The sequence below is a fragment of the Algoriphagus sp. genome (genome assembly GCF_046296635.1).
Lineage (GTDB): Bacteria > Bacteroidota > Bacteroidia > Cytophagales > Cyclobacteriaceae > Algoriphagus.
This window is the reverse complement of the sequence record NZ_JBKBKZ010000018.1, coordinates 1-55,332: the sequence shown is the minus strand read 5'-3', so window position 1 is coordinate 55,332 and position 55,332 is coordinate 1. Positions and strand designations below refer to the sequence as shown.

The following is a 55,332-nucleotide window of genomic DNA, read 5'->3' as shown; positions in this document are numbered from 1 at the left end:
GAATATCGTTCATGTCCAGTTGCACCTCAACCTCATCCATTTCGGGTAAAACTGCCACAGATGCGGCAGAAGTATGCACCCTTCCTTGGGATTCAGTAGCAGGCACGCGCTGCACTCGATGTACACCTGATTCATATTTCAGCATTCCATACACATCCGCTCCGGAGACGGTAGCGATGATTTCTTTATATCCACCTGCCGAACCGAAAGTCAAATCGAGAACTGTCAATTTCCATCCCTGCATTTCGCAAAACCGCTCATACATCCGAAACAAGTCTCCTGCAAATATTGACGCTTCATCACCACCTGCACCTCCACGAATTTCAAGAATGCAGTCTTTCGAGTCGTTTGGATCTTTGGGAATCAACATCTGCTTCACTTCCTCTTCAAGCACATCTTTTCGCTCTCTGAGGTAGTCCAGTTCAGCTTTAGCCATTTCCCGAAACTCTGGGTCTTTTTCTTTATCCAAGATTTCTTTGGAGCTATCGATATTTTGTAGGACTAGCTTATACTCATCGTAGGCCACGACGATTTTTTCAAGGTCTTTGTATTCTTTGGAGAGCTTAGTGTATTTGCTCATATCGGACATGGAGTCCGGCATGATGATCAGTTGACCTACTTCTTCGAAACGGTCTTTGAGGGCTTGTAATTTGTCCAGCATGGGTTTTATTCGCTGCGCAAAAGTAAGGAATTTATCGGGCTTGATTCAGATTGAATCTAAGTGGTTGATCCAAAATAGCAGAAGCCTTCAATTGTTTGGAGACAAATGGGCAAAATGCTAAGTTTGATTAAAAGTAGTAGCAGCTTCCAAGTAATTTAAAGAGTCCGGAAAGGTGTTATACAACGTATGGAATCCAATCATTAACTCAATTAAAATGAAAGTAATAGTTGAAATATCAGACAATGAGGCGACTTTCGGAATGAAAGTTCTAAAAAGCTTGGCCTTTATAAAAAAAGCAAAACCTATGTCGGTTTCTGCCGCTAAACTTTGGGATGAACTCAAAGAATCTGCTGAAGAAGTGCGCCTACATAAGCAAGGAAAGCTTAAGTTAAAATCAGCCAAAGACCTTTTGGATGAATTATAGGATCATTGCTACCCACCGTTTTGAAAAAGAAATCAAACGACTGGCAAAAAAATTCCCTTCACTTAAAAGTGAGTTTTCCCTGCTATTAACCGAAATTGAGGAAAACCCAAAAACAGGAATTTTTATCGGGAACAGTTGTTATAAATTTCGTTTGGCAATTGGATCAAAAGGTAAGGGAAAAAGAAATGGAGCAAGGGTAGTCACACACCTGTACTTGACAACTGAAACAGTCTATTTGTTAACCATCTACGATAAAGGAGAAAAATCAGATATAAAACCCAAGGAACTGAAAGAGATGATTGAAAACTTGGAACTAGATGATTGAAAACTTGGAACTAGATGATTAGAAGCTTCATCTTTTATCTTTAACCATTTTTTTATCTCCCAAAATGAGTTTTCTTTTTTCTTATACGCTTCATAACCTAAAGGTTATTCCAAATCCTCCAGGACAGAACTGGTAATTCGGGCCAAAAAAACCAAAAGCCCGAAGTGATTTTCGGGCTTTTGAATATAAGATAAAACTAAGTTATTCGACAGTTACAGATTTGGCCAAGTTTCTCGGCTGATCCACGTTGCATCCTCTCAGCACAGCGATATGATAGGATAGCAATTGCAACGGAACTACCGCAACCAAAGGAACAAATGCTTCTTCTACCGCAGGAATCTCGATTACGTGATCCGCCATGGCCTTCACTTGTGTATCACCTTCGGTAACCACTGCAATAACTTTGCCTTTTCGGGCTTTCACTTCCTGGATATTGCTCACTACTTTTTCATAGGAGCTATCTTGAGTAGCAATGAATATAACAGGCATCGCTTCGTCAATCAATGCAATAGGACCGTGCTTCATCTCTGCAGCAGGATAACCCTCCGCATGGATGTAGGAAATTTCTTTCAACTTCAAGGCTCCTTCCAATGCCACCGGAAAATTATAACCTCTACCCAAATAAAGGGCATTGGTTACATCTTTGTATTCCGCAGCAATTCGCTTAATCTGCTCATTTGTAAGAAGTGCCTTTTCAACTTTAGCTGGAATCGCTTCCAGTTCATTCAAAAGCTGGACGTATCGACTTTCAGGCAATGTCCCGCGCTGATAGCCCAACTTCATGGCCATCATGGCTAATACTGAAATCTGAGCAGTAAATGCTTTTGTGGAGGCTACACCAATCTCCGGTCCGGCGTGGGTATAAGAACCTGCATGGGTGGCACGAGGAATAGACGAACCTACTACATTACACACCCCAAAGATTGTTGCTCCCTTGGATTTCGCCAGTTCGATGGCTGCCAGCGTATCTGCTGTTTCACCGGATTGAGAAATAGCGATCACAAAATCTTTTTCGCTAATGACTGGATTTCTATATCTGAATTCCGAAGCATATTCTACTTCTACTGGGACTCTGGCAAATTCTTCAAAAAGATATTCTGCTACCAAGCCAGCATGCCAAGAGGTTCCGCAGGCAGTAATGATAATTCGCTCGGCATTCTGAAATTTATTCATATAATCCCGAAGACCACCAAGTACCAAACGGCCGGATTTGGCATCCAGTCGCCCTCTGAGGCAATCCGCAATAGACTTAGGTTGCTCGTAGATCTCCTTAAGCATGAAGTGCTCATATCCACCCTTTTCGATCGCTTCCAGCTCCATTTCGAGCTGATTGATGTATGGGTTGGTTTCTACATTTTCGATTGTCTTGATTTGCAGCTTTCCATCTCTAATTACCGCTATCTCAAAGTCGTCTAAGTAAATCACTTTATTGGTATACTCAATTATCGGAGTAGCATCTGATGCCAGAAAATACTCATCTTCACCAACTCCGATTACCAATGGTGATCCCTTCCTCGCTGCTATCAGTGTATCAGGTTCTTCCTTGTTGATCAAAACAATGGCATAAGCCCCGACTACCTTATGAAGTGCAAGGCGGAGAGCTTCCTCCAGTGTGCAATGATTGTTGATATAGATGTCTTCAATGAATTTTACAAAGACCTCTGTATCAGTATCACTGTCAAAAGTGTATCCTTTTTGAAGCAGGTCTTGTTTTAATACTTCATAGTTTTCAATAATCCCATTATGGATCATTGCAAACTTCTCCGAAGCAGAGTAATGTGGGTGAGCATTGACATCGTTAGGTTCGCCATGAGTGGCCCAACGGGTGTGACCGATCCCAATTTTGGATTTTACCTCACCGTTGGATTCCAGATATTTCTCCAACTCGGACACTTTCCCTTTCTTCTTATAAATACTGAGGCCTTGCTGATCCAAAAGAGCTACTCCTGCTGAATCATAACCTCTGTACTCTAATCTTTTGAGGCCTTTAATGATGATAGGCAAAGCTTGCTGATGCCCAACGTACGCGACAATTCCACACATATTTAAAAATTCTTGAAAGGTTGAATAAACTTCCGCAAAGAAACACCTTTCATGCCAAAAAAAATAATCCACTTCCTTAAAAACGGGAAGTGGATTATCTGTACTTATTCGAAATCGATATCGCTACCTGGATTTGGAGTAAATCACCTGTACATTGATTTTATTTTGATTCACCTTAAATTGGCGAAGTGACCGCTTGAAATCATCCCTTTCTGTCTGAGGCGTGTTGCCGTAAAGCAACCAGTCTTGCCGCTGCAATTGTCCTCTGAAAATTGCATTGACATGGGAAGTAATTCGGGTTTGAAATTTCTTTGTTGCAGGATCATAACTTAAGATAGCAGCAGAAAGAAAAATATTGTTTGGAACCTTGTTTCCATTCTGATCAAAAATAACCTGAGGCTGCCCATCTGTCTGAACATACAGCGGCGCCCCATTTATTGAACTGGTCAAGGGCTTATTTTCCCTATTTACATAGACCATCACCATTCCTGTGATGGGATTATTGTTTACATCTTGTGATTCGATTTCTCCAATCGAAAGCACAACCTGATTGAAAATTACACCAGATAAAGTGTCAAGAAATGCATCAATCGGACTGGTATCAACCCTTATGGCCATAGCCAATGTGGACTTCATTCCTACAATTGAACCAACATCATAAGACTTTCCACTTTCGGTAACAACTCCGGTAGGAGTTCCTGTCCTGTTGGATTTTATTCCGTTGAAGCTTCTAGAAGAAAAGGTATTGACATTAAATCGCTTTGAAACAGTATCACCTTCATAATGATAAAACACTGCAATCCCTGTATTTCCACCCAAATCTACACCTATGGTAGTATTGTCACCTGTTCTTGATTTAATTGCGAAACCCGGAAAATATTGCCTGAACGTAAATAGGTTTTCAAATTCACTCGCGCGACCTACTTTTAGCTTACCAAAAAACTCTTCTTGAAATTCTTTTATGATAGGAAGCCGCAAAATCGTATCCTTTTCCTCATTAAATGTGAAATTAATGGAAGCAAAGGGATTTTCTTCAAATGAAAGCGCATCAAAGTTGTAGTACAATGTGTCTAATAGTGGTTCGGTAAGCCGATGAACAGTGTACCGTTTAGGTCGATCCAAATTAGATCCATTAACACTGACCACTTCCATATTAAAAAACATGGAGTCCAAAATAGCTGAGGCTAAAGGTTTTTCGGCTGCGCCATCAAAAAACATCCTAGAATATCCGATGCTTTCAGTCTTTCCGAAAAATTCATCTTCCTCATTCCCAACAATCAGAAGTCCAGAATTTACAGTATTAAAGGAATCCAACAACACCACTTGGGCATTGAGATTGAAATCCTTGTAAAACACCCCAATTTGGTTGTTTCCAGGCGCAAGCTCTAGCCCGACTGTTGCCGGATCGCTGCAAGAACTGATAAGAAGAATGGAAAGGAATGCGGAAATCGCCAGTTTACCCGGCAAGGCTATTATAGATGCCGAAAAGCTCATCATGAGCTTGCTGCTCTTCTTCGATACTAATTTCAAACTGTTTGTCTTTTGAGAAATCCTCGATGAGTTGGTTTAATTCTGCTGACATTCCGCTGCCTTTTACCACGAGATCGGCGTATTCCATTCCGATCTTGATGAAGCCTGCGAAGTCTTTGCTTTTCAAAGATGCCAAAATAGTGTCATCGATATCCACCATCTTAACCTTGTTTAACAAATCATCGCCAAAGGTATGGGAAAATCCATTGTTATAGATCGCAAAGACAGTTTTCGTGTCTTTAAAAAGTGGCTCATTTTTGTAAGTAGTTTTCAAATACATCGGAATCAATGAAGTCATCCAATCATTGCAATGCACGATATCAGGTGCCCATCCGAGTTTTTTGACCGTCTCAATCACTCCCTTGCAGAAGAAAATTGCGCGCTCGTCATTGTCTTCGTAAAACTTCAACTGCTTATCATGAAACACATGCTTTCGCTGAAAGTAGTCCTCATTGTCAATGAAATAAACCTGAAGCTTGGCATTGGGAATAGACGCTACTTTGATGATCAAAGGCTTCTCTTCTTCACCTACTGCAATATTGATTCCTGACAATCTTACGACCTCGTGGAGTCTGTTTTTGCGTTCGTTGATCAACCCAAATTTTGGTACTAAAATACGGATTTCCATACCACGCTCTTGCATCGCTTGAGGAAGAGATCGGAGGAAATTTGCTACTTCAGAAGTTTGTAAGAATGGGTTGATTTCACTTGCAACGTAGAGGATACGTAGTTTGGACATGCTAAAGGGATTTAATGAACGTGATAAACAACGGCACAAAGATAAATAAAAAAAGACTAAAAGCATTGTAATTCTGGATATTAATATAGTTTTGCCCCAATTAGCCGAAATCATACCCCAGCGTGAAGCTAATCCGCCAATCAGCCGAATGGAACCCCTTCTGGCTCAATCACCTTCGAAATAATCAGCAAATCGGACTCGTCCCCACAATGGGTGCACTCCATGATGGGCACCTGGATTTGGTCTCCAAATCCCGCTCAAGCTGCGGTGTGACCATCGTTTCGATTTTTGTCAATCCTACTCAATTCAATAACCTTGAGGATTTTCAGAAATATCCCAACACCTTGGACCAAGATCTGAAAAGATTGGAGCAAGCTGGGGTGGAATATGTTTTTTTGCCTTCTGTTGAAGAGATCTATCCTACTCCTACTCAATTGAAATTTGACTTTGGGGAACTCGAGCATGTATTGGAAGGCAAATTCCGTCCCGGTCACTTTAATGGAGTAGGCGTAGTCGTATCCAAGCTTTTTCACCTTATCCGTCCGCATATTGCTTTTTTTGGCCAAAAGGACCTTCAGCAAGTCGCAATCATCAAGCGATTGGTCAATGATCTTTCCTTCGATCTCAAACTGGAGGTAGTTCCCACTCGTCGGGAATCCGATGGATTGGCTATGTCATCCAGAAATCTTCGTCTTAATAAAGAAGATAGGGAAAAGGCCCTGATCTTATTCAATTGCTTAACTACCGCCAAAGCCGAACTTTTTGCAGGTAAAAATTGGTTGGAAACCCAGCGAAAGATTGAATTGGAATTTCAAAGTGATCCTACTGCAAAACTGGAGTATTTTGATCTGATACATCCCGACACCTTTGAGACCTACACTACATTTGATCCCTCACAAAAATCGTCAATATGTGTGGCAGCCTTTATAGGCGACATCCGTTTGATAGACAACATGCCGATTATTTCTTAATCTTGCGGCCGAAAAACTAAACCAATGATTATCCAAGTCTTAAAATCCAAAATACACCGGGTGAAAATCACCCAGGCTGAACTACACTACGTAGGTTCCATCACTATCGATGAGGATCTACTCGATGCAGCCAATCTGATCGAGAATGAAAAGGTCCAAGTCGTGAATGTAAACAACGGCGAGCGATTGGAAACCTATGTAATTAAAGGAGAAAGAGGCAGCGGGCAAGTTTGCCTCAACGGTCCAGCTGCAAGAAAAGCTGCTGTGGGCGATATCGTCATTATCATTTCCTATGCAGGAATGGAACATGAAGAAGCCAAAAGTTACAAGCCTGTGCTTATATTTCCTGATGAGAGAAACAAGCTAATCTAATGATCCATGCAAAGGTCAAACAAGGAATCCAGGTTACAATTTCGCTAGCAGTTGCCGTCTGGATTTTTTGGTTTTTATATAAGGATATTGAATTGGCCAACTTGCTTGAGCAAGTGAGATCCTCCAATTGGCTTTGGATATTTTCTTCTCTTGCTATTTCGCTATTAGGCTTCTGGATCAGAGGCTGGCGATGGGCCCTTTTGATCCAAGGCGATGAAGGAAAGCCGGTGACTGCTAATCGGGCTTATCATGCCGTCATGGTTGGCTATCTAGCCAATTTATTGGTACCCAGGGCCGGAGAAGTGGCGCGCTGCGGAGTATTATCCAGAACGAATGGCATATCGGTTGGCCAACTTATAGGTACCGTAATTTTGGAGCGAAGCATCGATTTGCTATTCCTGATCAGCACGATCCTTTTGGCATTTAGTCTGGAGAATAAGCTCTTTTTGGCCTTAGCAGGGGATTTGATTGACATCAGAAGTCTCAGCGCATCGCTGCTAAACAACCTTCCCATCTTTCTGGGAGGGCTAGTGATCTTTATAATTTTCCTATACCTCGTATTCAAGAGATTTAGGAATCATGGCATTATCAACAAGCTCCAAAATTTTGGACGTCAACTCCTAACCGGGGTTAAAAGTATTTCCACATTGAAGAACCCACTCGGGTTTTGGGCCAGCTCAGTTGTAATCTGGATAATATATTTCTTGACCATGTATCTGGTATCCTTAGGAATCCAAAGTACTGCCAACTTGACACCCGGGGAGGTGCTGTTGGTGATGGTAATGGGAAGTATTGGCATGATAGCCCCTGTTCAAGGGGGAATCGGTACCTTCCATGCACTCGTGGCCTATATTTTGATTCAATTTGGCGTGTCGGAAGGCGATGGGAAAATCTTTGCAGCGATCATCCACGGAACCCAGGTTATTATGATTATGATCGTCGGACTGATTAGTTGGATTGTAATGATGAGAATCCCTGCTTGGAATAAACCCGACACACAGTAACTTCGTATCCACACCCAGTTAAACCCTAAAACAATGATTATTCTAATCGTTATCGTAGTTGTCTTTGCAGGACTTGGATTCTTTGTCAGCAGCAAGCTGAAAAGTAAATTCAAAAAATATTCACAAACTCCACTTCAGGCCAACCTTTCAGGAGCTGAAATCGCCAAGCTTATGCTGGCCGACAGTAATATTCATGATGTACAGGTGGTCTGTGTAGAAGGTCAACTCACCGATCACTACAATCCGATGAACAAGACGGTGAACTTATCCCCTGATGTATTCTATGGTCGAAATGCCGCAGCAACAGCTGTATCCGCTCACGAATGCGGTCACGCAGTGCAGCATGCCACTTCCTATGCATGGTTGAAGATGAGATCAGCACTAGTTCCAATTCAAAACATTTCCGGCAAGCTTCTGAATATTGTACTGATTGCTTCCCTATTTGGTGGATTTGCCCTAGGTCTTCCGTATGAATTCGTTGGGTATATCGTAGTCGGTGCATATTCAATCATGACTATGTTCACATTGGTGACTTTGCCAGTAGAATTTGACGCTTCTAACCGAGCATTAGCTTGGGTGCAAACTCGAAACATTGTCAACAAATCAGAATACGCGATGTCAAAAGACGCCTTGCATTGGGCTGCAATGACTTATGTAGTGGCGGCCTTAGCCTCATTGGCAACATTGGCTTACTACATCTTTGTATTCTTTGGCAATCGGGATTGATCCAGATCAAAATAAAATTCTGAAAGGGGCAAGTTTTTGCCCCTTTTCTTTTTTAGGGCTATATTTTCGGTTTGAAATACAACCCGAAATTATTCTAACCTTATGAATTTTCAATTGACTGAAGAGCATCTGGCAGTACAGGAAGCGGCACGAGAATTTGCTCAATCAGAACTACTTCCTGAAGTCATCGAGCGCGATACTGAAGCAAGATTTCCCCATGAACAAATCGAAAAAATGGGCGAATTGGGCTTTATGGGAATGATGGTAGACCCAAAATACAATGGCGGCGGAATGGATACCATTTCTTATTGTATCGCTATGGAAGAGATATCCAAAATTGATGCATCAGCTTCAGTGTCTATGTCAGTTAACAATTCCTTAGTATGCTGGGGATTGGAAAAGTACGGCTCTGAAGCTCAAAAGCAAAAGTATCTGACACGCTTGGCAAGCGGTGAAATATTGGGTGCATTTTGCCTTTCTGAACCAGAAGCTGGTTCCGATGCAACATCACAGAAAACCAGTGCTGAACTCAAAGGAGACCATTATATCCTGAATGGTACCAAAAATTGGATAACCAATGGTTCAACTGCCAGTGTCTATTTGGTAATCGCCCAAACAGATGCTTCAAAGGCACACAAAGGTATTTCTGTTTTTATTGTAGAGAAAGATTGGGAAGGGTTTGTCGTTGGAAAAAAGGAGGATAAACTCGGAATTCGGGGATCCGACACGCACTCCTTGATGTTTACGGATGTCATAGTACCCGTAGAAAACAGAATCGGTGAAGAGGGATTTGGATTCACTTTTGCAATGGAAACACTAAACGGCGGAAGAATTGGAATCGCTGCTCAGGCACTTGGAATTGCATCAGGAGCTTATGAAATGTCACTTGCTTACTCCAAAGAGCGAAAAACCTTTGGCAAACCAATCAGCGAGCATCAAGCAATTCAATTTAAGCTTGCAGACATGGCCACTCAAATCGAAACCGCAAGACTATTAGTCCATAAGGCAGCTTGGCTAAAGGATCAGGGAGAAGACTACACCTTGGCTTCAGCTATGGCCAAAGTCTATGCATCCGAGGTGGCTATGAATGTATCAGTGGAAGCTGTCCAAGTCCATGGAGGATATGGATATGTCAAAGAATATCATGTAGAAAGACTCATGCGAGACGCCAAAATCACTCAGATTTATGAAGGAACTTCTGAAATCCAAAGAATCGTCATTTCGAGAAAAATATTAAAATAAGAGGTTCAATCTTTTTTCAAGGGGGTATAATTACAATTAATTATGCCCTTTTTTTATTTTCCATCGGTCAATTACAAAATATTCCTGTTTTTAAGTTGGAAAAATTATATTTTTGTCGGGTATCTTTTATCTTTTTGCTATGGACTATTATAACAAAGTCATCGAATCCGTACACGTTAGATTTTTGAAAGGAAACAACTTCAAAATCGAAAAGCCAGTATCTGTATCCAACTACGTCGAAAACGAAAATAGCCTGATCCTACTTTATCATGGCTCTTTGAAATTTGGAGAGGATCAAGAACATGTCAATGAAGGTGAGGTTTTGTTTCTTCCAAAAGGACAAAAAACCCAAATCACATTTGGCGCAGGTACCAAGAAAAATGAGCTGAATATGGAGCAGTTTGTAGATTCCAAGCGAAAATATCTTCAAAGCCTCAGCTTCAGAGAAATCAAAACCACTGAAGAGGATTGTATTTCTTTGATTCAATTTGAATCCAAGGTATTTGACGTGGTGAATTTTTTCAACTCATTGGATATTCCTCCATTCATCATTCGATTCAATGATCGTGTAGCCTCTTTGGTGGAGGATCTGATCAAGGAACTTGAAGGCACTAACGTGGGAAAAGAACGCTCACTCAAAGCTCAGACCGAAGTCTTGGTGATTGAACTCTTGAGACACATATTGAAAAACAGACTTTTTACAGAAGAACTCTCTACCAATTCGACTTATTTCAAAGACCCAAGGTTGATTGATCTTTTTAACTTCATCAAAGCAAATATCGGTGGTGATCTATCAAACAAGGTATTGGCTCAAGTTGCAAATGTCTCCGAGGATTATGTTGGGCAATACTTCAAAATGCTCACAGGAATCAATCCTCAGGATTACATCGAATACCAGCGCATGGAGGCGGCGGTGGTTCTGCTACGTACTTCCAAGAAATCTATTCGAGACATTGGCAAAGATGTAGGCTACAAGGATACCGCCTATTTTTGCCGTCGATTTAAGATGATGTATGGTGTTCCTGCCGGAAAAATGCGAAGGAGAGATTCACTAATTAATGCTCAATGAGTGGTTGTAAACCTGCTTAATTTTCAAGACCTCGGACAAAAATCCGGGGTCTTTTTCTATGGTATTCCCGATCACCACCAAGTCCGCTCCAGCCTCAAAAGCTGACCTTACCTTTTCTGAATTTGTCAGTCCTCCACCCACAATTACCGGACATTTAGTTGCTTTTTTGACTGTGGAAATTACAGCTGGACTCACTGGATAAGTTGCGCCGCTACCAGCATCAAGGAAAAAGAAACGCATACCGAGAAATTTTCCTGCCAGAGCGGTAGCTTTTACCAATTCCGGATTATCATTGGAGAGGGGTAAAGTTTGGCTGGCAGCATGTACACTGAGAAGCTCTCCGTTATTGACCAGAATGTAGCCTGTTGGCAAAACTTCCAATCGAAATTTTTTAATTGAAGTTGCAGCTTGAACTTGATGAGAAATCAAATATTCCGGGTTTCTGCCCGATATCAGCGACATAAAAAATATAGCGTCTGCCTTATTGGATAACTGAAGATAGGATCCTGGAAAAATACAAACGGGTATTGACCCGGCTATTTTTTTTAAAGATTGAATCGTCTTTTCAAAGGTCTCAAAAGAAAAACCACTTCCACCTACCAGAATAAGATCCAAACCCGAATCTTTAACCCAGCCAAATTGATTGAAGTCGTTTTCCTTTTCGGGATCTACAAGCCATGCAATTCCTTTATGGCGAGTTTTTGAAAGATTTTTAATGATTTTACTGACCTCTTTCACCTTCTTCATTTTCTTCTGCTGCAGGAGAAAATAGTGAGTCATATATTCTGTCTTTTGCCAATGCGAGTCCCAATATTATAAGCCTTTGTGTGAATCCGGGCCAGAAAGTTGACTTGTTGGATTTCGTCAATCGGTCTTTAATATCGTCACTGAGAAGACCTTCTCTTTCTAAGAGATCCAATGCCTTATCGGTGGATTTAGCCTTTTTCTTACTTGCCACTTTCACTATCCCGTAGGTCAATAATGCACCTACTGCTACGACTGCACCCAATTTCAACCACTCTTCAGAGTCTTTTTTAAACAATTCCAATTGCTTAGCCAAAGTCTGCTGCAATTCTTCTGATTTCCTTTCAAGTTCGTTATTCATTGTCTTCTTCTATTCGTTTCTTTTTAAAATTTAATATAAAATTCTTCAGCGCTAACTCTATTCTTCCATGAAAATTAAGTGGCTCCTTCGTGAGATACATCACCAAGACTGCCAAAAAATAAATCAATGCTACAATCAAAAAACCCAAATAGGGTGTTTTGGTTAATTGACTCAAATAGAAGGCCAAGGATATAGACAGGAACAAGAATACTAATAACAACAAGATGACCATGACCATCATCAGTACAACACGTGACAGTATCCTTACAAATTCATCTTGTAAATCTTGCTTGAGAAGCCCAACTCGGGTTTCTATAATTCCTTTTACGGTATGAATGATTTCGGTTATTTTAAACATAATGTAAGGGGTTTTTAGCCCAATTTTTCCATTTTTCTTGATCGAATATACTTGAAAACTCCCCCGCAAAAAAATCAAACAGCATCGCCCGATTCTGCACTTTAATATGATTACAATTTTTTTTCAATAGCCATACCTGCCTGCCGGCAGGCAGGTGGAATCTCGCTAGGTCGATAATCATCTCAGCCTGTGACTTTTTAGTCATGCTCGATTTCATGTGTTTATAATTTTTTCTTTATGGCCACATGGAATCTTGCATGGTTTATAATCATCTCAGCCTGTGACTTTTTAGTCATGCTCGATTTCATAAAATTTAAACCTTAAAACCAACTCCAACGCCATCAAAATCGCCTGATTGACTGGGTACTGACTAGCCAAAGATTGATCCACATCTGCCAATCGAGTATAATAAGCTGTAGCTGTAGGAATCTCCAGATCTGAATTGATTCGGGATGCGGCGATTTCAAAAGCTTCTTTTTTTTCCGCTTTCAGGATTTTACAAGTAATGAGTTCGTTTTTCCCATATTTATTCCTACGGGAAGAGGCCCCAAAAAGTCTGCATATCAGACCTCTATTTGAATAGTTTCCACAAAATCCCTTGGTAGGGTCAGTTTGCTGTGACCGATAAACTATGCAATTTCCCAATTGATCTTGAAGTGCTAATTGATTTGCTATTTCTTCAGCAATTCCTTTTTCATACAGGTCAAAAGCCAATGGTAAAAATTCCAAAGGTGAGGCTGGAATTTCTGGGTTTGCGCAACAAAATCCGCAACCGGAAACACAGCCCATCCCTGCCTCGGAATGAAATTGCCGAGACTCTTCTTCCAAGTCTTGAAAGAGTTGTCTCACCGCTTCGGATTTTTCAAATAAATTCATTCTTAAATTATTCAGAAAGCAAAAGTACTGGAAGAAAACCTGATAAAATTCTTTCCTTCCTGCATTTTTTCCCTTTGATTATCAGTAATTTAAAATTCAAAGCACAGAAGACACCACCATTTAACGATCAGAATCGTTTTTTTGAACAACTAAAACGAAGTAACATGAGCAATTTGGAAGACAACAAAGCCGAAGAAAAAATCCGGCGAGCCTTCAAAGAACGAGACTGGAGTGAAATCAGAAGTGAAGATTCCTGGGCGATTTTTAAAGTCATGTCTGAATTTGTAGAAGGCTATGGGAAGCTCGCCAAAATCGGGCCTTGCGTCTCAATATTTGGATCTGCACGAACTCCGAGAGATCATGAATATTACAAAATGGCTGAAGAAATTGCCGCCAAACTTGTCCGCCACGGATATGGTGTGATCACTGGCGGTGGACCGGGTATAATGGAGGCCGGAAACAAAGGTGCTTACTCTGAGGGAGGAAAGTCAGTAGGGTTAAATATTGTCCTTCCTTTTGAGCAATTCAACAATATTTATATCGATAGAGACAAGTTGTTGACCTTCGACTATTTCTTTGTCCGTAAGGTAATGTTTATGCGTTATGCCCAAGGGTTCGTTGTTTTACCCGGTGGATTTGGGACGCTCGACGAATTATTTGAAGCCCTCACTTTAATCCAAACCAACAAAATCGGCAGATTCCCCATTGTCCTAGTTGGCAAATCTTATTGGGGAGGATTAGTGGATTGGATCAAAAAAACACTTTTGGCAGAAAATAATTACATCAAAGAAGAAGATCTCGATCTGTTCTCCGTAGTTGACGATGCAACTGAAGCTGTCAAGGTGATCGATGACTTCTATAACAAATATGTATTGAGTCCAAACTTCTAGACAGATTTGAAATCATCCTATAAAACAAAAGCCATCGAAATGATGGCTTTTGTTTTATTATCTCTAGGACGAGGTTTATCCTACTTTCAGTCTCAATTCTCCTTGTCTTTTCACCACTTTCAATTCAAAGTATTGATTGATGAATGCTTTGCAGTGATTTTCTGCCCACTCTGCTCTCGATTCGGTATCATATAGCAAGGTCATTCTAAGCATCGTTTTGACGTATTGTTCGTGTTGGCCGAGCTCTTTTAACCAGGAAATAAAGCAGGCTTCCCATTCTTCCTTAAACTTGTCAAAGTGAGAACGACCATCAAAAAGTAACTCCAGTTGATTATCTCGATTTTTAAATCGATAGATCCCGCAAAGTTGTCTGTAGATCATTTGAACTCTGTCTTTGGGAAATTCAAACGTATCCAGAATCTTGGCGTAAGTCTGATCCATCAATTGTAGAGGATTGTATAAATAAGTGTAAGACCGCTTCAATTCATAGACCATTTGATCCATCAATTCTTCCTCCAAAACAAATTGGGCTTGCCTTAGGATGTAGTTTTTGTCTAAAGGAAAAAGCTTGTCTATCATACAATGATCAGGGTCCTTACAAAGGTACAATTTATCTTCTTTAAATCAGAAGGACTGCACTGGAATTAACATAAAAACGAAACTCTAAACATAATTAGCATAGAGCTTTAGAAATTTTAACTCCTTGAATTCAACGCTGGACAATGTCACCAATCCGCGGGTCTTCTAGCTTGATATGACGACATTTGATCCAATAAATCCACAGGATCGTCAGAGATGATCAGCATCTCCTCCTGCTCTGGATACAGAAATCCTTCTTCCATAGCATGGTTCAAAAAATCGATAAGCCTGTTGTAATATCCATTTACATTATACAAGGCAAGAGGTTTTTGGATATAATGAAGCTGATTCAGAGTCATGATTTCAAAAAGTTCCTCCAGTGTCCCAATTCCTCCTGGCATCGCTATAAAACCATCTCCACGCTCTGCCATAAGCCACTTTCTGTCTCGCATGGTCTCCACGATAATGAGTTCGGTACAACCTGTATGCGCCACTTCCCGATCGACCAATTTTTGAGGGATGATTCCAAGAACTTCCTTGCCTGCTGCGAGCATCTCATCCGCGATGACCCCCATCAAGCCAACTCTCCCTGCCCCATACACCAGTGAATGATCTCGCTTGATCATTTCCTGTACCAATGAACGTGCACCCGCCTCATAAACTCCACTATTTCCTTTCTTTGAGCCGCAGTAAATTGTGATTTTCTTCATGCCCGAAAATAAGTGATTTTCAAATTTCTCTGCAACCTTTGCATGTTGGTCTAAATTCTTCCAAACACTCAACTTCTCCATGAAAATCTGCTTTGCCACAAACAACATCAAGAAAATAGAAGAAGTAAAAGCTGCCTTGGGTAGTGATTTTGAGATTGTCTCGCTTCAGGATATTGGATGCTATGAAGAACTCCCAGAAACAGGAAATACGCTTGACCATAATGCTTTCCAAAAGGCCCGTTATGTCAAGTCTAATTACGGAGTCGATTGTTTTGCAGATGACACGGGTCTGGAAGTGGATGCGCTAGACGGAGCTCCCGGTGTCTATTCAGGCAGATTCGCCGGTGAACCCAGAAGTGACGAACGGAATATTGAATTGCTTTTGAATAAAATGAAGGGGAAAAGCGACCGAAAAGCAAAATTCAGAACAGTCATAGCCTTGATTCTTGATGGAAAGGAATATGCATTTGAAGGATCTGCCGAAGGAAAAATTTTAGCTGAAAAAGTAGGTTCCGGTGGTTTTGGATATGATCCGCTTTTTAAGCCTTCAGGATACGATCGGACTTTTGCGGAATTGAGCATTGCAGAAAAAAATGAGATCAGTCATCGTGGAAAAGCGGTGAAAGCCCTCATTTCATTTCTTAACAATAGAAAATTCTGAGTTCAAACCTAAAATGCCTTAACTTTGGCTTCAATGAAAAAACCATTTATCGTCGGGATCACAGGAGGTTCAGCCTCTGGAAAAACATTATTTCTGGAGCGGTTACTTAGCAGTTTTGAACCCGAGGAAGTTTGCCTGATTTCGCAGGACAATTACTATAAGCCACGTCATCAGCAGCCGATAGATTCTCAGGGAGTTCATAATTTTGATACGCCGCACAGCATCGACTTTGAACAGTATGCGGCTGACATTCGCAAAATACAGAATGGCGAAACAGTCCTTCGTGAAGAGTACACGTTTAACAATGCTGCAAAAACACCAAAAATGCTAACTTTTTCATCGGCGCCTGTGGTTGTAGTAGAGGGGATTTTTGTGCTTTATTACCCGGAATTGTCCGACCTCCTTGACTTGAAAATTTTCATTGACGCAAAAGATCATATCAAATTGAAGCGAAGAATTATTCGGGATAAAGTGGAGCGCGGCTATGATCTCGATGATGTATTATATCGATATGAAATGCACGTGATGCCCACCTATGAGAAATACATCAAACCATTCAAGAATGAAGCGGACCTGATCGTGCCCAATAATTCCAATTTCGATATGGCTTTGGACGTCGTCCGAACTTATCTCCGATCCAAATCAGGTAAATGATTCAAAAAAAGCAAGGCAAAAGGCTTGATTTTCAAATATTGTCTATATTTGCCTCGCATGAAAAACAGGACAATCCATAACAGTCTTTTCCAGCAGCGGTTCACGCTGTTAATGGCATTGCTGTTTTGCCTGTTTATTTCCAGTGTGGAATATATCCCTCAGGACGGAGATACTCACAAAACTGAACAGTCCACTGGGAATCAAAATCAGTCCTTCATAAGCGTAGCTGTAGATGCAGTGGTACCATTTGTACTTCACGTTGCAGATACTGTACTGATTCTTATTTATCAGATTTTCAGTTTCGAATTAAAAATTCCAAGCCTTCAGGCAGTTTCCGCTTTCTACCCTAATCAATTGGTAGAAATTCTTTTTGAGCGGATCATCTCGACCAAAGGTCCCTGATATTCCATTTCACTTTTTAATTATTCCCGCTAAACCTACTTCAGGTTAAGCATTCAATTGTATTCCCTAATCAATTTAAATAACTAACCCTTATGCAAAACAAAGGCATAATTGTGTTTTTGACAGTGCTTGTTACAGTTTTATGTCTGTACTATTTGTCATTTACATTAGTATCAAATGGTGTTCAGAAAAAAGCTGAAGCTTTTGCAACAGACACCTCTGGCAATATCGACTTTGCCAAAAAAAGAGCCTATCTGGACTCCGTCTGGAGAGAGCCTGTTTACAAATTCCTCGGAGGCAGTTTCACTTATCAGGAAATCAAGGAAACCGAACTTGGACTAGGACTCGATCTTCAGGGCGGTATGCACGTGACATTGGAGGTTTCTCCGGTTGAAATCGTGAAAGGACTTGCAGGAAATCCAAAGGATGAAGGATTCAACAAATCTGTTGCTGAGGCGCGTGAAGAAGCGAAAACTTCCAATACCCGATATGTAGACCTCTTCTACACTGCTTTTCAAAAAAACAACCCGGGAAAAAAGCTTAGCAACATTTTCGCAACTGCAGCTAACCGAGGAAGAATTTCATTGGAGAGCTCTGATAAAGAGATCCTGGATATAATCAACACTGAAGTAGAAAATGCAATCGGACGTTCGTTCAACATCCTAAGAACTCGTATTGACCGATTTGGTACTTCTCAGCCAAATATCCAGCGAATTTCAGGCTCAGGTAGAATACAGATCGAACTTCCGGGTGTAGACAACCAAGAGCGTGTGAGAAATATGCTACAGGGTGTAGCCAAACTCCAATTCTGGGAAGTGTTGGAATTGAACGAGTATGGTGGAGCTCTCGAAACTATCAATACCACATGGGTAGCTGATCAAAAAGCTACTCCAGCTTCAGTTGACACCACATCTCAGGATCTTTCATCCGAAGATTCGTTGAGAAATGCGCTGGAAAAACAACTGCAACAACTTGATCCGGCCAATAATGCAAATAATGTTTCGCCGATAATCAGCTTATTAAAAGGAAATGGCTTGGTTTACGATGTACGTGATACCATCACCATCAACAGAATTATTAAAAATGAGCGCTACAAGTCTTTCCTACCAAGAGACCTCAAATTACTGTGGGGAGTAAAACCAGTCAAAGCAACAGATGGTAGTGAATTGCTGGAGCTCTATGGAATCAAAACTACACGTGGAAGTGACCAAGCACCACTTGAAGGCGATGTAGTAACAGATGCAAGACAGACTCTTGACCAGACTTCCCGTCCAGCTGTATCCATGCAGATGAATGCCGAAGGTGCAAGAAAATGGAGAAAGCTAACCAGCGAAAACATTGGCAGAAGAATCGCCGTCGTTTTGGATGATTATGTGTACACTGCTCCTGTGGTAAATGGAGAAATTCCAACCGGTCAGTCTGAAATTTCGGGAAATTTCAACATTCAGGAAGCCCAGGATTTGGCAAATATCCTGAAATCGGGATCACTTCCTGCACCAACTCAGATCGTCGAAGAAAGTATCGTAGGACCTACACTTGGTAAGGAAGCTATTCGTCAAGGTGCATTCTCTATGATTGCCGGTCTTACCTTGGTAGTCTTATTTATGATTGCTTATTATGCCAAAGGCGGTTTGGTTGCCATTGCTGCATTGGTGTTTAACATCTTCTTCATTCTCGGTATCCTTGCGCAATTGGGCACGGCCTTGACTTTACCGGGTATTGCAGGTATTGTATTGACCATCGGTATGTCGATTGATGCGAACGTGTTGATTTTTGAGCGAATCAAAGAAGAACTCCGAAACGGAGTCGGACTTATGGCCTCAATCAATGCAGGTTATAGCAAAGCATTCTCTGCGATTTTAGATGGTAACGTGACCACATTCCTAACAGGTGCAATCTTGTTTGCATTGGGCCAAGGACCGGTTAAAGGATTCGCCATCGTATTGATGATCGGTATTGCTTGTTCTTTCTTCTCTTCGGTATTCATCACCCGAGTGATTGTGTCTTGGATGACCTCAAAAGGTGACAAGAGCAACATCAACTTTACCGCTCCTTTTGCAAAAAATGCACTTTCTGGTTTGAATATCGACTTCATGGGCAAGCGTAAAGTGGCATATATTATTTCCACTTCTATTATAGTAATCGGACTTGGAATCGCTGCGATCAACGGTTTGAAATTCGGGGTGGATTTCACCGGTGGACGTTCTTATATCGTAGCATTTGACGAGCCAGTAGTTTCTTCAGATCTGAAAACTGGACTTGACAGTGAATTTGACGGCTCGGTAGAAGTAAAAACCTATGGCTCAAACAATACACTGAAAGTCACCACTTCTTATTTGATTAATGAAGATGACGATGCATCCAATAAGGAAGTAGAGTCCAAAGTAAAAGAGGGAATTTCGAAAGTGACCGGATTTACTTTTGTCGAAAATGCTGAACAGATCGGAGCAAGTCAGTTTTCAATCACCGGATCTTCCAAAGTAGGTGCAACAGTGGCTGATGACATCAAAGCCTCTTCAGGGAAAGCTATGATCGTAGCCTTAATTGTTATTTTCCTTTACATTCTCCTAAGGTTCCGCAAGTGGCAGTTCTCACTAGCATCTATTGTGGCATTGGTTCACGATACGTTGTTTGTGATTGCGGCATTTGCTATTGCCAGTGCTTTCGGAGCGACATTCGAGATTGATCAGGTGTTCATCGCAGCGGTATTGACTGTGATCGGTTACTCGATAAACGATACCGTGATTGTATTTGACCGTATCCGTGAAAACATCGAAAACCGAGGTACAAACAAACTGGTGAAAGTATTCAATGATTCGATCAACCAAACTTTGGGAAGAACATTGATTACATCATTCACTACACTGATTGTGGTGCTTGTATTGTTGATTTTCGGAGGTGAAATTTTGAGAGGATTCTCTTTTGCACTCTTCATTGGTATCCTCGTTGGTACATATTCTTCAGTCTACATCGCCACTCCGATTGTGGTGGATTTGATGAAACGAGAAATTGAAAACGAGGTAGCACAAGTCGCAAAAGAAGGTAAGAAAATAGCTTAAAACTTTCTATAAAATCTAAGGAAAAGGAGCGGGAGAAATCTCGCTCCTTTTTTCTTGTCTCGTACCGTTAAAATCTAGTATCTTTTGAAACAAATAAAATTTTTCACTAACGATCTTAAATATTACGACAAATGAAAATCAGTAAGCAAGACTTCGATCAGATGAAAGCGAAGTATGACAAGGAAGTCAAAAAAGGGAAACCCGGAAAAGGGAAAAAAGGAGACATTGATAATCAGACAGACTGGTTATTTTTCGATAGAAAAACGCTAGAGGAAATCTTGGCCGATCCTAAAGCAGGAGGAATTAAATTTTACCTCACCGAATACACAGAGGAAGTTGCAAAAAAGCTATATCCTGAAAATCCCGATGAGTACGTAGGCAGAGTAAATATTGTCATGACCGCTTCTTCGGAAAGTGGAAAAATCGAGATTTTAGGCGAAACCGAAGAGCCGACATATTACAACAAAGCGCAAATTTGCCCGCCTTATTGCCAATAGTTACCTCAAATGGATCAATTTACCTTTGATTTATTTTTTGATCGAATTGGCTATTACCATATCCTTTTAGGAAGTTTTGCAGTGGTAGGCATCCTGGGATATTCCATTCTTTCCAAAAAGCAAAAAAGAATTGAGGCCGTTCAACTGTCACTTATAATTGTGGTTATTGTTGCTTTCTACGAAATACTAGCAGCGGTTTTAATCTCTCAGAAATTAGTAAACCAATGGGTATATAATCTATTCAATGTTCATATTACTGCTATTTTATTTTTTCTATTAATCCGGAGTTTTCTTAAAAAGAAGAGTCACAAAAAGATGGTCAATTTATTAATTATACTTTTTCTTCTGATTTCTGTTTTTTTGCATCTCTGCGGAACTGCTCAAATTAATGACACGGGGGAATATCTTTCATTTCTTAATTCAGTTATGGTCCTAATCTGCTGTGGTTTGTATTTTTTTGAATTAATTACACTTGATGAGTTTTTGGAAATAAATCCATTAAGAGAATTTAGCTTTTGGGTAACCACTGTTATTTTATTTTACATTTCTTCGTCTTTCATGATCTATATTTCATATAAATATCTTTATACCAATCATTTAGATATTTTTTATATGGTAATAGAAATCCCGAAGAATATGGCAATACTGTGCAATCTGCTGCTTTGCTTGGGCATATACTCACTCGTGATTAAAAATAAATTTCAACACGAAATCATTCATGTCTGAACAGGAAAGTCAATTTCTTTTAATTCTTTTTGGGGGGATATTCTTTGCTTTCCTAATGTCAGTTTTTGTGGTTGCAATGGTATTCATCCATCGCCAAAGACAAGTTCAAAATCGGCAAAAACTCGATCAGATACGAGTTGAACATGAAAAGACCCTGCTCAACGTAGAAAATGAAATCCAGCAGGAAACACTGACACATATCGGACGTGAGCTTCATGATAACATCGGACAGCTGCTTTCTCTGGCCAAGCTCAATCTTCACTCTCAAAAACCTGAAAAGCAAGCTGAAGGCAAGGAATATATCAATCAAATCATCAAAGAAGTCCGAGCGCTCTCGAAGACTCTGAATCTGGATTGGGTGGAATCCATTTCACTGGATGAATTTATTCAACAGCAGTTGGAAAAAATCAAATCAACCGGCTATTGTGAAACTTCCTTGAGCTCGGATGGATCTTTTCTGGAATTGAAAAAAGACCAAAAACTTGTCCTCATTCGAGTCATCCAAGAATCCCTAAACAATGCCATCAAACATGCGCATCCCGAATTAATAATCATTCAGATCTCTAGCAATCAAGCTTTCAGAAAAATCGAAATCATAGACGATGGAGCTGGATTTGATATCACTCAACAAACCTCAGGGAGCGGGATGTTCAACTTAAAAAAGCGAATGGAAACTATTAATGGTTCATTTAATCTGACATCTGTCGTCGGAAAAGGCACACATATCACTTTAGAGTTGCCTTTTTGAATTAAGTCCTTTAACTTCCAAAATCCTTAGTAATTCCCTCTCCCCCTTTTAATTTAACTGCTTTCCTAAAAATGATTCGAATCGCGCTTGCCGATGACCATAAATTATTTGCTAAAGGACTGGAAGGACTCATAGAAGAGCATGAGGGATTTTTGGTAACCGGGCTTTTCCCCAATGGAAAAGAACTGCTTGAGTATTTGGATACTGAGGTTGTTGATATTGTCCTGACTGACCTCAACATGCCAATAGTCGACGGATTCGGTGTACTTCGCCATTGTAAAAAGCACCATCCTGAGTTAAAGGTGATCGTCTTGTCTATGTATGACGAGGAAAAAATTTTTAGAGAGTGTATACAGCTTGGGGCAAATGCTTTCATCTTAAAAGATGCCGATCCTGATGAACTCATCTTCACGATCAACGAAGTAAATGAAGGTAGATATGTAGTGGACTTTAATCGGGTAATCCAACAGGCTGATGTAACTCCTTTTTTTGATGCTTTTCGGGAAAAATACAGGCTTTCGAGACGCGAAACCCAAATCTTGAAAATGATCAGTACAGGATTGCTTAATCGTGAAATCGCCGAAACACTGAGCCTAAGCATTCAAACCATAGAAACTCATCGTAAAAATATTCACCTTAAGCTGCAAGTCACCTCAAGAGTAGAATTACTGAAAAAGGTGAGTGAGATGCATCTTTAAATTTTTCCATTTATGAATAATCCTATTCGTACTGCGCTAGTTGGCTATGGTTCCGTTGCCGAAAAAATGCACGCCCCCTTGATCTCAGTTTGTCCTGACTTGGATTTTGTGGCTGTTGTGGAGCGAAACGGCAATAGATGTGAGGAGAAATTCCCCAATGTGATGACAGTTCGAAGCTTGGACGAGCTGCTGTCAGGGGACTTTGCTGACCTTATCTGTATCACCACTCCGAATGAGTTTCACTTTCCTATGGCAAAGCAATGCCTGTTGGCGGGAAAGCATGTCGTGGTGGATAAGCCTGTCACGATCTATTCCCATGAGGCTGTAGAATTAGATCAAATTGCCAAGGAAAAAAATTTGATTTGTAGTGTTTTTCATAACCGTCGATATGACGGTGATTTCCGAACCCTGCAAAAGCTTGTTGCTGAGAAAACCCTCGGAGAATTGGTCTATTTGGAATCTCATTTCGATCGCTTTCGCCCAGTGGTTTCTGAAAACTGGCGAGAAAAAGACGTCCCCGGCAATGGAATCACTTTCGATCTCGGATCACATTTGATTGATCAAGTGGTTTTACTTTTTGGAAAGCCTGAATCCATTTTTGCAGACATCCAAAAACAACGGAAAAACGCAATTGCAGACGATTATTTTGACATTTCGCTTTTCTATGAAGGTTTCAAAGCTCGAGTCACTGCCGGTGTTTTGGTGAATGTGCCGACACCGAAATTTTTGCTTTTGGGAGAAAAAGGAAGTTATCAAAAGTTCTTTCTCGATGTGCAGGAGCAGGCTTTCAAAGATGGGAGAATTCCCGAAGGAAAGAATTGGGGGGTAGATCCTGAAGAAAGATGGGGAAAGCTTTATCTCGAAAATGAGACTGTTCCTTTGCAAACTGTAAATGGCGATTACCGGATTTTTTATCAAAATGTCGCAGATGCAATTCTGAAAGACGTGCCCCTTCAAGTGACTTTGCCTCAGACTATATCCGTGTTGAAGATCATCGAATCGGCCTTCAAAAGTGCCAAAGAAGGAAGAAAAGTGTCCCAATCAGAAGGCGGTTGGTAAGAATTTTGGCTTGGACTTTGTCTAGGTGGAAATTCAACCAACTCTTGATAAAATGAAAAAATTAATCTTCTTCTCGATCCTAATGATGGGTCTGGTTTCTATTGCTGAAGCCCAAGTAAGTGCCGGTATCAACTTTCAAAACACCCGAACTTTTATCACTATAGGAACCGATCCTGACAAGGAGTTTTTCGGCGAAGCTCGCTTAGGTTTAGGTCGGGCCATAGGCTTGGAATTAATGGGCGCTTATAATTTTGTCAGAAAATCTGATGTCAATGCCTATGTGGGAGTGGGTCTTGGCCTTTTTGATCATTATTACAACAGAAGAGACCGATACTACAACGGAACCTATTTGGTGATCCCTTTTGGCGTTTTGATCAAACCACTGGACAATAAGAATTTTGGGTTTTTGATCGAAGCAGCACCGGTCTTCTATGATGAATATGGTAGCTACCTCCGGGGAGGAGTAGGAGTCAAATACACGTTTAGGTAAAAAAATAGAATGGAAGACAGTAGACGGGAGACCGAAGAGGACGGAATTAAAATTTTGTCCCTATTTCCACTCTTGGTCTCAATTATTGGCTAAGAAACGAATATGCAATTAGACACAAGCCATATTATGAAGAAAGCCTCCGAAATTGACTTTCGGAGGCTTATTCATTTATAGATAAATGGTCATCCCAAAGCAGGGATTTATTAAAAATCCTACTCTAAACTCTTTAAATTCAGCAGGCAGGTCCTGAGCATTTAATGACAGCAACAAAAGTGGTAAAATTAATAAAAATCGTTGATTCATCTTAGGGTGAGTTAGTTTTGGAATAAAAGAATCAACGAGAATTGTACTTGTTAGTTTTAAGATAGATCAATTTTATTGTAAAACCTCCTTGCCTTTTTTAATACCTTTTTCCCCTCTGACATTCCGAGAATCTTAAAAACCCTGGTTTGATTCACCTCTAGCAAGCAAGAAATCGGTTCAAATCAATTTGTTTCCTTATTTTTGCGGCCTATGGCAAAGACAGAAACTCCGGGCGAAAACGCTCAATTGAAAGATATTATTTCCCATGCTAAAGAGTATGGTTTTGTGTACCCAAGTTCTGAAATCTATGACGGCTTGCAGGCTGTCTATGATTATGGCGCTTATGGAGTAGAATTGAAAAATAACCTGAAGCGACTTTGGTGGGAATCCATGACTCGCGTGCAGGACAATATCGTCGGGATTGATGCCTCCATTTTTATGCATCCGACCACTTGGAAGGCTTCCGGTCACGTGGACTCTTTCAACGATCCAATGATCGACAACAAGGACAGCAAAAAGCGCTACCGGGCCGATGTCTTAGTAGAAGAGCATGCTGCCAAACTTGAAAAAGAAGGTCAAGAAGAAAAAGGCAAGTCCTTGACTGTTGCTTTGGCAAGAATGCTGGAAGCTGAAGACCTTGACGGAGTCCGTGACTTGATCACCAACGCAGGCATCAAATGCCCGATCAGCGGCACTTCTAACTGGACGGACGTGCGCCAGTTCAATCTGATGTTTTCCACGCAAGTGGGTTCTGTGGCAGAAGATTCCTCCACCATTTATTTGCGTCCTGAGACTGCACAGGGCATTTTTGTCAACTTCCTTAATGTGCAGAAAACGGCTCGGATGAAAGTTCCTTTCGGCATTGCGCAGATCGGAAAAGCCTTCAGAAATGAAATCGTCGCTCGTCAGTTCATCTTCAGAATGAGGGAATTTGAGCAAATGGAAATGCAGTTTTTCATTCGCCCTGGTACAGAAATTGACTGGTACGCCTTCTGGGCAGAAACTCGAATGAAATGGCATTTGGCTTTGGGTACGCCTGCGGCAAAGCTTAAAAAACACGATCACGAAAAACTCGCTCACTATGCAAATGCAGCAATGGACATTGAGTTTGAATTCCCTTTTGGCTTCAAAGAAGTGGAAGGTATCCACTCCAGAACAGATTTTGACCTGAAAAGCCATCAGGAATTCTCCAGAAAGAAGCAGCAATACTTTGATCCGGAAATCAATCAGAATTATATCCCGTATGTGATCGAAACTTCCATCGGAGCAGATCGCTTGTTCCTTTTGACTCTTTGCAATGCTTACACAGAGGAAAGTTCAGCCGAAAAAAGCCGAACATATTTGAAGTTCCATCCTGCGATTGCACCAGTTAAAGCTGCCATTCTCCCAATCGTGAAAAAGGACGGACTTCCGGAGAAAGCGAAGGAAATCGTGGAATTGCTGAAATATGATTTCAACATTATTTATGAAGATGCGGCTTCGATCGGTAAACGTTATGCACGACAGGATTTGATCGGAACGCCTTTCTGTATTGCTGTCGATCATCAGACTTTAGAAGACAATACCGTCACTATCCGTCATCGCGACACGACCGAACAGGAACGTGTTTCGATCTCCGAACTTCACGGCAGAATCGCCGAGGCGACAAGCTTTAGAAGGATATTTGAGAAACTGTGATGTCGGGTGTCGGATGATCGATGACCGATGTAAAAAGCCGTCAGATTGATTTCTGGCGGCTTTTTTCAAGGACGATTGCCCCGTCTTGAGAATTGAACATTGACCATTGGTTATTGCTCTTTTGTCACTCGCGTCAACCGTCTTGATACTTATATCTAGCGTCTTGATACTTCTAAAAATCAATCTTCCCCTTTTCCTCCCCTTTTCCCAAAAGCAAACTTCGAGGAGACTTGGATTGGCTGTAAACATGGACGATGTTCTGCTGTCCGTTAAAATCATTGAGTAAGATGGTGCTTTTGACTTCGACAGAATTGGGGATTTCAGTTTGGGAGGATTCGAGGTAAAACCAAGCTGCATCTTCTTCGATTTCAAACCCAAGATAAGTTAAAGTCAAAGCTTTTCCATTGACCACGACTTGATTATGCTTTAGCAAATATTCCTTGAGTTGGCCTTCCAGCTTTGGCTTATCTTTTGGATTGAGAAAATCCACTTTTTCCTTGAATTCATTACCCAAAGCCACTTCCAGGTCATCCCAAAAAATCTTCTGGGCGATCTCCATCTTTTTTGATTCCGGATTATAGCGCATTTCAGTCAGACTGATGAAAAAGGGATGGAAAACAGATGTCCAAACAAAGAGAATCACGGATAAGGAAAGTTGCTGCATTTGTCAGGGCTTTGCGCCTTTTGTGGGAATTTACCTGTATTTTCGCCGCAATTTAGTTCTTTCGCAGTAGCTTTTCCTAAATATGGGTTCATTTCAATTGTATTTCAAACTCGGATTACAGCATATTCTGGACTTTCAGGGTTTTGATCATATCCTTTTCGTGTTGGCGCTTTGCGCAGTCTATGTGGCCAGAGACTGGAAAAAAATACTGATTCTTATCACGGCTTTTACCATCGGTCATTCGCTTACCTTGGCCTTGGCAACATTTAATGTCATCCAAGTTCGCTCTGAGGTCATCGAATTTTTGATTCCTGTGACGATTGCATTTACCGCTGTGGCTACCCTATTCAAGCCCAAGCCAAGCACGGGACGCGGGATACAGCTCAATTACCTTTTTGCCGTTTTCTTTGGGTTGATCCATGGATTGGGCTTTTCCAATTACCTTAAAGCATTACTGGGAAAAGAAACCAGCATCTGGCAACCGCTTCTTTCATTCAACATCGGTCTGGAAGTAGGTCAAATTGTGATTGTCGCTTCCTACCTGCTTTTGACAACTTTGGTGAATTTAGCGGGAGTCAATCGGAAAGAATGGACCTTAGTAGTGTCGGCTTTTGTCTTAGGGGTAGCCTGCATGCTGATGCTTGAAACCAAATTTTGGTAAAAATTTACCGTCAAAAACAGAATACTTTTCTGTTTCACTTCCAATTCGTTTATTAGGAATCTAATTATGCTTTGATATTATGATTAAAAAATTACTTGCAATCACAGCTTTCACCCTGTTGGGAATTTCTCCTTTGCTAGCTCAAGAATCTGAGCAAAATCATGCAGTCCGATTTGAGCAACTGGGCCCCATGCTTCGCACACCAAACGTGTACCGAACCGCTTCAGGAGCTCCGGGTCACATGTATTGGCAGCAGCAAGCCAATTACGTGATCAATGTAGAACTCAACGACGACAATCAGTCCATCAAAGGATCTGAAACTGTCACCTACATCAACAATTCTCCGGATCAGTTGACCTACCTCTGGATTCAGCTGGATCAAAACAACAGAAGCAAGGATTCCGACGCACCAAAAGTGACCGAATCAAGCCTAAATTCACGAATGAGCCTTCGACAGCTGGAAGGAATTCTGTGGCACTCCGATGATTATGATCTGAAAATCGCTTCCATCAAAGATGCCTCAGGCAATCCCTTGAATATCGCCATCAACAAAACCATGATGCGAGTAGATCTTCCTCAGCCTTTGAAGGCAGGAGAAAGCTTTAGCTTTTCCATCGATTGGAGCTTCAATATTCACGATAGGATGGGCTTTATCGGCGGACGTCCAGGTTATGAGTTTTTCCCAAAAGACGGAAACTACCTCTACACCATGGCGGAGTGGTTCCCAAGATTGGCGGTTTATTCCGACTATCAAGGCTGGCAAAACAAGCAATTTCTGGGTTCGGGCGAATTTGCCTTGACCTTTGGGAATTATGAAGTTCGCATCACCGTGCCTGCCGATCACATGGTCGGAGCGACTGGAGTGCTTCAGAATCCTGAAGAAGTACTTTCCTCCACCGAACTCAACCGATGGAATAAAGCAAAGCAGACTTACGATGAGCCGGTGATCATCCGAACTCAAGCTGAAGCTGAATCTTTGGAGAAAAAGAAAGCTTCCGGCAAAAAGACTTGGATCTACAAAGCTGAAAATGTCCGAGACTTTGCCTGGACTTCATCTCGAAAATTCATCTGGGATGCTATGGCAGTGAAGCAAGGCGGAAAAGACGTAATGGCAATGTCTTACTATGGCAAAGAAGGCAATCCACTTTGGGAGCAATATTCCACCAAAGTTGTAGCGCACACTATCAAATCTTACTCAGCACACACCTTTGATTATCCTTATCCAACTGCTATCTCAGTAGAAGCAAGCAACGGAATGGAATACCCGATGATATGCTTCAACTATGGTCGTCCGGACGAGGATGGGACCTACTCTGAAGCTGTTAAATACGGCATGATCGGAGTAATCATCCACGAGGTAGGTCACAACTTCTTCCCGATGATCGTCAACTCGGATGAAAGACAGTGGACTTGGATGGACGAAGGATTGAACACCTTTATGCAATTTATGGCAGAGCAGGAATGGGACAGAAATTATCCTTCACGACGTGGAGCAGCACACAAGATTGTGCCTTACATGAGAAGTGAAAAGAACACACTTGAGCCGATCATGACCAATTCGGAAAACATCATTCAGTTTGGTCCTAATGCGTATGCTAAGCCAGCTACTGCGTTGAATATCCTTCGGGAAACTGTCATGGGTCGTGAGCTTTTTGACTATGCCTTCAAGGAATATGCGAGAAGATGGATGTTTAAACACCCAACTCCGGATGATCTGTTCAGAACGATGGAAGACGCTTCGGCTGTGGATTTGGATTGGTTCTGGAGAGGCTGGTTTTACGGAACTGATCCTGTAGACATCTCATTAGAAAATGTCACTTGGTTCAAACTGGATAACAGACCACCTGCTGCAAGAAAAGCTGAGGCGAAAGCTGCTTTTGATCGTGAGGAAAGTTATGTGAGCCGTGAATTCAACAAAACGGATGTGCCTCAGACTGTATTGGAAGCAGATCCCAAAACCCGTGACTTCTACAATAGCTACAATCCGTTCACTGTCACTCCGGAAGATGAGGATACTTACAAGAAGTTTGTGGCAAGTCTGAGCGAGAAAGAAAAAGCCGTCTTTAATAGTAACATGAATTTCTATGAGATGACGTTCAAAAATGTCGGTGGATTGGTAATGCCATTAATTATTGAATTCCACTTTGCGGACGGCACTTCCGAAATCGAGCGAATCCCTGCCGAAATTTGGAGAAAAAATGAGATGCAAGTGACCAAGGTTTTTGCGAAGCAAAAAGAAGTCGTGCGCTTCGTACTTGATCCCAAGCGAGAAACTGCCGATATCGACGAAAGTAACAACTACTGGCCGAGACAATATCAGCCTAGCCGCTTCGAAATGTTTAAAGGCGCAGGTGGAGCTAGAGGGGTTTCGACCGGAGACAATCCGATGAAGAAGGCGAATAAAAAGTAGGAAGAGGGATGCTTCGACTTCCCGCCACGGCGTGCAAGCTGCTCAGCACAGGGACGGAAGACCGAAGAATCTAAGGAATTAGCTTTCAGAGTGATTCAATTGACTCAAGTAATTTAAAATTCAAGCCCCGTGGGAAATTCCTTCGGGGCTTTTTTGGGGCTTTAGACCTGGCAGGTTTCCAAAACCTGCCAGGTCTGAATTTTGAAATTCCCTAAAATCCAACCCTAATCCACAGACGGAAAATATCTCGCACTATTTTGGATTAAATTGACATTTCTTAGTAGCAATCAACCCTAAAAACCTATTGCCATGAAAACAAAAAACCTAATTCCAATTTCTTTACTGTTCCTATTTGCCTTTGTGACGGCTACCTCTTTTGCTCAGGGCAAAAGGGATTTTTACGAGCTTCGAACTTACCATATCGAAAATGCAAGTCAGGAAAGTCAGCTGGACACCTACCTTGAAAAAGCACTTTTGCCTGCACTTCACAGAAATGGCGTCGCAAAAGTTGGAGTTTTCAAACCTGTCGCCTCGCAGCCCGATGCGGGGAAAAAAGTTTACCTCTTCATCCCGTATTCTTCCATGAAAGCCTATTCGAAGATGGAGGGAAAGCTTAGCAAAGACCAAACCTATCAGACTGCAGGCTCGGCCTACATCAACGCTCCTCACGACAATCCTCCCTACAAGCGAATCGAAACTGCTTTTATGCAAGCTTTTACTGGGCAACCTCGGTTTACCGAGTCAAAAGTGACCGGACCAAAGAAAGACAGAGTGTATGAATTGAGAAGCTACGAGAGTCAAACGGAGCGACTTTACAAGCAAAAAGTCAAGATGTTTAATTCCGGTGAAATGGATATTTTCACCAAGTTGGATTTTAATCCGGTATTCTACGGAGAAGTGATGGCTGGAGCAAATATGCCAAACTTGATGTATATGACCACTTTTACCAATATGGAATCACGGGATGCGCATTGGAAAGCATTCGGCACCGATCCAGACTGGGACAGAATGAAAGTAATGCCTGAGTACCAAAATATCATGAACCGAAACGATCAGCGGCTTCTTTATCCCACTGATTATTCAGATTTCTAAAACACTAAGGCCGCCGATTGTTGGCCTTTTTTCTTTTGATAATTGTTAGAAATAATGAATCTGTTTTAATTGTTGTTCGTATATTCACGAACATTTTAAAATGTATTTAAATGCCAACTCTTCTTAAAACAGATTATTTCACAGCCGAGCAAGAGCAAACGGCTCGTTTTGCGAAAGCCCTAGGACATCCGGTGCGAATAGCCATCTTGGAATTGCTCAATTCTCAGGCCTGCTGCTTTCACGGCGACATGGCAAATGAGCTTCCCATCGCTAAGTCCACCTTGTCTCAGCATCTGAATGAACTTAAGGATGCAGGACTCATTCAAGGTAATATCACGCCTCCTACAACCAGATATTGTATCAATCGCGAGAATTTCAACCTCGCCAAAATTTTACTTAACAAAATCCTGAAATAATTTTTTGAACATTATGTTCGTAGTATTGCGAACTACGAATGAATGTTCGTGCATTTACGAATCAATTTAAATTATCAAAATAAATGACCCAGATAAAAGTATTAGGACCGGGATGCCCCAAGTGTAAAACCACCTACAGCAATGTGCTCGAAGCACTAAAATTGACCAACATAGAGGCCAACGTTGAAAAAATTGAAGACATCGAAGAGATGATGAAATACAATATCCTCACCACTCCAGTGCTGATGATTGATGACCAAATCAAAGTCAAAGGAAGGATAGCTCAAGTAAGTGAAATCGTTGCATTCTTAAAATAATAAATCCATGGAAAATCAAACTTTAGTAAAAGAAATTTGCCCAACTACAACCCAAGGATGGGTAGCAAATGGTGCCTTGGTAGTCGATGTTCGTGAAAAGGACGAAGTTGAAGAATTGGCCTATGATGTTCCATCTTTTCTCAACATTCCACTAAGCGAATTTGAAGACCGTTATACCGAAATACCAAAAGACCGAGAAGTCGTCATGGTCTGTAGAGGTGGCGGAAGAAGCCTGAGAGCAGCAGGATTCCTGATCAATCATGGATACAATTCAGAAAAAGTGGTCAATATGAAATTGGGTATTATCAGGTGGGTAGAAAAAGGCTTTCCTACCAAAGGAAATCAAGCTGTAGTAGCCTCCCAAGGATCGGGCTGCTGTGGAACTCCAGCACCGGCCCAGTCATCGGTTCAATCTTCATGCTGCGGAAGCAGTTCAAAAGCAGAAGAAAGTAAGTGCTGTTAACCAATTCTTACAAATAAAATGAATAATGTGAATCCCTTCCCCAGAAAAAACATTCCTGCCTATCTCACTGTGATGTCGACCATGATAGGTGTCAGTATCCTCCTATGGGTAGTTTACGTGCGAGTTAAAACTGGTGGTTTTGAAACTTCATTCTTTTCAGAATTTTCCACCGAATTAATCTTCTCAGTTCTCATGGTGATGAGTGGCATGATGATCATGTTCATCGCCTCTCTAATCAACTTAAGGAAAATGAAAAAAGGTTGGGAACAGATGGCTCAAGGCCAAAAAAATATAAGAATACCTGAGGTTTGGTGCCCAGTTCTAACCTCTGCCAAGGAAGCTGCTGTGCAATTTGCCGTGAAGGCAACCTCAAAAAGTACAAAATAATGTTTGATTGGATTCAACACTTTGCGGATTGGCTAATCTATTCCGTCTTCGGAATTGGTGCAGAAACCCATTTGGGTACAGCCCTGAATTTCTTCGTGTATGACACGCTGAAAATTCTCATTCTTCTGTTTGTGATCGTCTTTTTGATGGGGATAGTGAATGCTTACTTGCCTATCGAAAAACTCAAAGACTTTCTTAATCGCAGGAAACTTTACGGACTGGAGTACCTCTTTTCTTCGATTTTCGGTGCGATTACTCCCTTTTGTTCTTGCTCTTCAGTTCCCTTGTTTATTGGTTTCGTTCAGGGCGGAATTCCTCTTGGAGTAACATTTGCCTTCCTAATCACTTCACCCCTTGTAAACGAGGTAGCGATTGCCATGTTTATTGGGATGTTTGGATTAAAAGCTACCCTCATCTATGCTGGTTCAGGGATTCTTTTGGGGACGATCGGAGGTTGGCTTTTAAGCAAATTCAATTTGGAACCCTTGCTTTCGGATTGGGTCAAAAAAATCTTGGCAAACAAGATGGAACAAGGGGAGTACGAAGAAGAACATTTAACATTTCGTCAGCGCTTACCAGACATTACTCGAGCTGCATGGGAAATTGTAAGAGGAGTAGTCATCTATGTCATCATCGGTATTGCCATTGGTGCGGCCATGCACGGTTACGTCCCTGAAAACTTCTTTGGTCAGTACTTAGGAGGTGGACAATGGTGGACCGTACCCATTGCAGTAATATTTGCAGTACCCATGTATGCCAATGCAGCGGGTATTGTGCCAGTCATTCAAGTATTCGTGGCAAAAGGAGTTCCCCTTGGTACCGCCATAGCGTTCATGATGGGGACTGTGGGTTTATCCATTCCTGAAGCCACTTTGCTGAAAAAAGTCATGTCCTTAAAATTAATTGTAATCTATTTCGGTGTTGTCACACTATTTATTATTTTTTCAGGCTATGTTTTCAATATTCTACTGTGAGTAATTACAAAGGGCTCTTAACAAACAGTTAAAAATATTAGCAAGTCAGAAGCTGTAAAAACTTTAACACAGGATAAAAGTATTGATAAAGGTCGGCAAAAGTCGACCTCCTTTTTTTAAAGTTTATTTTGAAGCAATCTTAAAATCCCTTCAAACATCCCTACTCCCGTTTCAATCAATTCATCCGGGAAATCATAGGTTCCTTCATGCAATTGAGGACAATTTTCTCCCGAACCCAATCCAAACAAGAACGAAGGACAAACTTGAGAAAAAAGTCCAAAGTCTTCAGACCAACGGAAAGGTTCGGGTTTTTCGACTAAGCTAATTCCAAGGTTTTGAACCGTATTTTCCACCAACTTATAAAGCTTTGGATCATTGAAAGAGACGGCAAACTGCTCCACAAAGCTGAAGTCAATTTGCAATCGCTCTGATTCAGCTATCGTTTGGGCTTTAGCTTTCACTTTTTCGATTAATACATCCAAATCCTGCTGGTCAAATGCACGCAAGGTCATACTCAGACTTGCCTTTCCAGCGCTAGTTCCAAAAGCCAAACTTCCCAACTCAGCGTGAATTAATGTCAGCAAGGCAAATCCTTCTGCCTGTTTTGGTAATTGAGGCAATTCTTGGATGAGCTTGGCTAACGCTTGGGCAGGATTGATTCCAGCATCAGGATGGGCAGAGTGCGAAGTTTTTCCTTTCAGATAAATTGTCATTCCGGTGCTTCCAGCTGCGAATGTCCCGGTTCGCATCACGATCTGATGCAATGGATAACCCGGAAGATTGTGCAGCGCAAATGCAAAATCAGGTTTGATTTGCTCAAATCTTGGATCAGCGATAACAGCTTGTGCACCATCACCTGTTTCTTCTGCAGGTTGAAAAAGAAGGACGACTTCGCCCGATTCAGGACGGTTTTGAGCTAGCTTTTCTCCCAGTCCGCAGATGATTGCCATGTGCCCATCATGCCCGCAAAGATGTCCTTTTCCCGGAATTTTACTTTGGTAGGGACTCTCTTTGAGATCCTCAATCGGCAAAGCATCCAATTCACAACGGAAAAGAATCCGCATTCCCGGCTTTTCCCCTTTGAAGACGAAAGCCAAGCCTGTACCTCCCAATTTTTCAAATACCTGATCTGGTTTTAATGGATCGAAGAATTCCAGAATCCGTTGAGCAGTTTGGCTTTCTTCCAAAGCTACTTCAGGGAATTGATGGAGGGTATGTCGGAGTTGGATAAGGTTATTCATGGGATTCATCTTTTGCTAACCCTCCAAGGGCTTAAAGTCCCTTGGAGGGTTTGGTTTTAGGATTGTAAATTTACCTGATACCGCACACTTCGCCCGCCACCTTCTGCTACGAAAATCCCTAAGTCACGCAGGTGCTGAAGGTCTCGGGTTGCAGTAGCTTTAGACGCTTCGGTGAGCGACATATATTTTTTAGCGTTCATGCCGCCTTCAAATCCATCCGGACCTTCATCCAGCATTCGATTAAGTGCTTTCAATTCTCGCTCGTTCAATTCCTTGCTAAAGGAATCAAAAAGCTTGGTCTTTTGAAGTGAAAACTCAATCAGTTCCTCCACTTTTTCCTGAGCTTTCATCACCACATCAGCAAAATACAGCAACCAAGAATCTACTTGAAGACTTTGCTGGGCTTGTTTGAGTTGATCGTAATAGAGCTGCCGCTGGGCCTCGATGACTTGGGACAAACTAATCAAAATCGGCTGATCTACTCCTTGATGCAGCGCTTTTTCGGCCAAAGCCCGACCTATCCGGCCATTTCCATCTTCGAAAGGGTGAATACTTTCGAAATACAAATGAACCAATGCAGATCGCAAAATCGGATTTAGTATCGCCTTTTCTACTTCTGGTGCCGTGGAATTGAACCAGGAGATAAATCGGTCCATTTCATTTTTTACTCGCTCAGAAGGTGGTGCTTCAAAATGGACGATTTCTTTTCCCAAAGCACCCGAAACGACTTGCATTGGCTCGGTTCCCTTTCGCCATTCACCTGCTTTTATATATCGATTTCCTTCCATCAGCATCTCATGCCAAGAGAAAAGCATCGTTTCGCTGAGTGGGGCCTTCCAAGATTGGCGGACCGCGACCATCAGCTTGGCAATGCCCTTTGCTCGATGATCTTTGACTAATCGCGGTTGCTCCTCATGGATACCAAGGTTCTTTTTCAGCGAAGACATGACATCGACTCGGCTGAGAAATTCGCCTTCAATCTCCGAGGTTTTGATTGCCTCGGACAAGAGGATATCCACGAGAAGTTGGTCTTTCTTCTCTTCTGTAATTCCGGAATATCGTCCACTTGATTTCCCCGATTTCAGCAGAAACTTGAGTTGGACATCCTCGATTATTCCGGGTGTAAACTCAAATTCCGGCCAGCCTTCCTGTTGCCAATTGTAGCTCATGAGCCGATTAGATTTCTTATTCGGCTCAAATATAGGGAAATTATGAGCCGATTAAATATATATTCGGCTCATAATATTAAAAAATATGAGCCGATTAGGATTGCTAATCGGCTCATTAACTTAAAGTATTAAATTTAAAGCTGTCCCGAACCAAAGCGGAAACCCATCCAAAGTCCGCCCGCCATCAATACCAAAGCGAGGAAGATTAGAAGTAGCAGTACATTAAGTGGCATTTCCCAGTCCACGTCTCCTATTTTGAATTTGATAGGCTTTTTCCAATCCATGAAGGTATTTACGATTTAAGAGTTACGATTTACGGCGTCTAGATAGGTTTGTATGCGTTTTACCCTAGTCAACTTAACAACTTTCAAACTTAGACTCCTAATAATTATTGGGTTTTAGAGTTCAGATAAATTTACCGAGCAGATTAAAAAAGCTTTAGCTTTTTTAACTTTGTGTCCTCAGAGAGGATTGATTCGGCTAAAACCCTTGAGGTTCGTTAAGAAAATGATACTGTCTTTTATCTCTTCCTTTGTGCAACCTTTGCGGTTAAAAAAAAGTGGCAAAAGGTAGGTTAAAATTGAAGTTTAAGCTTCTAAAACACCAGCCCCTTTTGTAAATCTCTTACTTAGGGGGTCACCCCTTACTTCTTCAACATCGCTTTCCAGCCCCTTTCCTCAATTTCTGCGGCGGATTCTTCGACTTTTTCGTAAAGGCCGGTTTTGAAGGCATCCATCTTTTTCCCAACTTCTAAATCAAAGGCTCCTACAATGGAGGCGGCCAAGATCCCGGCATTTTTACCTCCATTCAAGGCAACTGTCGCCACGGGAATCCCACTTGGCATCTGCAAAATGGACAGGATGCTATCCCAACCATCGATAGAATTTGAGCTTTTCACAGGAACTCCAATCACTGGCAAACTGGTCAAGGAAGCGACCATTCCCGGAAGATGCGCTGCACCACCGGCACCTGCTACGATGACTTTGATTCCTCGCTCACGGGCTGATTGCGCATAGTCAATCATTCGCTGTGGAGTGCGATGTGCAGATACCACCGTCAGTTCGTATGCTATACCGATTTCCTCTAAAAACTGCGCCGCTTCGGCCATGACAGGAAGATCGGATTGACTTCCCATGATTATTCCTACCTGTGGGTTCATGGAGTAGATTTGATTTTGATAAGTTCTTTGATTCGATTGGCTTTGGACTTGAGGCTGTCAAGATCTTCGTCGAGAATAGTCACATGACCCATTTTTCGAAACGGCTTTGTGAGCTTTTTTCCATACAAGTGAATATACACTCCTTTTTGTGCAAGAGCCTCTTCTTTTCCCTCCACGATTGCAGGACCAGAAAAACCGTCTTCACCAAGCAAATTAATCATGGCAGCAGGACATCTCAAACTTGGATCTCCTAATGGCCAATTCATCACTGAGCGCAGATGCTGCTCAAACTGAGAGGTAAAGTTGGCTTCAATCGTATGGTGCCCGCTGTTGTGTGGACGTGGAGCTATTTCGTTTACTAGGACTTCACCGGATTTGGTGACAAAAAGTTCGACAGCGAGGAGGCCGACCATATCCAATTTCAAAATGACATCTTTAGCGATTTCTTGAGCTTTGGCTTCAACCTCTGTAGAAATTTCAGCTGGCGCAAAGAGGAATTCGACCAAGTTGGCAGTCGGATGAAAGGCACACTCTACTGCAGGATAAGCGATCAAGTCACCGTTTTCATTGCGGGCTACGGTCACGGCAATTTCTTTATTGAAATCGATGAGTTTTTCCAAAAGACCAGGAGCATCAAAGGCTTTTTCCAAATCTGCTTCCGACCTCAAAATCTGGACTCCACGACCATCATAGCCTTCTTTTCCGAGCTTATTTACAGCGGGTAAAAAGTCCTTTTTGGCAATAACATCCGCCTTATTTTCAGTCAAAATAAAATCAGCAGTGGGAATCCCATGCTGCTGATAGAATTGCTTTTGCTCCCGCTTGTCTTGAATTAGTTTGAGAATATGAGGCTGTGGAAATACTTTTTTCCCTTCATCGGCCAACTTTTGCAATGCATCGGTATTGACGGCCTCAATCTCTACTGTGATCACGTCACAATTTTTCCCAAAGGCATAAACCGTATCAAAATCCTTAAGTGAACCCACCTCAAAATGCTGCGCAATATCCTTGCAGGGTGCATTTGGGTCGGGATCGAGGATATGAATATCTTGATTGTAATTGATGGCAGACTGTATGAGCATACGACCCAACTGTCCGCCTCCTAAAACTCCGAGAATCTGGTTTTGTATTGCTTTGGCCATAGAGAGACCAAAATTAACAGATTCTCAGAGAATGAAGCATGGTTTTCCAGAGTAGGCGGTATTTATCCTAGACGGTTCTTCCACTGATCAGACGAAGAATAACCGAGATGACAGCTAGGACTAATAGAATGTGGATTAGTCCTCCAACACTATAAAAGAAAACACCCAACAACCATCCGATGACTAAAATAACGGCGATTAAATAAAGTAGTGAGTTCATGGATTTTTGATTTAAGTAAACAATTGATTTTCTTCAAATCATTCAATCAAAATGCCAATCCGGACTATCTGAGGAATTTTATCCCCATCAATTCCATCAATTTATGGGCATTGAAGCTTGGACAGGGTCCTTTTTTGATTTTGTAGTCAAAGTCAATTGACTTGTCCAAAATCTCAGAATGGAAAGAAAAATTGTGGACTTTATCCACACTTTGTTCCAATTCCGACAATTCAATGTCATGCGTACTGATAATGCCAAAGCCTCTGGTTTGGAGAATTTGCCTGATTAAAGCTTCCGAACCGGAAATCCGATCCTGAGTATTTGTCCCTTTTAGAATTTCATCCAAAAGAAAAAATAAAGCCTCTCCTGATTCTAAACGCTCAATTAAATTGTGGATCCGGCTAAGTTCCGCATAAAAGGAACTGACGCTCTCTCCTAAGTTATCTGAATTGCGCATACTGGTATACAACTGAATCGGGCCCAAAGTCAGACTCAATCCAAACGGACTGAGGCCCAAATTGGCCAAGACGCAATTAATTCCCAGCGTTCTCAGGAAAGTAGTTTTGCCACTCATATTTGACCCTGTCAAAATCACCAGTCGATTTGCTTCATCAAATTCAATGGAATTGGGAATTGCAGTTCTTGGTAAAATAAGAGGATGAGACAGTTCTTGGGCGGAAAGGGAGAGCTCGGTAGACCACTCTACTTTTCCATTCCCCTCAAGTTGAGATTCAAATGCTCCTAGAGAGACCCAAATCTCCCATTTTTCCAGGTTTTCGGGTAAATGACTAAGTGATGAACCGACCTTTTTCTTCCATTTGGATAATTGGATAAAAAGGTAAAAGTCTGTCCAAAAAAGGATATTGATCAGTATATAGATCAAATTCTTTCGATTTTGAGTCCAAAGCCCGAGTCGGTCTAACTGTTTCAACTTCTGTGAGGCCGTTACATCTTTTCCAAAAAAGTCCTTTTCAATCTGTAAAGTGGAGCAATTGAAGGTTTCTTTCTCAATTTGTTTGGATCTGAGACCATAGGATTTAAGTGTGGTAGCCGATGGGATGGAGTCAGCTGCATTTTTCAAAGGGACAAAAACACGACTCAAAAACCCAAGGCCGAATAAAATCCAGAGCCCTATAAACGCCTCGGGAATCACGCCAACATAAACCAGGATAAACATCGCAATAGCACCAAGTGGCCCAAAAAAAGCTAAAATCAAATTAAGCACAGAATTCTTTTCCTTCTGTTCAAGCCATTTGATCCAAAATTCATAAGGTTTTTCTTCCTTTTGAAAGGCCAAACCTATGGCTTCCATGGAATCAAGGAATTCCTTCTTTTTCGAAAGTTCAGCAACTGCTTCCGAGCGAGATTTCGATGATTCTGGAACGAATGGACTTTTGATCAAGTCCGCCAATCGCTTTTTTCCATTTACTGAGGTGGTATGATTCAGCAATTGGAAAAGCGAATGATCCCCAAAAATATCCAGATCTCCCGAGAAAGGATGGTGTTTATCAGAAAACTCAGCACCCGAATCCAATTTCTCCAAGGTCCTATTTTTCCTTAACGCCTTATTTTCACTGATTTTAATCAAGGCCAAATAGATCTGCTCCTGATCTTTGAGTGTATTGGTTTTCTGAATCAGGTGGATAAAAACCGCAAGTGCTAAAGCTGTAAGTATATGCCAAAACGGGTTTTCTGAAACTCCTAAAACAAATAATGCTCCTGTTCCAAAGAACGTGATTAACCTATAAATACTTAGGGTGGAGGCTTGGCTTTGGAGGGTTTTGAGCTTTTCGGTGACCTGCTCGGTCTGGAAATCAAAATCAATCATGGCCAAAGATAACTATTGTAGGCTTGAAGAAAATTGATTTATATTTGCAATATTGTTGCATTTAAAATATCCATGTTTAGCAAACGAAAAGCACGATTTAATTCAAAAAGGCAGGCTTCCCAGGTATGCTATTGTCTCCTCATCATAGGTATTCTGACATCTTTTCAAATGCCACCTGAAAGGCTCTGGGAGCTTTTTTCTACGACCAAATTCACTGAAAAATATAATCGAACTCACGGATTATATTTCTATTACCCGAATTTCAATGCACAACTCAAAGGATTGGAAGGCAAACCCGTGGAACTTCAGGGATTCTACATTCCACTGGATTTGAAGCAGAACACCACCATCATCTTGTCAAAATACCCCATGGCCGAGTGCTTTTTCTGTGGGGGGTCCGGACCTGAAAGCGTGGCTATGGCACACTTAAAAGTCCCTCCTTCACGAAAACTCAAAATGGATCAAATCATCAAGGTGCGGGGAATACTACAACTCAATGCTGACGATGTCGAAGAAATGACATTCATTCTCAAAAATGCAGAAATAATCAATTAATCTATGGCAAATAAACTTCCGGTCACGGTACTTAGTGGCTTTTTAGGTGCGGGGAAAACCACCCTGCTCAATCACATTTTGAACAACAAAGAAGGGCTGAAAGTAGCTGTGATCGTCAATGATATGGGTGAAATCAATATTGATGCTCAGATCATTGCCCAAGGCAATACCCTTTCGAAGACTGAAGAAAAACTGGTGGAAATGAGTAATGGCTGCATCTGCTGCACGCTACGGGAAGACCTGATGCTCGAAATCGAAAAGCTCGCTTTGGAAAATCGCTTCGACTACCTCTTGATCGAAAGTTCAGGGATTTCTGAACCGCTACCGGTTGCGCAGACCTTTAGCTTCATTGACGAAGAAAAAGGCATCAACCTATCTAAATTCAGTCGATTAGACACCTTGGTGACCGTAGTAGATGCATTGAATTTTCCAAAAGATTTTGGAAGCGCTGAGACTGTATTCTCAAAAGGAATGAATGAGGACGAAGAGGATCAACGGTCGATCGTCAATCTCCTGACCGATCAAATTGAATTTGCAAATGTAATTTTACTTAATAAAACCGACCTGGTCAGCGAAACCCAAGCAGGTGAGTTAAGAGCCATTTTACAAAAACTAAATCCAAAAGCAAAAATAATCTACTCGGATCATGGCAAAATTGCACCTGAATTAATCCTAAATTCTGGGCTTTATGATGCAGAGGAACTGGAGGGCACTGATGCCTGGCAGGAAGAACTCCTAAAAGAGCATACGCCGGAGACTGAAGAATACGGAATTTCAAGTTTTGTATTTAGGGATCGTAAACCATTTCATCCACAGCGATTTTGGAAATATATTAATGAATCTTGGCCGGCGAGTATAATCCGAAGTAAAGGGCTTTTTTACATAGCTTCCCGAAAAAATGAAGCCATTTCTTGGTCTCAGGCTGGAGGAAGTCTCAAGGCAGATCCTGTTGGAGTTTGGTGGGCTTCGATGACTTTTAAGCAGAGAAGCCAATATGCTTCATTCATAGAAAACCAAAAGCACATCGAAAGTAAATGGGATAGGCTTTTCGGCGATCGAATGAATGAGTTGGTTTTAATAGGTCAATATCCAGATCAGGAACAAATCCAAAAAGAACTTGAATCTTGCCTTCTCACCAATCAAGAACTCAATTTATATTTTGAGGGCAAACCCTTTAAAGACAATTGGCCGTTCTAAGGGTAAAAGAGAACAAATGAACAAAAAACCAAAACCTGAAAAACCCATTGAAGAAGAATGGGATTTAAGCGAAGGAATGGGGATTTTACCATCTGATATTTCTTTCACTCAAAATATTGGATGTGTAGGTGGAAAGCCCAAAAAACCTATGATAGCGAAGCCCAAATCAGAAAATTAATTTTAGATTTACCTGATTTTTAAACGCTTAAATTTTATGAACAAACAATTTTCTATTCCATCGCTAGCTTTTTTGGCACTCATCCTTCTCGCACAGTTCTCTTGTTCAGATGATACAGATCCTACCAAGAATGAACCGAGTTTGGCAGTAGTTGAAGATGAATTTAAAATAAATGCCGCCTTCGAAGATTTGGACTTTCTCACTTTAGATGTACTCCAAAGAAGTGGCTTGGGGGCACGAACCCAAGCATCTGCTGACCTCTGTGCCAATGCAACAGTGACCCACAATGAAAATACCAGAAAAATTACTGTCGACTTCGGTACTGGATGCACGAGTCCCAACGGTGTAATTCGAAAAGGGAAAATACTTTTATCCTACACTGGGTCTAATTTTCTTTTTCCAGGAACTTCTATTGTCACCACTTTTGAAGGTTATGAGGTGAACGGTCTGAAGATTCAAGGAATTCGTACGATTACTAATGCTGGAATAAATCTGCTTACCAGTAGGGTCACCTTAAATGTGAAGATTGAAAACGGTCTTATCACTTGGCCGGACAATTCAAAAGTGACCTATAACAGTACTCAAGTCCGTCAGGCCACTTTGGGTAGTGCTGGGTACGATGTGTCGGTTACCGGAACAGCTTCAGGAAAAAGTAGAGGTGGTGTTGACTATACAGCCGCTGTAATCGAACCGCTGATCATTAAAGAAGTTTGTGCCCGAACCGGTGTGTTTATTCCAAGTTCCGGTGTCTTGGCATTTACCTATCAAAACTTTACAGTCACGGCTAACTACGGAATCGGCACTTGCGACAAAGTCGTCGAAATTACCTATCCAGGTGGTTCAAAAGAAATCACACTCGATTAACTAACAAAAAATTTCAAATGAAGCGGCTATCTTTCGAGATAGCCGTTTTTGTTTAACTATGGAAAGAAAATTAATCAACGGATACGAGCATGTCCGGTATCAAAGACCTGAAATTTCTGAGAATGAATTGATTAAAAATTCGGAAGAGTTTTATCAGCAAATGAATACTCGCAGGACGGTTCGGGAATTTGATACCCGTGATATTCCACTGGAAGTACTGGAAAATATCATCCGAACCGCCGGCACAGCTCCATCAGGCGCACATAAACAACCCTGGACTTTTTGTTTGATCTCCAATCCTGATATCAAAAAACAAATTCGTCAAGCTGCCGAGGAAGAAGAAAAAATATCCTATTCTCAACGAATGCCAGAGGACTGGAAAGCCGATTTAAGGCCTCTAGGCACAGATTGGGAAAAGCCATTTTTGGAGGACGCTCCTTATTTAATAATTGTTTTCAAGCAATCTTTTGGTACAGAGAAAGGAGAAAAAGTACAACATTACTATGTGTCTGAGTCAGTCGGCATTGCCTGCGGGTTTTTGATTGCAGCAATTCATCAAGCAGGACTCGTCACAGTCACTCACACACCAAGTCCGATGAATTTCTTGAGTAAAATATTGGGACGGCCAGTAAATGAGAAGCCCTTTCTTCTTTTGCCAGTTGGCTATCCAAGGCAAATAACCTACGTGCCTGATATTCACAGGAAAAGTTTAGAAGAAATAGAAGTGAAATATTAAACATTAATGAAGTCAAGAAGTCTAAAATCCGTAAATTCCAAATAATTTAAACTCAACTACCATGAAATCAGCTCCTTTAAACCCGATTAAGGTATTGGCAATTGTCGGCTTATTCCTTTTTGCTTCTTGCGAAAAAGAAGATGCCATGCCTTCAGCTCAATTTAATGAAACTGAGGAGACTTCCCAGGAAGTAGATTTGAATTCGGTGATGGAAGATGTCGATGAGGTAACCTTGTCTGGGTTTCAGCGAAGCGGATTCGCAAACAGAACCCTGGTATCCATGGAAGAGGATCTTTGTGAAAAGGTCAACATCGAATGGTTTCCAAATTTAAAAAAGATGATCATTGACTTTGGAGCCGGATGTACCAGTCCTCGGGGTGTCACTAGAAAAGGCAAAATGATAGTTACCTATACCGGAAGATATTGGACCCCGGGATCTGTAATCACCACAACTTTTGAAAATTTCTATGTTAATGACAGGAAAATTGAAGGCATCCGAGTTGTGAAAAACGAAGGCTTCAATGAAAGGGAAAAATTCTTTTCTTTTAGAATTACAATGGAAAGAGGAAAAATTACCTGGCCTGATAGAACCTTCAGAACTGTTGAATCCAGGCACGTAAGGCACATTTTTCTACCAAACGGAGATCGGGGAATTGTATATAAAGTTTTGGGAGGAAGCAAAGGAAAGAACAGGATGGGAAATGATTACCTCATTGAGATCAAATCCCCATTGATATACATGGAGCGATGCATTCGTTCAGGAATCAGAGTTCCAAGTGCTGGAATATTATCCTTGAAAATTCCATCACGTGAAGAAATGATCATTGATTTCGGTAGAGAAGTTTGCAATATGGAAGTAACTATAACCCGTGGCGGCGAGACCAAAACTATCACATTGCCCAGATCCTAAAATAAAAAAGGCTGTCTCAAAAAGAAGTCCATTGTCAGCCTGACACTTTGACTCCACTCAATGTGACAAGAGGCGAAGGTAATTTCTATGCAATTGGACTATATTTCTATTTCGTTTAATGTGAAATTTGGCACATATGAGACAGCCTTTTTTTTATTCTTTCTTCACCTAATGAACCGGTTAGCGCAAAGTCTTCAGTCCTGCCTCACCGTCAGGCGAGGTTCTGCCACGAAGCGAAGCGCCTCTGTGACCTTAAAAAAGGCCAATTGAGCTGAAAAGGTAAAAAGTCCAATCCAAAAGGCTTGATCCTTAAAGCCATTTTCTCAGAGTGCTCTGTGGTGAAATTTCTTTGCGCTCCTTTGCGAACCCTACCTACCGTCAGGCAGGTTTGTGGCAAAAAACAAATTCTAGCCACACTACTACCGCTTTCTCCTACTCTTCTTTTACGTGATGAAGAACACGCTGAGGGAATGGTATTTCGATTTCATTCTGATCAAAAGCTTCCTTGATTTTTTCCATGGTATCCCAGTAGACAGGCCACACATGTTCTCGATTAGCCCATGCTCGAACAACAAGATCTAAGGAACTGTCCCCAAAATTGTTTAGCCAAACCACAGGCGCTGGTTCGGCATGTACCCGATCATCATTTTTCAAAATTTCAAAAATAACTGCTCTGGCTTTTTTGATATCTGTATCATATGATACCCCTACATTGATGTCAACTCTTCGTGTAGGTTGAGAGGAAATATTCACCACATCAGAATTGGCCAAGCTTCCGTTTGGGATCACCACTTCCTTATTATCAAATGTAAACATGTGAGTATATAGAATATCAATTTTGGAAACAGAGCCTGTGTGTCCCTTCCCAGTAATCACATCGCCAACTTTAAAGGGCTTGAACAGCAATATCAAGACACCACCGGCAAAATTGGACAGAGATCCCTGCAATGCCAGACCAATTGCCAAACCAGCAGCTCCCAAAATTGCCAAAAACGAAGCCATTGGCACCCCTAATATCGTTGCCAAGCCAATAAACAATGACACAAAAAGCAAGGCTTTGACTAAACCAATCAGAAAGGTGTTTAAAGAAGGGTTTGAATCTCTTTTCTCAAGAATTATTCCGAAACCTTTAATGAATTTATTGATGATAAACTTAGCGATGAAGTAAAAAAGTAGGGCATAAATGAGAGTAGGGATAATTTTGTAAGCTAGTGCTATCCCTTGTTCTAAAAGTGAATTAACGGCTTCAGGAGACAATTCCATAGTTTTTAAATTAAGGTTAATATTTAAAACAAGACCAAAACTTGCCATCTAAATGCCCAAAACCAACTGATTTGATAATTATTTATTCCAGCTACTTCTAATATCCGCTTCAGGTCTGCCTTTCTAAAACTTCTCAGAACAGAGAGTGAGGCATCATTTTGGACCATGGGAGATTTACTGAAAAGCTTGGTCAGAATCCTTATACTGTGAAAAGCAAACCAATGACGATGCAGATCATTGATCACAAAACCAAGGGATGCTTTCTCCCTAAAAGCTCGGAATAGACCCCCCAACTCCCCGTCAGTAAAGTGATGAGTAAAGAGCGTGCAAGTGATGATATCCACCTTTTCCTTGGAAAATTCCGGTTCAAATACATTCTGAACCTGCCAGTGGACATTGGTCACATCATTAAGTCTAACCTTAGCTAGCTCGATAATGTTCCTGTTTGCATCAATTCCCACAAAATCCACTTGCCTATTTTTGGATTGTGACCAGTCATTCATGATTCGAATCATGTCACCTCCACCGCAACCGATATCCGCAATTCTGTAGGAATATTGTGGGCGATGCGACATGATTTTATTCAATCCATTGGTCGTCACATGATTTCCACCCAGCCAATGATTGATAGTTTTCAGTTCACGAAGCGTTTGGGCGAGTTCTTCCCCTGAACACTCAAGGTCGTCCATGAGCTCTTTTTCCTCACTTCGCTTCGCAAATTTGCTCATTGCTTAATCAAATGCATAGTTTCTAAAGTTAAGCCAGGTCCGAATCCCATTGAAAGAATTTCTCCATGCACCAAAGGGTCTTTAATCATTCGCTCAAGCACAAAAAGAATTGTCGCTGAAGACATATTGCCAAACTGACGAAGAACTTCCCCTGCATGAAAATTGACTTCGGGTGCCAGTCCGAAGGCCTCCTGCACTTTTTGAAGGATTTGCTTTCCTCCGGGATGAATGGCGAAATTTTGAATTTGGCTAAGCCCAAATTTTCGTTCAAATGCATCTTTTAGCTCATTGATCCCTTTGTCCAAAAGCGCAGGAATATATTTGCTGAGTTTCATTTCAAATCCAAAGTCTCCGATTCCCCAAGCCATGTCGTGTTCACCTTCTCGAAGTACTTGGCTGAGATAGGAGTTTATCTTTAAGCCTTTATCTGAATTCATAATCAAGGCTGCAGCGGCCCCGTCACCAAAAAGCGAATTAGCAAGGATATTATCATCTGAATATTCCTTTTGGAAATGTAGGGTGCAGAGTTCTACAGATACCACCAAAACCTTGGCTTCAGGCTCAGCTCTAACGATTTTATCGGCAAGCTTAAGACCTGTAAATGCTGCATAGCATCCCATAAAATGAATACAATAGCGCTCGACATCATCCCCAAGTCCGAGTTTTTCCATCAGTTGAAGCTCCACTCCCGGAGCCACCATTCCCGTACAGGACACTAATATCAAATGGGTCAGGGACTTGGCATTCTCGCCGACTTGTTCCAAACAGGAGATGGAAGCATTAGCAGCAAGATTAGGAGCAGTCTGCTGGAACACCTCCATCCTGGCCTTGGTCCCAGGAAAGGGAATAAGTTGCTGATTTTTGGGAAAAAAAGTAAAGTCTTCCACTTGAAGTTTATCAAAATCATCAATGACACTATGTCTGAAATCAATTCCTGACATCCGGTAAAAAAAACCCAACTTTCGGCTATCGGATTCGTCCAGCTGATGAGCCAGCTTCATAAATCGGGCAATTTCTGCCTGGGGGATTGGGGCTCCGGGATTGGAAAGCCCAATGCTGACTATACTGGAATTCATGAAATTAAGTTAAGCGATTATTTCTAAATTTGAAGTTAATAGATACAACCATCCTGCCAAGAGAAGGTTAATTAAACAAATAAAATCCATGATAACCCTATCTAGTATTCGCCATTTGCGCATCCCATTTTCACTTTTTTTGATGCCCGTTTTTCTTTTCGCACTCGCACTTACCCCAAACCTTAATGAAGGTCGACTCCTGTTGGTTTTTCTGGCACTTCACTTATTCCTTTACCCTAGTAGCAATGGATACAATAGCTTCTTTGATCGGGATGAAGAAAGCATCGGCGGATTAAAGCACCCTCCGAAAGTGACTCCAGATCTTTATTGGCTTTCGATGGTTTTTTTACTCATTGCATTGATACTTGGGGCAAAAATCAGCTGGTCTTTTGCCAGTATGCTTTTGGTGTATGCGCTGGTAAGCATGGCATATTCTCATCCCAAAATTCGTATAAAAAAGTACGCTTGGGCTAGTTGGTTTATTGCAGGGTTTTTTCAGGGGTACTTTACTTTTGCGCTTGCCTATGCAGGGATAAGCGATTTGGGATGGGACGTGATTTTCAGACCTCACGTAATTATTCCCGGACTATTGACCAGCATGATGCTGTGGGGGAACTATCCCCTCACTCAGGTTTATCAACATCAGGAAGACTCCAAAAGAGGGGATCATACGCTGAGTATCAAGTTGGGAATAAAAGGGACTTTTCTCTTTTCAACCCTATTTTTTGCACTTACTGGAGCACTGTTTTTCTGGTACTTTCTGGATAGAAATCAAACTCCAATAGTTTGGGTTTACCTCAGTGCGATGGCACCTATCCTACTTTTCTTCCTGATTTGGTTCAGATTTGTCTTGCACAATCCAGAGAAGCACGCTTCCTATTCTTGGACTATGGGGATGAATACCATTTCAGCGTTGGCTTTGAACGCTTTCTTCATTTACTATTTCCTTGAAAACACTCAAGTGTTGCAGGTCTTTGGGAATTGATCAAAAAGGCCTACCATGTGTGCTTTTGATGATTTGCTTCGCAAAAAAAGGAACGTGATCGATTAGGTTTCGAGCTAAAACCGATGCGCCACCAGAACCAAATAGCCGCTGCACATTTCTCCCTACCCAAAGTCGTTGTCGGAATTCCTTTATCCAAGCATTTGTATAGGCAGATTCGACTTCATTTCGGTTCTTTTGAGCTATAATCGATTCGGCAGCCAACTTCCCCGAGTGGATAGCCATCGCCATTCCGTTTCCACAAAGTGGAGTAATGAGTCCCGCTGCGTCTCCAGCCATCAGAATGTGATTTTCAACCGGCTCTTTTCGCTCAAAGTTAATCTCATTGATCACTTCAGGTTTTTCAAAAAGGAATTCACTCTCCTGAAAAATTCGTTTCAAAATGGGGTTTTTCCATAAAACTTGGCGTTCCATTTCCTCCACAGACCCAAACTTCCTGAGCTGATCTCGACTTCCCAAATAACATAAATTGAATTTCCCTTCTTCGATCGCATTGATACCACAGTACCCGCCATGGAAATTATACAGAGCAACTGTATCCCTTGCAAAATCTGTATTAATGTGATACTTCACACCGATGTATGGACTCCGTTGCTCAATGAAGGATCGCTTGAGGGACTTGTCAAGCTTACTTCGCTTTCCAAAAGCCCCGATGACAAAACCTCCCCGGATTACAGTATGATCAGAAAGGCTAATTGAAAAAGAGTTTGATTTTTCGTCAAAATTCACATCCGATACTTGTGTTCCCTCCCTTACTTCAACTCCAGCTTTTTGTGCTTCGCCTACCAACCATGCATCTAATGCAAACCTACTTATACCAAATCCCCCAAGATCTAATGGGGTTTGGACAGTTTTCCCTCCAGTATCACTAAACTCAAACTGAGTAATCTTGGGCAAATCTAAAAACTCCGGATAAAGCTGTTCTCTTTTCAAAAAATCCAACACTTCATTGGAAATATACTCTCCACAAACCCTGTGAAATGGAAATGTTTTTTTCTCGAGCAGCACTATGCTTTTGCCTTTCCGCGCCAGAAGGATAGAAGAAATGAGTCCTGCTAGTCCACCACCGATTACAATAATTAGATTTTCTGTTCCCTTCAAGTGCCTTTGATTTGATGATTCAACCGCTTATAAAAAAATAAGTTTCAACGCCGTCATATCCCATTGTTTGGAAGTTACTTTAATTCTAGAAATCAACTTAATATATTATGCATTACACCTTACCCAAATTACTGAGGAGAACCGCCTTTGTCATTGGAGTAATGGGATCTCTGTTCTACGCAGAGGACTCATTTGCCCAAAAGAAAAAGAAAAAAGGTCAAGAAACTCCGGCCGCTGCACCCACACCAAGACCAGCAGCAACTCCTGCAAATGGTCCTAAACCTTACAAAGAGGTCATCACTGCCAAAGCAAAAACCAAAGATGGACTGTTCAAAGTTCATGCTATAGAAGATAAATACTTCTACGAAATTCCGGATTCACTTCTGGGTCGCGACATGTTATTGGTCGTAAGAATCGCCAAAACAGCGGACGGGCTTGGCTATGGTGGTGAAAACACCAATAACTTGATGGTCCGTTGGGAGAAAAACAATGACGACATCCTCCTCAAAGTTGTCTCTGTAAACAATTACGCTGCGGACTCACTGCCAATTTCAATGGCCGTGAAAGCTTCTAACTTGGAGCCAATTCTTCAGAAATTCGCCATCAAATCCAGAGCAACAGATTCTACCGGGACCGTCATTGAGGTCACCGATTTGTTCAATAAAGATAATCAAGCCCTTGGCTTACAGCGAAACAGAAGGACTGAGTATAAGGTGTCCAGACTTGACACCGACCGATCCTACATCGTGACTGTCAATCCCTATCCGATTAACATCGAAGCTCGATATGTGCTTACTTATGCTGCCACTGATCCCCCTTCCAACAGTGCCACAGGCCTAATCACATTGGAAATGAACGCTTCCATGTTACTTCTTCCCAAGGAACCTATGAAGCAGCGTTTGGCAGATCGACGAGTAGGTTGGTTTGCAAGATCCTATGTTGACTATGGTGCTGATGAGCAGCGAGCAACTTCCCGTCGCTATTTGGACCGTTGGAGACTGGAAGTAAAGCCAGAGGACATGGAGAAGTTTAAGCGAGGAGAATTGGTAGAACCTGTCAAACCAATCGTTTATTATATCGATCCGGCTACACCGGCGAAGTGGGTACCTTACCTGAAACAAGGTGTGGAAGATTGGCAGAAAGCCTTTGAAGCAGCAGGTTTCAAGAATGCAATTCTTGCTAAAGACGCACCGACTGCCGAAGAAGATCCGACTTGGAGCCCGGAAGATGCACGATTCTCAGTAATCAGATATTTTGCCTCAGACATTCAGAATGCTTACGGACCTCACGTTTCGGATCCAAGATCAGGTGAAATTCTTGAGTCGGATATCGGGTGGTACCACAACGTGATGAACTTGTTGAGAAACTGGTTTTTCATCCAAACGGCAGCAATCAACCCAGACGCTAGAGGTGTAAATTTCAGTGATGAGGTCATGGGCCGATTGATCCGTTTTGTGTCTGCTCATGAAGTAGGTCATACGTTAGGTCTCCCACACAATTTCGCTTCTTCAGTTGCTTACCCGGTAGAGAAGCTTCGTGACCCAGCATTCACCAAAGAATTTGGTACCGCACCTTCCATTATGGACTATGCGAGATTCAACTACATCGCCCAGCCAGAGGATAAGGGTGTAAGCTTGATGCCTGATGTAGGACCTTATGACAAATATGCCATCATGTGGGGATACCGTCCGATTCCGGAGGCTGCCACTCCTGAAGATGAACGTCCTATTTTGGATAAGTGGATCTTGGACAAAAAAGGTGATCCTGTCTACAGATATGGTCGTCAAGGCAACAACTATGATCCAACTACTCAATCTGAAGACTTGGGTGACAATGCGATGAAAGCTTCCGAATACGGAATTAAAAACTTACAGCGCATTATGCCAAACCTAATGGAATGGACAGCTGAAGAAAACAAACCATTTAAGGACTATGCTGATCTTTCAGAAATGTACGGTCAGGTCATTGGTCAATTTAACCGTTATATGGGGCATGTAAGAACCAATGTGGGCGGTGTCTCTGAAGTATATAAGTCAGTGGGTCAGGATGAAGCAGTCTATACGCACACTTCTAAGGAGATGCAAAAATCTGCCGTTGATTTCATCAACAAGCAGTTGTTTGCAACGCCTACGTGGTTGATGGATGATAAAATCATTTCCCGTATTGGTGATTTCGGTGCCTTGGAAAGAATCCGTGGTATCCAAGTGACCTCGCTTAATGGAATCCTGGATTGGGGTCGATTGGGCCGTGTGATCGAGAATGAAGCAATCAACGGAAATGATGCCTACAAAATGACTGAATTGTTTGATGATTTGAGAAAAGGCATTTGGACCGAACTTGCAGCCGGCAGAACGATCGATGTACACCGTAGATCTCTTCAGCGCGCGCATATTGAGCGACTTGAATTATTGCTTACTGGAAATGAACCTAATCTGCCTGCCCAGTTTAGGGCTTTTGTTGGGCCCCAAATCAATGTGTCTCAGTCTGACATCAGACCAATGGCAAGAGGCGAATTGAAAACACTTCAAAGCCAAGTAAGAGGTGCAATTGGACGAACTTCCGACCGAATGTCAAAACTCCACCTAGAGGATGTGTTGGCACGAATTGAGAAAATTCTCTCCGAAGAATCCGGAAAATAAACACTTAAAAGGCGCTGAATTCGGCGCCTTTTTTTTCACTTCCGTTTTTTGAGTTAATTTGACCTTCCAAAGAAAAGTCATGCTTAGCCCACTAACCATACTCCAGTCACATAAGCTCAGGATTACTGACTGCAGACTGGATATCATTCAGGAGTTTCTTGCTAAAAATGTCGCCCTTTCCCATTCTGACCTTGAGGATACACTCAATCAGCAATTTGATCGAGTAACAATTTATCGGACGCTGAAAACCTTTTTGGACAAAGATCTCATTCACAAGGTCCTGGATGATAGTGGAGCGACTAAATACGCCCTCTGTGCGCATGGAGAATCAGAGCATCACCACAATCACGAGCATGTTCACTTCAAATGTGAAACATGTGGTGAAACCACTTGCCTTGAGGATATCACGCTTCCCCAAGTCAAATTACCTGCAGGCTTCATAAAAAAGGAAATGAACCTTCTTGTACAGGGAGTTTGCGAAAAATGCCATTAATAATCTATCGGCTCAGGTTTTCTTGATTTTTGAGGAGAATCTGATGGCCAAATTACCCCGGGAGGCAAGTCGATTTTAGGAGGAGTAAAATTCTCAATCCCTCCATCTCCATCATCATTACTACTATTTCCCCTTCTCAGCGAATTCTTCGTCATCGTAGCAACGAAATAAATCAGGATGACATAAGCCACACCACACATAAAGAGATCTATGACAAGACTGTTCATGGCTAAAAATTTTGAGATAAGTTAATCGAATACAGGTTTAAAATCAATCGATTAATACTTTTGTTTAATATGAATATAATTTTTTCTTAAAGTCTTTCTTCCTGATAGCTCTCAGGCCTTTTGGTAGGATTCTACATGGGATTATATAATTTCCACCCTTCGTCGTGCAATGGTCATGCCTGTCTGCCAAAGGCCGACTCGATTCAGTACTCCTGTCGAATTTATGATTTTTTTCGACTTGCTTAATCACTTGGATAGGTGGATATTTGCGCTTTCAAATTCGTAACCGATGATTATCAAAACTAAAAAATACCAACTAGCCACTGGAACATACATCAAAATGGGTCTGAAATCCATCCTTAAAGAACAGTGGTGGGTCATCCTAATTGCCCTCGCCATCTGTTTAGGTTATTTATGGATTGCTTCAATTTGGTGGTTTATAGGTGCCGTGATTGCTTACGGACTGTATGTGCTTTTCTGGACTATCCAATTCACCGGAGTCACTCAAATGGAACAGAACAAAGCAATATTCCAAAAAATGGCCTACGAAATCGACAGCCGACAGATCCTTATGAAAATCAACGTACGGGAGGGAATGCCCATCCAATGGAACATGATCAAACGAGTAGAATTGACCAAAGATGCGTTTGTACTTTACCTGTCAAAGGCCCAATTTATTCATCTACCTTTCCGAATTTTTAATAGCGAAAATGACAAGAAATTCATGGAAACAATTCTTAAGCGAAAGGAACTAATTTAACATAAAAAAGCCCTCTGAACAAAATTCAGAGGGCTTTTTTATGACATTCCGAAATTACATTTTTGGAAGAATCACAGTGTCGATCACGTGAACCACACCATTGCTCGCCTCGATATCGGCGGTAGTTACTGTAGCATTGTCAATCATTGCTTTTCCATTAGCCAAAGTGACTGTGATTTCAGAACCCTGTACAGTCTTGGCTTTCTGACCATTCTTTAGATCAGAAGACATTACCTTACCCGGAACGACATGGTAAGTCAACACTGCTACCAATTGCGCTTTGTTTTCAGGCTTCAATAAATTTTCAACAGTTCCTGCCGGCAACTTGGCAAATGCCTCATTAGTTGGAGCAAATACTGTAAATGGTCCGTCACCTTTCAACACGTCTACTAAGTCACCTGCTTGTACAGCAGCAACGAGTGTAGACAAGAATTCTGTGGCAACTGCCAAGTCAACGATGTCTGCTTCGACTTCGTGAACGTTGGTTGATTTGGGAGTGAATGCTGATGCGAAGAAAATCGTCATCACCATCAGGATAGAAAGTACTTTTTGCATGGTAGAAATATTTTTGGTTTATGGTAGACGAACAGCCTGTTTTAAGTAATTGTTTTTCAAAAACTTGTTAAGAATCTTCAATGGAGGATATCAGGTAGATACGGTTGAGATTTTGTGTAAAAGGAAGGCCTCGACTTGGTTCGACCTACTCTCCAACCTATGCTCGGCACCCATTTGTTTCATTTAAAAATTATGTAAATGCGAAATCTTACCAGTAGTTAAATTATAATCTGATTATCCGCTTCTTTGCCAGTAGATCAAAATGGCCTCGACTTTGCTCGGCCACCGGATTTCGGTTTATTAAAG

At 41.5% G+C, this 55,332-nt stretch carries 62 protein-coding genes (1 of these 62 only partly in view); 37 read left to right on the top strand and 25 right to left on the bottom strand.

All coding sequences use genetic code 11. The features are described from left to right. Positions 1 to 661: the 5' portion of a peptide chain release factor 1 gene (prfA, locus tag ACK4HU_RS13865; RefSeq protein ID WP_409807698.1), read on the bottom strand. The gene continues 413 nt to the left of window position 1, outside the view; 661 of the gene's 1,074 nt are visible here — the first part of the coding sequence; its start codon is at positions 659 to 661; its stop codon lies off the left edge, out of view. Positions 662 to 875: 214 nt separating this feature from the next. Here prfA and ACK4HU_RS13860 point away from each other — a divergent pair, with 214 nt between their 5' ends. Continuing rightward, entirely contained in the window at positions 876 to 1,085 is a 210-nt protein-coding gene (locus tag ACK4HU_RS13860; RefSeq protein ID WP_409807696.1) for a hypothetical protein, read from the top strand. After that, positions 1,075 to 1,410, top strand: coding sequence for a hypothetical protein (locus ACK4HU_RS13855; RefSeq protein WP_409807695.1), 336 nt, complete (start codon positions 1,075 to 1,077; stop codon positions 1,408 to 1,410). The genes ACK4HU_RS13860 and ACK4HU_RS13855 overlap by 11 nt, the downstream gene beginning before the upstream one ends. Before the next feature lie 201 nt (positions 1,411 to 1,611). Here ACK4HU_RS13855 and glmS read toward each other — a convergent pair whose 3' ends face one another. From glmS to ACK4HU_RS13840, 3 genes are all read right to left on the bottom strand, one after another. Beyond that, positions 1,612 to 3,453 carry a glutamine--fructose-6-phosphate transaminase (isomerizing) gene (gene glmS, locus ACK4HU_RS13850; RefSeq protein WP_409807693.1) on the bottom strand — a complete coding sequence of 614 codons (1,842 nt, stop codon included), beginning with the start codon at positions 3,451 to 3,453 and terminating at the stop codon, positions 1,612 to 1,614. 123 nt (positions 3,454 to 3,576) lie between these two features. Then, positions 3,577 to 4,950, bottom strand: coding sequence for a DUF4270 family protein (locus ACK4HU_RS13845; protein WP_409807691.1), 1,374 nt, complete (start codon positions 4,948 to 4,950; stop codon positions 3,577 to 3,579). Then, positions 4,910 to 5,722 (bottom strand): glycogen/starch synthase, encoded by an 813-nt coding sequence (locus ACK4HU_RS13840; RefSeq protein WP_409807690.1) that lies wholly within the window; start codon positions 5,720 to 5,722, stop codon positions 4,910 to 4,912. Before ACK4HU_RS13840 ends, ACK4HU_RS13845 begins: the two co-directional genes overlap by 41 nt. A 122-nt stretch (positions 5,723 to 5,844) precedes the next feature. Here ACK4HU_RS13840 and panC point away from each other — a divergent pair, with 122 nt between their 5' ends. From panC to ACK4HU_RS13810, 6 genes are all read left to right on the top strand, one after another. Continuing rightward, complete coding sequence (panC, locus tag ACK4HU_RS13835; RefSeq protein ID WP_409807688.1) at positions 5,845 to 6,693, top strand: pantoate--beta-alanine ligase; 849 nt, start codon at positions 5,845 to 5,847, stop codon at positions 6,691 to 6,693. Between the two features lie 24 nt (positions 6,694 to 6,717). Next, on the top strand, positions 6,718 to 7,065 hold the full coding sequence (gene panD, locus ACK4HU_RS13830; RefSeq protein ID WP_409807686.1) for an aspartate 1-decarboxylase: 348 nt from the start codon (positions 6,718 to 6,720) through the stop codon (positions 7,063 to 7,065). Beyond that, entirely contained in the window at positions 7,065 to 8,069 is a 1,005-nt protein-coding gene (locus tag ACK4HU_RS13825; protein ID WP_409807685.1) for a lysylphosphatidylglycerol synthase transmembrane domain-containing protein, read from the top strand. The genes panD and ACK4HU_RS13825 overlap by 1 nt, the downstream gene beginning before the upstream one ends. 33 nt (positions 8,070 to 8,102) lie before the next feature. Continuing rightward, a complete protein-coding gene (locus ACK4HU_RS13820; protein ID WP_409807683.1) occupies positions 8,103 to 8,795 on the top strand; it encodes a zinc metallopeptidase in 693 nt (230 codons plus the stop codon). 102 nt (positions 8,796 to 8,897) lie between these two features. Continuing rightward, positions 8,898 to 10,037 carry an acyl-CoA dehydrogenase gene (locus ACK4HU_RS13815; RefSeq protein ID WP_409807682.1) on the top strand — a complete coding sequence of 380 codons (1,140 nt, stop codon included), beginning with the start codon at positions 8,898 to 8,900 and terminating at the stop codon, positions 10,035 to 10,037. 139 nt (positions 10,038 to 10,176) lie between these two features. Then, positions 10,177 to 11,106 (top strand): helix-turn-helix domain-containing protein, encoded by a 930-nt coding sequence (locus ACK4HU_RS13810; RefSeq protein WP_409807680.1) that lies wholly within the window; start codon positions 10,177 to 10,179, stop codon positions 11,104 to 11,106. Here ACK4HU_RS13810 and ACK4HU_RS13805 read toward each other — a convergent pair. The 5 genes from ACK4HU_RS13805 to ACK4HU_RS13785 form a co-directional block, all read right to left on the bottom strand. Then, positions 11,089 to 11,853, bottom strand: coding sequence for a geranylgeranylglyceryl/heptaprenylglyceryl phosphate synthase (locus ACK4HU_RS13805; RefSeq protein WP_409807679.1), 765 nt, complete (start codon positions 11,851 to 11,853; stop codon positions 11,089 to 11,091). The genes ACK4HU_RS13810 and ACK4HU_RS13805 overlap by 18 nt on opposite strands. Then, a complete protein-coding gene (locus tag ACK4HU_RS13800) occupies positions 11,828 to 12,211 on the bottom strand; it encodes a hypothetical protein (protein ID WP_409807677.1) in 384 nt (127 codons plus the stop codon). Before ACK4HU_RS13800 ends, ACK4HU_RS13805 begins: the two co-directional genes overlap by 26 nt. Continuing rightward, positions 12,204 to 12,569 carry a phage holin family protein gene (locus ACK4HU_RS13795; RefSeq protein WP_409807675.1) on the bottom strand — a complete coding sequence of 122 codons (366 nt, stop codon included), beginning with the start codon at positions 12,567 to 12,569 and terminating at the stop codon, positions 12,204 to 12,206. Before ACK4HU_RS13795 ends, ACK4HU_RS13800 begins: the two co-directional genes overlap by 8 nt. Next, positions 12,562 to 12,774 carry a hypothetical protein gene (locus tag ACK4HU_RS13790; protein ID WP_409807674.1) on the bottom strand — a complete coding sequence of 71 codons (213 nt, stop codon included), beginning with the start codon at positions 12,772 to 12,774 and terminating at the stop codon, positions 12,562 to 12,564. Before ACK4HU_RS13790 ends, ACK4HU_RS13795 begins: the two co-directional genes overlap by 8 nt. Positions 12,775 to 12,857: 83 nt before the next feature. Further along, positions 12,858 to 13,445, bottom strand: coding sequence for a YkgJ family cysteine cluster protein (locus tag ACK4HU_RS13785; RefSeq protein ID WP_409807672.1), 588 nt, complete (start codon positions 13,443 to 13,445; stop codon positions 12,858 to 12,860). 164 nt (positions 13,446 to 13,609) lie between these two features. Here ACK4HU_RS13785 and ACK4HU_RS13780 point away from each other — a divergent pair, with 164 nt between their 5' ends. Then, positions 13,610 to 14,335 (top strand): TIGR00730 family Rossman fold protein, encoded by a 726-nt coding sequence (locus ACK4HU_RS13780; RefSeq protein ID WP_409807671.1) that lies wholly within the window; start codon positions 13,610 to 13,612, stop codon positions 14,333 to 14,335. Positions 14,336 to 14,410: 75 nt separating this feature from the next. Here ACK4HU_RS13780 and ACK4HU_RS13775 read toward each other — a convergent pair whose 3' ends face one another. Both ACK4HU_RS13775 and ACK4HU_RS13770 read right to left on the bottom strand, forming a co-directional pair. Beyond that, a complete protein-coding gene (locus ACK4HU_RS13775) occupies positions 14,411 to 14,914 on the bottom strand; it encodes a hypothetical protein (RefSeq protein WP_409807670.1) in 504 nt (167 codons plus the stop codon). Positions 14,915 to 15,060: 146 nt separating this feature from the next. Then, positions 15,061 to 15,624: a TIGR00730 family Rossman fold protein gene (locus ACK4HU_RS13770; protein WP_409807668.1), complete on the bottom strand. Its 564-nt coding sequence runs from the start codon at positions 15,622 to 15,624 to the stop codon at positions 15,061 to 15,063. A 79-nt stretch (positions 15,625 to 15,703) separates the two neighbouring features. Here ACK4HU_RS13770 and ACK4HU_RS13765 point away from each other — a divergent pair, with 79 nt between their 5' ends. The 10 genes from ACK4HU_RS13765 (at position 15,704) to ACK4HU_RS13720 (ending at position 26,598) form a co-directional block, all read left to right on the top strand. After that, the gene (locus tag ACK4HU_RS13765) at positions 15,704 to 16,285 is read left to right on the top strand and encodes a non-canonical purine NTP diphosphatase (protein ID WP_409807666.1); all 582 of its coding nucleotides are present in this window, start codon (positions 15,704 to 15,706) and stop codon (positions 16,283 to 16,285) included. Between the two features lie 33 nt (positions 16,286 to 16,318). Then, the gene (udk, locus tag ACK4HU_RS13760; protein WP_409807665.1) at positions 16,319 to 16,939 is read left to right on the top strand and encodes a uridine kinase; all 621 of its coding nucleotides are present in this window, start codon (positions 16,319 to 16,321) and stop codon (positions 16,937 to 16,939) included. A 57-nt stretch (positions 16,940 to 16,996) separates the two neighbouring features. Next, complete coding sequence (locus tag ACK4HU_RS13755) at positions 16,997 to 17,341, top strand: hypothetical protein (RefSeq protein ID WP_409807663.1); 345 nt, start codon at positions 16,997 to 16,999, stop codon at positions 17,339 to 17,341. Positions 17,342 to 17,433: 92 nt separating this feature from the next. Continuing rightward, a complete protein-coding gene (gene secDF / locus ACK4HU_RS13750; RefSeq protein WP_409807661.1) occupies positions 17,434 to 20,400 on the top strand; it encodes a protein translocase subunit SecDF in 2,967 nt (988 codons plus the stop codon). Between the two features lie 131 nt (positions 20,401 to 20,531). Continuing rightward, the gene (locus tag ACK4HU_RS13745; protein ID WP_409807659.1) at positions 20,532 to 20,897 is read left to right on the top strand and encodes a molecular chaperone DnaK; all 366 of its coding nucleotides are present in this window, start codon (positions 20,532 to 20,534) and stop codon (positions 20,895 to 20,897) included. A 718-nt stretch (positions 20,898 to 21,615) separates the two neighbouring features. After that, positions 21,616 to 22,371: a sensor histidine kinase gene (locus tag ACK4HU_RS13740; protein ID WP_409807658.1), complete on the top strand. Its 756-nt coding sequence runs from the start codon at positions 21,616 to 21,618 to the stop codon at positions 22,369 to 22,371. A 71-nt stretch (positions 22,372 to 22,442) separates the two neighbouring features. Then, positions 22,443 to 23,069, top strand: coding sequence for a response regulator transcription factor (locus ACK4HU_RS13735; protein WP_409807656.1), 627 nt, complete (start codon positions 22,443 to 22,445; stop codon positions 23,067 to 23,069). 12 nt (positions 23,070 to 23,081) lie between these two features. Further along, positions 23,082 to 24,128 carry a Gfo/Idh/MocA family oxidoreductase gene (locus tag ACK4HU_RS13730; protein ID WP_409807654.1) on the top strand — a complete coding sequence of 349 codons (1,047 nt, stop codon included), beginning with the start codon at positions 23,082 to 23,084 and terminating at the stop codon, positions 24,126 to 24,128. A 52-nt stretch (positions 24,129 to 24,180) separates the two neighbouring features. Continuing rightward, the gene (locus ACK4HU_RS13725) at positions 24,181 to 24,618 is read left to right on the top strand and encodes an outer membrane insertion C- signal (RefSeq protein WP_409807652.1); all 438 of its coding nucleotides are present in this window, start codon (positions 24,181 to 24,183) and stop codon (positions 24,616 to 24,618) included. Between the two features lie 513 nt (positions 24,619 to 25,131). Further along, positions 25,132 to 26,598 (top strand): glycine--tRNA ligase, encoded by a 1,467-nt coding sequence (locus tag ACK4HU_RS13720; protein WP_409807651.1) that lies wholly within the window; start codon positions 25,132 to 25,134, stop codon positions 26,596 to 26,598. 172 nt (positions 26,599 to 26,770) lie between these two features. On the opposite strand, the gene ACK4HU_RS13715 is transcribed toward ACK4HU_RS13720, so the two are convergent. Continuing rightward, the gene (locus ACK4HU_RS13715) at positions 26,771 to 27,262 is read right to left on the bottom strand and encodes a DUF6702 family protein (RefSeq protein WP_409807649.1); all 492 of its coding nucleotides are present in this window, start codon (positions 27,260 to 27,262) and stop codon (positions 26,771 to 26,773) included. An 82-nt stretch (positions 27,263 to 27,344) separates the two neighbouring features. Here ACK4HU_RS13715 and ACK4HU_RS13710 point away from each other — a divergent pair, with 82 nt between their 5' ends. From ACK4HU_RS13710 to ACK4HU_RS13675, 8 genes are all read left to right on the top strand, one after another. Beyond that, complete coding sequence (locus tag ACK4HU_RS13710) at positions 27,345 to 27,923, top strand: HupE/UreJ family protein (RefSeq protein ID WP_409807647.1); 579 nt, start codon at positions 27,345 to 27,347, stop codon at positions 27,921 to 27,923. Between the two features lie 79 nt (positions 27,924 to 28,002). Beyond that, positions 28,003 to 30,333, top strand: a complete 2,331-nt coding sequence (locus ACK4HU_RS13705) for a M1 family metallopeptidase (protein WP_409807645.1) — start codon at positions 28,003 to 28,005, stop codon at positions 30,331 to 30,333. Positions 30,334 to 30,642: 309 nt separating this feature from the next. Next, the gene (locus tag ACK4HU_RS13700; RefSeq protein WP_409807643.1) at positions 30,643 to 31,425 is read left to right on the top strand and encodes an NIPSNAP family protein; all 783 of its coding nucleotides are present in this window, start codon (positions 30,643 to 30,645) and stop codon (positions 31,423 to 31,425) included. 110 nt (positions 31,426 to 31,535) lie between these two features. Continuing rightward, positions 31,536 to 31,841 (top strand): ArsR/SmtB family transcription factor, encoded by a 306-nt coding sequence (locus ACK4HU_RS13695; RefSeq protein ID WP_409807642.1) that lies wholly within the window; start codon positions 31,536 to 31,538, stop codon positions 31,839 to 31,841. 83 nt (positions 31,842 to 31,924) lie between these two features. Further along, on the top strand, positions 31,925 to 32,158 hold the full coding sequence (locus ACK4HU_RS13690) for a thioredoxin family protein (RefSeq protein WP_409807640.1): 234 nt from the start codon (positions 31,925 to 31,927) through the stop codon (positions 32,156 to 32,158). Between the two features lie 7 nt (positions 32,159 to 32,165). Continuing rightward, a complete protein-coding gene (locus ACK4HU_RS13685; RefSeq protein WP_409807638.1) occupies positions 32,166 to 32,621 on the top strand; it encodes a rhodanese-like domain-containing protein in 456 nt (151 codons plus the stop codon). An 18-nt stretch (positions 32,622 to 32,639) separates the two neighbouring features. Next, positions 32,640 to 33,008 (top strand): hypothetical protein, encoded by a 369-nt coding sequence (locus ACK4HU_RS13680; protein ID WP_409807636.1) that lies wholly within the window; start codon positions 32,640 to 32,642, stop codon positions 33,006 to 33,008. Further along, on the top strand, positions 33,008 to 33,982 hold the full coding sequence (locus tag ACK4HU_RS13675) for a permease (protein ID WP_409807634.1): 975 nt from the start codon (positions 33,008 to 33,010) through the stop codon (positions 33,980 to 33,982). Before ACK4HU_RS13680 ends, ACK4HU_RS13675 begins: the two co-directional genes overlap by 1 nt. A 116-nt stretch (positions 33,983 to 34,098) precedes the next feature. Here ACK4HU_RS13675 and ACK4HU_RS13670 read toward each other — a convergent pair whose 3' ends face one another. The 7 genes from ACK4HU_RS13670 to ACK4HU_RS13640 form a co-directional block, all read right to left on the bottom strand. Continuing rightward, positions 34,099 to 35,223, bottom strand: coding sequence for an amidohydrolase (locus ACK4HU_RS13670; RefSeq protein WP_409807632.1), 1,125 nt, complete (start codon positions 35,221 to 35,223; stop codon positions 34,099 to 34,101). A 56-nt stretch (positions 35,224 to 35,279) separates the two neighbouring features. Beyond that, a complete protein-coding gene (locus ACK4HU_RS13665) occupies positions 35,280 to 36,392 on the bottom strand; it encodes a Fic family protein (protein ID WP_409807630.1) in 1,113 nt (370 codons plus the stop codon). Positions 36,393 to 36,526: 134 nt separating this feature from the next. After that, entirely contained in the window at positions 36,527 to 36,676 is a 150-nt protein-coding gene (locus ACK4HU_RS13660; RefSeq protein ID WP_409807629.1) for a hypothetical protein, read from the bottom strand. A 359-nt stretch (positions 36,677 to 37,035) separates the two neighbouring features. Continuing rightward, complete coding sequence (gene purE, locus ACK4HU_RS13655; protein ID WP_409807627.1) at positions 37,036 to 37,551, bottom strand: 5-(carboxyamino)imidazole ribonucleotide mutase; 516 nt, start codon at positions 37,549 to 37,551, stop codon at positions 37,036 to 37,038. Further along, positions 37,548 to 38,693 (bottom strand): 5-(carboxyamino)imidazole ribonucleotide synthase, encoded by a 1,146-nt coding sequence (locus tag ACK4HU_RS13650; RefSeq protein WP_409807625.1) that lies wholly within the window; start codon positions 38,691 to 38,693, stop codon positions 37,548 to 37,550. Before ACK4HU_RS13650 ends, purE begins: the two co-directional genes overlap by 4 nt. A 67-nt stretch (positions 38,694 to 38,760) precedes the next feature. Then, complete coding sequence (locus tag ACK4HU_RS13645) at positions 38,761 to 38,913, bottom strand: lmo0937 family membrane protein (protein ID WP_409807623.1); 153 nt, start codon at positions 38,911 to 38,913, stop codon at positions 38,761 to 38,763. A gap of 64 nt (positions 38,914 to 38,977) precedes the next feature. After that, entirely contained in the window at positions 38,978 to 40,741 is a 1,764-nt protein-coding gene (locus ACK4HU_RS13640; protein WP_409807622.1) for a MutS-related protein, read from the bottom strand. Between the two features lie 168 nt (positions 40,742 to 40,909). Between ACK4HU_RS13640 and ACK4HU_RS13635 the strand changes: the two genes are divergently transcribed. From ACK4HU_RS13635 to ACK4HU_RS13610, 6 genes are all read left to right on the top strand, one after another. Further along, complete coding sequence (locus ACK4HU_RS13635) at positions 40,910 to 41,296, top strand: hypothetical protein (protein WP_409807620.1); 387 nt, start codon at positions 40,910 to 40,912, stop codon at positions 41,294 to 41,296. A gap of 3 nt (positions 41,297 to 41,299) precedes the next feature. After that, positions 41,300 to 42,493 (top strand): GTP-binding protein, encoded by a 1,194-nt coding sequence (locus ACK4HU_RS13630; RefSeq protein ID WP_409807619.1) that lies wholly within the window; start codon positions 41,300 to 41,302, stop codon positions 42,491 to 42,493. 16 nt (positions 42,494 to 42,509) lie between these two features. Beyond that, positions 42,510 to 42,671 (top strand): hypothetical protein, encoded by a 162-nt coding sequence (locus ACK4HU_RS13625; RefSeq protein WP_409807617.1) that lies wholly within the window; start codon positions 42,510 to 42,512, stop codon positions 42,669 to 42,671. A gap of 36 nt (positions 42,672 to 42,707) precedes the next feature. After that, the gene (locus ACK4HU_RS13620) at positions 42,708 to 43,535 is read left to right on the top strand and encodes a hypothetical protein (RefSeq protein ID WP_409807616.1); all 828 of its coding nucleotides are present in this window, start codon (positions 42,708 to 42,710) and stop codon (positions 43,533 to 43,535) included. A gap of 58 nt (positions 43,536 to 43,593) precedes the next feature. Then, positions 43,594 to 44,271 (top strand): nitroreductase family protein, encoded by a 678-nt coding sequence (locus tag ACK4HU_RS13615; RefSeq protein WP_409807614.1) that lies wholly within the window; start codon positions 43,594 to 43,596, stop codon positions 44,269 to 44,271. A 61-nt stretch (positions 44,272 to 44,332) separates the two neighbouring features. Further along, positions 44,333 to 45,181 (top strand): hypothetical protein, encoded by an 849-nt coding sequence (locus tag ACK4HU_RS13610; protein ID WP_409807612.1) that lies wholly within the window; start codon positions 44,333 to 44,335, stop codon positions 45,179 to 45,181. A gap of 432 nt (positions 45,182 to 45,613) precedes the next feature. On the opposite strand, the gene ACK4HU_RS13605 is transcribed toward ACK4HU_RS13610, so the two are convergent. Genes ACK4HU_RS13605 through ACK4HU_RS13595 form a run of 3 tightly spaced genes read right to left on the bottom strand, consistent with a single transcriptional unit; the run spans position 45,614 to position 48,248 of the window. Next, positions 45,614 to 46,444: a mechanosensitive ion channel family protein gene (locus ACK4HU_RS13605; RefSeq protein WP_409807610.1), complete on the bottom strand. Its 831-nt coding sequence runs from the start codon at positions 46,442 to 46,444 to the stop codon at positions 45,614 to 45,616. 23 nt (positions 46,445 to 46,467) lie between these two features. Next, the gene (locus ACK4HU_RS13600; RefSeq protein WP_409807608.1) at positions 46,468 to 47,172 is read right to left on the bottom strand and encodes a methyltransferase domain-containing protein; all 705 of its coding nucleotides are present in this window, start codon (positions 47,170 to 47,172) and stop codon (positions 46,468 to 46,470) included. After that, positions 47,169 to 48,248 carry a type III polyketide synthase gene (locus ACK4HU_RS13595; RefSeq protein WP_409807607.1) on the bottom strand — a complete coding sequence of 360 codons (1,080 nt, stop codon included), beginning with the start codon at positions 48,246 to 48,248 and terminating at the stop codon, positions 47,169 to 47,171. The genes ACK4HU_RS13600 and ACK4HU_RS13595 overlap by 4 nt, the downstream gene beginning before the upstream one ends. An 88-nt stretch (positions 48,249 to 48,336) precedes the next feature. On the opposite strand from ACK4HU_RS13595, the gene ACK4HU_RS13590 reads away from it, so the two are divergent. After that, a complete protein-coding gene (locus ACK4HU_RS13590; RefSeq protein ID WP_409807605.1) occupies positions 48,337 to 49,233 on the top strand; it encodes a UbiA family prenyltransferase in 897 nt (298 codons plus the stop codon). Here the strand turns inward: ACK4HU_RS13590 and ACK4HU_RS13585 are convergent, their stop codons facing one another. Continuing rightward, entirely contained in the window at positions 49,234 to 50,352 is a 1,119-nt protein-coding gene (locus ACK4HU_RS13585) for an NAD(P)/FAD-dependent oxidoreductase (RefSeq protein WP_409807603.1), read from the bottom strand. A gap of 107 nt (positions 50,353 to 50,459) precedes the next feature. Between ACK4HU_RS13585 and ACK4HU_RS13580 the strand changes: the two genes are divergently transcribed. Both ACK4HU_RS13580 and ACK4HU_RS13575 read left to right on the top strand, forming a co-directional pair. Further along, a complete protein-coding gene (locus tag ACK4HU_RS13580) occupies positions 50,460 to 52,991 on the top strand; it encodes a zinc-dependent metalloprotease (RefSeq protein WP_409807601.1) in 2,532 nt (843 codons plus the stop codon). A gap of 79 nt (positions 52,992 to 53,070) precedes the next feature. Further along, complete coding sequence (locus ACK4HU_RS13575) at positions 53,071 to 53,484, top strand: Fur family transcriptional regulator (RefSeq protein WP_409807599.1); 414 nt, start codon at positions 53,071 to 53,073, stop codon at positions 53,482 to 53,484. Here the strand turns inward: ACK4HU_RS13575 and ACK4HU_RS13570 are convergent. Continuing rightward, positions 53,481 to 53,711, bottom strand: a complete 231-nt coding sequence (locus tag ACK4HU_RS13570) for a hypothetical protein (RefSeq protein ID WP_409807598.1) — start codon at positions 53,709 to 53,711, stop codon at positions 53,481 to 53,483. The two genes, ACK4HU_RS13575 and ACK4HU_RS13570, sit on opposite strands and share 4 nt — an antisense overlap. A 289-nt stretch (positions 53,712 to 54,000) precedes the next feature. Here ACK4HU_RS13570 and ACK4HU_RS13565 point away from each other — a divergent pair, with 289 nt between their 5' ends. Then, positions 54,001 to 54,471, top strand: a complete 471-nt coding sequence (locus tag ACK4HU_RS13565; protein WP_409807596.1) for a YcxB family protein — start codon at positions 54,001 to 54,003, stop codon at positions 54,469 to 54,471. Between the two features lie 54 nt (positions 54,472 to 54,525). Here the strand turns inward: ACK4HU_RS13565 and ACK4HU_RS13560 are convergent, their stop codons facing one another. Continuing rightward, on the bottom strand, positions 54,526 to 55,026 hold the full coding sequence (locus tag ACK4HU_RS13560) for a fasciclin domain-containing protein (RefSeq protein ID WP_409807594.1): 501 nt from the start codon (positions 55,024 to 55,026) through the stop codon (positions 54,526 to 54,528). Between the last annotated feature and the right edge of the window lie 306 nt (positions 55,027 to 55,332).

Excerpts from the sequence above, each read along its gene's own strand:
- ACK4HU_RS13595 (WP_409807607.1), bottom strand. The coding sequence starts at position 48,248 with ATGAATTCCAGTATAGTCAGCATTGGGCTTTCCAATCCCGGAGCCCCA.
- ACK4HU_RS13615 (WP_409807614.1), top strand. The coding sequence starts at position 43,594 with ATGGAAAGAAAATTAATCAACGGATACGAGCATGTCCGGTATCAAAGA.
- ACK4HU_RS13800 (WP_409807677.1), bottom strand. The coding sequence starts at position 12,211 with ATGAATAACGAACTTGAAAGGAAATCAGAAGAATTGCAGCAGACTTTG.
- ACK4HU_RS13745 (WP_409807659.1), top strand. The coding sequence starts at position 20,532 with ATGAAAATCAGTAAGCAAGACTTCGATCAGATGAAAGCGAAGTATGAC.
- ACK4HU_RS13735 (WP_409807656.1), top strand. The coding sequence starts at position 22,443 with ATGATTCGAATCGCGCTTGCCGATGACCATAAATTATTTGCTAAAGGA.
- ACK4HU_RS13840 (WP_409807690.1), bottom strand. The coding sequence starts at position 5,722 with ATGTCCAAACTACGTATCCTCTACGTTGCAAGTGAAATCAACCCATTC.
- ACK4HU_RS13825 (WP_409807685.1), top strand. The coding sequence starts at position 7,065 with ATGATCCATGCAAAGGTCAAACAAGGAATCCAGGTTACAATTTCGCTA.
- ACK4HU_RS13845 (WP_409807691.1), bottom strand. The coding sequence starts at position 4,950 with ATGATGAGCTTTTCGGCATCTATAATAGCCTTGCCGGGTAAACTGGCG.
- ACK4HU_RS13660 (WP_409807629.1), bottom strand. The coding sequence starts at position 36,676 with ATGGATTGGAAAAAGCCTATCAAATTCAAAATAGGAGACGTGGACTGG.
- ACK4HU_RS13765 (WP_409807666.1), top strand. The coding sequence starts at position 15,704 with ATGAAAATCTGCTTTGCCACAAACAACATCAAGAAAATAGAAGAAGTA.
- ACK4HU_RS13665 (WP_409807630.1), bottom strand. The coding sequence starts at position 36,392 with ATGAGCTACAATTGGCAACAGGAAGGCTGGCCGGAATTTGAGTTTACA.
- ACK4HU_RS13630 (WP_409807619.1), top strand. The coding sequence starts at position 41,300 with ATGGCAAATAAACTTCCGGTCACGGTACTTAGTGGCTTTTTAGGTGCG.
- ACK4HU_RS13860 (WP_409807696.1), top strand. The coding sequence starts at position 876 with ATGAAAGTAATAGTTGAAATATCAGACAATGAGGCGACTTTCGGAATG.
- ACK4HU_RS13695 (WP_409807642.1), top strand. The coding sequence starts at position 31,536 with ATGCCAACTCTTCTTAAAACAGATTATTTCACAGCCGAGCAAGAGCAA.
- ACK4HU_RS13770 (WP_409807668.1), bottom strand. The coding sequence starts at position 15,624 with ATGAAGAAAATCACAATTTACTGCGGCTCAAAGAAAGGAAATAGTGGA.
- ACK4HU_RS13670 (WP_409807632.1), bottom strand. The coding sequence starts at position 35,223 with ATGAATAACCTTATCCAACTCCGACATACCCTCCATCAATTCCCTGAA.
- ACK4HU_RS13620 (WP_409807616.1), top strand. The coding sequence starts at position 42,708 with ATGAACAAACAATTTTCTATTCCATCGCTAGCTTTTTTGGCACTCATC.
- ACK4HU_RS13855 (WP_409807695.1), top strand. The coding sequence starts at position 1,075 with ATGAATTATAGGATCATTGCTACCCACCGTTTTGAAAAAGAAATCAAA.
- ACK4HU_RS13590 (WP_409807605.1), top strand. The coding sequence starts at position 48,337 with ATGATAACCCTATCTAGTATTCGCCATTTGCGCATCCCATTTTCACTT.
- glmS (WP_409807693.1), bottom strand. The coding sequence starts at position 3,453 with ATGTGTGGAATTGTCGCGTACGTTGGGCATCAGCAAGCTTTGCCTATC.
- ACK4HU_RS13705 (WP_409807645.1), top strand. The coding sequence starts at position 28,003 with ATGATTAAAAAATTACTTGCAATCACAGCTTTCACCCTGTTGGGAATT.
- ACK4HU_RS13725 (WP_409807652.1), top strand. The coding sequence starts at position 24,181 with ATGAAAAAATTAATCTTCTTCTCGATCCTAATGATGGGTCTGGTTTCT.
- ACK4HU_RS13610 (WP_409807612.1), top strand. The coding sequence starts at position 44,333 with ATGAAATCAGCTCCTTTAAACCCGATTAAGGTATTGGCAATTGTCGGC.
- ACK4HU_RS13715 (WP_409807649.1), bottom strand. The coding sequence starts at position 27,262 with ATGCAGCAACTTTCCTTATCCGTGATTCTCTTTGTTTGGACATCTGTT.
- ACK4HU_RS13805 (WP_409807679.1), bottom strand. The coding sequence starts at position 11,853 with ATGAAGAAGGTGAAAGAGGTCAGTAAAATCATTAAAAATCTTTCAAAA.
- ACK4HU_RS13560 (WP_409807594.1), bottom strand. The coding sequence starts at position 55,026 with ATGCAAAAAGTACTTTCTATCCTGATGGTGATGACGATTTTCTTCGCA.
- ACK4HU_RS13680 (WP_409807636.1), top strand. The coding sequence starts at position 32,640 with ATGAATAATGTGAATCCCTTCCCCAGAAAAAACATTCCTGCCTATCTC.
- ACK4HU_RS13720 (WP_409807651.1), top strand. The coding sequence starts at position 25,132 with ATGGCAAAGACAGAAACTCCGGGCGAAAACGCTCAATTGAAAGATATT.
- secDF (WP_409807661.1), top strand. The coding sequence starts at position 17,434 with ATGCAAAACAAAGGCATAATTGTGTTTTTGACAGTGCTTGTTACAGTT.
- ACK4HU_RS13730 (WP_409807654.1), top strand. The coding sequence starts at position 23,082 with ATGAATAATCCTATTCGTACTGCGCTAGTTGGCTATGGTTCCGTTGCC.
- ACK4HU_RS13780 (WP_409807671.1), top strand. The coding sequence starts at position 13,610 with ATGAGCAATTTGGAAGACAACAAAGCCGAAGAAAAAATCCGGCGAGCC.
- ACK4HU_RS13785 (WP_409807672.1), bottom strand. The coding sequence starts at position 13,445 with ATGAATTTATTTGAAAAATCCGAAGCGGTGAGACAACTCTTTCAAGAC.
- ACK4HU_RS13740 (WP_409807658.1), top strand. The coding sequence starts at position 21,616 with ATGTCTGAACAGGAAAGTCAATTTCTTTTAATTCTTTTTGGGGGGATA.
- ACK4HU_RS13700 (WP_409807643.1), top strand. The coding sequence starts at position 30,643 with ATGAAAACAAAAAACCTAATTCCAATTTCTTTACTGTTCCTATTTGCC.
- ACK4HU_RS13810 (WP_409807680.1), top strand. The coding sequence starts at position 10,177 with ATGGACTATTATAACAAAGTCATCGAATCCGTACACGTTAGATTTTTG.
- ACK4HU_RS13570 (WP_409807598.1), bottom strand. The coding sequence starts at position 53,711 with ATGAACAGTCTTGTCATAGATCTCTTTATGTGTGGTGTGGCTTATGTC.
- ACK4HU_RS13790 (WP_409807674.1), bottom strand. The coding sequence starts at position 12,774 with ATGACTAAAAAGTCACAGGCTGAGATGATTATCGACCTAGCGAGATTC.
- ACK4HU_RS13605 (WP_409807610.1), bottom strand. The coding sequence starts at position 46,444 with ATGGAATTGTCTCCTGAAGCCGTTAATTCACTTTTAGAACAAGGGATA.
- ACK4HU_RS13625 (WP_409807617.1), top strand. The coding sequence starts at position 42,510 with ATGAACAAAAAACCAAAACCTGAAAAACCCATTGAAGAAGAATGGGAT.
- ACK4HU_RS13635 (WP_409807620.1), top strand. The coding sequence starts at position 40,910 with ATGCCACCTGAAAGGCTCTGGGAGCTTTTTTCTACGACCAAATTCACT.
- purE (WP_409807627.1), bottom strand. The coding sequence starts at position 37,551 with ATGAACCCACAGGTAGGAATAATCATGGGAAGTCAATCCGATCTTCCT.
- panD (WP_409807686.1), top strand. The coding sequence starts at position 6,718 with ATGATTATCCAAGTCTTAAAATCCAAAATACACCGGGTGAAAATCACC.
- ACK4HU_RS13775 (WP_409807670.1), bottom strand. The coding sequence starts at position 14,914 with ATGATAGACAAGCTTTTTCCTTTAGACAAAAACTACATCCTAAGGCAA.
- ACK4HU_RS13755 (WP_409807663.1), top strand. The coding sequence starts at position 16,997 with ATGAAAAACAGGACAATCCATAACAGTCTTTTCCAGCAGCGGTTCACG.
- ACK4HU_RS13820 (WP_409807683.1), top strand. The coding sequence starts at position 8,103 with ATGATTATTCTAATCGTTATCGTAGTTGTCTTTGCAGGACTTGGATTC.
- ACK4HU_RS13815 (WP_409807682.1), top strand. The coding sequence starts at position 8,898 with ATGAATTTTCAATTGACTGAAGAGCATCTGGCAGTACAGGAAGCGGCA.
- ACK4HU_RS13600 (WP_409807608.1), bottom strand. The coding sequence starts at position 47,172 with ATGAGCAAATTTGCGAAGCGAAGTGAGGAAAAAGAGCTCATGGACGAC.
- ACK4HU_RS13795 (WP_409807675.1), bottom strand. The coding sequence starts at position 12,569 with ATGTTTAAAATAACCGAAATCATTCATACCGTAAAAGGAATTATAGAA.
- ACK4HU_RS13685 (WP_409807638.1), top strand. The coding sequence starts at position 32,166 with ATGGAAAATCAAACTTTAGTAAAAGAAATTTGCCCAACTACAACCCAA.
- ACK4HU_RS13710 (WP_409807647.1), top strand. The coding sequence starts at position 27,345 with ATGGGTTCATTTCAATTGTATTTCAAACTCGGATTACAGCATATTCTG.
- ACK4HU_RS13645 (WP_409807623.1), bottom strand. The coding sequence starts at position 38,913 with ATGAACTCACTACTTTATTTAATCGCCGTTATTTTAGTCATCGGATGG.
- ACK4HU_RS13675 (WP_409807634.1), top strand. The coding sequence starts at position 33,008 with ATGTTTGATTGGATTCAACACTTTGCGGATTGGCTAATCTATTCCGTC.
- ACK4HU_RS13640 (WP_409807622.1), bottom strand. The coding sequence starts at position 40,741 with ATGATTGATTTTGATTTCCAGACCGAGCAGGTCACCGAAAAGCTCAAA.
- ACK4HU_RS13565 (WP_409807596.1), top strand. The coding sequence starts at position 54,001 with ATGATTATCAAAACTAAAAAATACCAACTAGCCACTGGAACATACATC.
- ACK4HU_RS13575 (WP_409807599.1), top strand. The coding sequence starts at position 53,071 with ATGCTTAGCCCACTAACCATACTCCAGTCACATAAGCTCAGGATTACT.
- ACK4HU_RS13690 (WP_409807640.1), top strand. The coding sequence starts at position 31,925 with ATGACCCAGATAAAAGTATTAGGACCGGGATGCCCCAAGTGTAAAACC.
- ACK4HU_RS13650 (WP_409807625.1), bottom strand. The coding sequence starts at position 38,693 with ATGGCCAAAGCAATACAAAACCAGATTCTCGGAGTTTTAGGAGGCGGA.
- ACK4HU_RS13580 (WP_409807601.1), top strand. The coding sequence starts at position 50,460 with ATGCATTACACCTTACCCAAATTACTGAGGAGAACCGCCTTTGTCATT.
- udk (WP_409807665.1), top strand. The coding sequence starts at position 16,319 with ATGAAAAAACCATTTATCGTCGGGATCACAGGAGGTTCAGCCTCTGGA.